Origin of the sequence: Plantibacter sp. ME-Dv--P-122b, from assembly GCF_030209375.1 — a bacterium.
Lineage (GTDB): Bacteria > Actinomycetota > Actinomycetes > Actinomycetales > Microbacteriaceae > Plantibacter.
In genome coordinates this window covers 1-56,230 of the sequence record NZ_JARVSC010000012.1, presented here as the reverse complement: position 1 = coordinate 56,230, position 56,230 = coordinate 1, and the positions used below count along the sequence as shown (strand labels likewise).

At 69.5% G+C, this 56,230-nt stretch carries 55 protein-coding genes, 3 tRNA genes and 1 pseudogene (1 of these 59 cut by a window edge); 21 read left to right on the top strand and 38 right to left on the bottom strand.

Annotated features, from left to right (window positions below; genetic code table 11):
* From QRN19_RS18430 to galU, 9 genes are all read right to left on the bottom strand, one after another.
* Positions 1-210 carry the beginning of a mechanosensitive ion channel family protein gene (locus QRN19_RS18430; RefSeq protein ID WP_137242055.1) on the bottom strand. The gene continues 966 nt to the left of window position 1, outside the view, so only the first 210 of its 1,176 coding nucleotides appear in the window; its start codon is at positions 208-210; its stop codon lies beyond the left edge, outside the window.
* A gap of 324 nt (positions 211-534) precedes the next feature.
* The gene (locus QRN19_RS18425; RefSeq protein ID WP_285028681.1) at positions 535-1,113 is read right to left on the bottom strand and encodes an HNH endonuclease signature motif containing protein; all 579 of its coding nucleotides are present in this window, start codon (positions 1,111-1,113) and stop codon (positions 535-537) included.
* Between the two features lie 19 nt (positions 1,114-1,132).
* Entirely contained in the window at positions 1,133-1,807 is a 675-nt protein-coding gene (locus tag QRN19_RS18420; RefSeq protein WP_285028671.1) for a DUF222 domain-containing protein, read from the bottom strand.
* Positions 1,808-2,143: 336 nt separating this feature from the next.
* On the bottom strand, positions 2,144-3,319 hold the full coding sequence (locus QRN19_RS18415; protein ID WP_285028670.1) for a N(5)-(carboxyethyl)ornithine synthase: 1,176 nt from the start codon (positions 3,317-3,319) through the stop codon (positions 2,144-2,146).
* Positions 3,320-3,466: 147 nt separating this feature from the next.
* A tRNA-Ala gene (locus QRN19_RS18410) sits at positions 3,467-3,543 on the bottom strand.
* Positions 3,544-3,594: 51 nt separating this feature from the next.
* On the bottom strand, positions 3,595-4,242 hold the full coding sequence (locus QRN19_RS18405; RefSeq protein ID WP_079705398.1) for a hypothetical protein: 648 nt from the start codon (positions 4,240-4,242) through the stop codon (positions 3,595-3,597).
* Between the two features lie 113 nt (positions 4,243-4,355).
* Positions 4,356-5,381: a hypothetical protein gene (locus QRN19_RS18400; RefSeq protein ID WP_285028669.1), complete on the bottom strand. Its 1,026-nt coding sequence runs from the start codon at positions 5,379-5,381 to the stop codon at positions 4,356-4,358.
* Between the two features lie 84 nt (positions 5,382-5,465).
* Positions 5,466-6,119, bottom strand: a complete 654-nt coding sequence (locus tag QRN19_RS18395) for a GNAT family N-acetyltransferase (protein WP_086474356.1) — start codon at positions 6,117-6,119, stop codon at positions 5,466-5,468.
* Between the two features lie 135 nt (positions 6,120-6,254).
* The gene (gene galU / locus QRN19_RS18390; protein WP_137242063.1) at positions 6,255-7,148 is read right to left on the bottom strand and encodes a UTP--glucose-1-phosphate uridylyltransferase GalU; all 894 of its coding nucleotides are present in this window, start codon (positions 7,146-7,148) and stop codon (positions 6,255-6,257) included.
* A 153-nt stretch (positions 7,149-7,301) separates the two neighbouring features.
* Between galU and QRN19_RS18385 the strand changes: the two genes are divergently transcribed.
* From QRN19_RS18385 to mscL, 3 genes are read left to right on the top strand one after another with little or no spacing between them, the layout of a single operon-like run.
* A complete protein-coding gene (locus QRN19_RS18385; protein WP_285028668.1) occupies positions 7,302-7,901 on the top strand; it encodes a 5-formyltetrahydrofolate cyclo-ligase in 600 nt (199 codons plus the stop codon).
* A 32-nt stretch (positions 7,902-7,933) separates the two neighbouring features.
* Entirely contained in the window at positions 7,934-8,272 is a 339-nt protein-coding gene (locus QRN19_RS18380; protein ID WP_285028667.1) for an FmdB family zinc ribbon protein, read from the top strand.
* Between the two features lie 51 nt (positions 8,273-8,323).
* Positions 8,324-8,770 (top strand): large conductance mechanosensitive channel protein MscL, encoded by a 447-nt coding sequence (gene mscL / locus QRN19_RS18375; protein WP_285028666.1) that lies wholly within the window; start codon positions 8,324-8,326, stop codon positions 8,768-8,770.
* A 36-nt stretch (positions 8,771-8,806) separates the two neighbouring features.
* On the opposite strand, the gene QRN19_RS18370 is transcribed toward mscL, so the two are convergent.
* The 3 genes from QRN19_RS18370 to QRN19_RS18360 all read right to left on the bottom strand — a co-directional run bounded on the left by QRN19_RS18370 (position 8,807) and on the right by QRN19_RS18360 (position 14,090).
* On the bottom strand, positions 8,807-9,022 hold the full coding sequence (locus tag QRN19_RS18370; RefSeq protein WP_285028665.1) for a hypothetical protein: 216 nt from the start codon (positions 9,020-9,022) through the stop codon (positions 8,807-8,809).
* A 16-nt stretch (positions 9,023-9,038) separates the two neighbouring features.
* Positions 9,039-12,740: an AAA family ATPase gene (locus tag QRN19_RS18365; RefSeq protein WP_285028664.1), complete on the bottom strand. Its 3,702-nt coding sequence runs from the start codon at positions 12,738-12,740 to the stop codon at positions 9,039-9,041.
* Positions 12,741-12,875: 135 nt separating this feature from the next.
* Complete coding sequence (locus QRN19_RS18360; protein WP_285028663.1) at positions 12,876-14,090, bottom strand: ROK family transcriptional regulator; 1,215 nt, start codon at positions 14,088-14,090, stop codon at positions 12,876-12,878.
* A 116-nt stretch (positions 14,091-14,206) separates the two neighbouring features.
* Here QRN19_RS18360 and QRN19_RS18355 point away from each other — a divergent pair, with 116 nt between their 5' ends.
* Positions 14,207-15,409, top strand: a complete 1,203-nt coding sequence (locus QRN19_RS18355; protein WP_285028662.1) for a glycosyltransferase family 4 protein — start codon at positions 14,207-14,209, stop codon at positions 15,407-15,409.
* Here the strand turns inward: QRN19_RS18355 and QRN19_RS18350 are convergent.
* Entirely contained in the window at positions 15,372-16,406 is a 1,035-nt protein-coding gene (locus QRN19_RS18350; RefSeq protein WP_285028661.1) for a Gfo/Idh/MocA family protein, read from the bottom strand. The two genes, QRN19_RS18355 and QRN19_RS18350, sit on opposite strands and share 38 nt — an antisense overlap.
* 164 nt (positions 16,407-16,570) lie before the next feature.
* Here QRN19_RS18350 and QRN19_RS18345 point away from each other — a divergent pair, with 164 nt between their 5' ends.
* Positions 16,571-17,068, top strand: a complete 498-nt coding sequence (locus tag QRN19_RS18345) for a LysM peptidoglycan-binding domain-containing protein (protein WP_285028660.1) — start codon at positions 16,571-16,573, stop codon at positions 17,066-17,068.
* A 19-nt stretch (positions 17,069-17,087) separates the two neighbouring features.
* Here the strand turns inward: QRN19_RS18345 and QRN19_RS18340 are convergent, their stop codons facing one another.
* Entirely contained in the window at positions 17,088-18,512 is a 1,425-nt protein-coding gene (locus QRN19_RS18340) for a CitMHS family transporter (protein ID WP_285028659.1), read from the bottom strand.
* Positions 18,513-18,740: 228 nt separating this feature from the next.
* Between QRN19_RS18340 and QRN19_RS18335 the strand changes: the two genes are divergently transcribed.
* Positions 18,741-20,480 carry a sensor histidine kinase gene (locus tag QRN19_RS18335; RefSeq protein WP_285028658.1) on the top strand — a complete coding sequence of 580 codons (1,740 nt, stop codon included), beginning with the start codon at positions 18,741-18,743 and terminating at the stop codon, positions 20,478-20,480.
* A complete protein-coding gene (locus tag QRN19_RS18330; protein ID WP_285028657.1) occupies positions 20,480-21,151 on the top strand; it encodes a response regulator in 672 nt (223 codons plus the stop codon). The genes QRN19_RS18335 and QRN19_RS18330 overlap by 1 nt, the downstream gene beginning before the upstream one ends.
* A gap of 216 nt (positions 21,152-21,367) precedes the next feature.
* On the opposite strand, the gene QRN19_RS18325 is transcribed toward QRN19_RS18330, so the two are convergent.
* The 6 genes from QRN19_RS18325 to QRN19_RS18300 form a co-directional block, all read right to left on the bottom strand.
* On the bottom strand, positions 21,368-22,021 hold the full coding sequence (locus tag QRN19_RS18325) for a ScbR family autoregulator-binding transcription factor (protein WP_079705384.1): 654 nt from the start codon (positions 22,019-22,021) through the stop codon (positions 21,368-21,370).
* 182 nt (positions 22,022-22,203) lie between these two features.
* Positions 22,204-23,046 carry a LysR family transcriptional regulator gene (locus QRN19_RS18320; protein WP_285028656.1) on the bottom strand — a complete coding sequence of 281 codons (843 nt, stop codon included), beginning with the start codon at positions 23,044-23,046 and terminating at the stop codon, positions 22,204-22,206.
* Positions 23,047-23,124: 78 nt separating this feature from the next.
* Positions 23,125-23,196: transfer RNA gene (locus QRN19_RS18315), tRNA-Arg, on the bottom strand.
* Between the two features lie 25 nt (positions 23,197-23,221).
* Positions 23,222-23,719 carry an HNH endonuclease gene (locus tag QRN19_RS18310; RefSeq protein ID WP_079001921.1) on the bottom strand — a complete coding sequence of 166 codons (498 nt, stop codon included), beginning with the start codon at positions 23,717-23,719 and terminating at the stop codon, positions 23,222-23,224.
* Between the two features lie 428 nt (positions 23,720-24,147).
* Positions 24,148-25,317 (bottom strand): CHAP domain-containing protein, encoded by a 1,170-nt coding sequence (locus QRN19_RS18305; protein WP_285028655.1) that lies wholly within the window; start codon positions 25,315-25,317, stop codon positions 24,148-24,150.
* Positions 25,318-25,566: 249 nt separating this feature from the next.
* Positions 25,567-26,268 (bottom strand): iron-dependent transcriptional repressor DtxR, encoded by a 702-nt coding sequence (locus QRN19_RS18300; RefSeq protein WP_064296556.1) that lies wholly within the window; start codon positions 26,266-26,268, stop codon positions 25,567-25,569.
* A 143-nt stretch (positions 26,269-26,411) separates the two neighbouring features.
* Between QRN19_RS18300 and serC the strand changes: the two genes are divergently transcribed.
* Positions 26,412-27,524, top strand: coding sequence for a phosphoserine transaminase (gene serC / locus QRN19_RS18295; RefSeq protein WP_285028654.1), 1,113 nt, complete (start codon positions 26,412-26,414; stop codon positions 27,522-27,524).
* An 86-nt stretch (positions 27,525-27,610) separates the two neighbouring features.
* On the opposite strand, the gene QRN19_RS18290 is transcribed toward serC, so the two are convergent.
* Positions 27,611-28,348: a DUF3027 domain-containing protein gene (locus QRN19_RS18290; RefSeq protein ID WP_285028653.1), complete on the bottom strand. Its 738-nt coding sequence runs from the start codon at positions 28,346-28,348 to the stop codon at positions 27,611-27,613.
* Positions 28,341-28,724: a cold-shock protein gene (locus tag QRN19_RS18285; protein ID WP_064296559.1), complete on the bottom strand. Its 384-nt coding sequence runs from the start codon at positions 28,722-28,724 to the stop codon at positions 28,341-28,343. The genes QRN19_RS18290 and QRN19_RS18285 overlap by 8 nt, the downstream gene beginning before the upstream one ends.
* A gap of 135 nt (positions 28,725-28,859) precedes the next feature.
* Here QRN19_RS18285 and QRN19_RS18280 point away from each other — a divergent pair, with 135 nt between their 5' ends.
* The 6 genes from QRN19_RS18280 (at position 28,860) to QRN19_RS18255 (ending at position 35,525) form a co-directional block, all read left to right on the top strand.
* The gene (locus QRN19_RS18280; protein WP_124768896.1) at positions 28,860-29,135 is read left to right on the top strand and encodes a multidrug ABC transporter ATPase; all 276 of its coding nucleotides are present in this window, start codon (positions 28,860-28,862) and stop codon (positions 29,133-29,135) included.
* A 5-nt stretch (positions 29,136-29,140) separates the two neighbouring features.
* Positions 29,141-30,976 carry a helicase-associated domain-containing protein gene (locus QRN19_RS18275; RefSeq protein WP_285028652.1) on the top strand — a complete coding sequence of 612 codons (1,836 nt, stop codon included), beginning with the start codon at positions 29,141-29,143 and terminating at the stop codon, positions 30,974-30,976.
* Positions 30,977-31,027: 51 nt separating this feature from the next.
* Positions 31,028-32,671: a DNA repair helicase XPB gene (locus QRN19_RS18270; protein WP_285028651.1), complete on the top strand. Its 1,644-nt coding sequence runs from the start codon at positions 31,028-31,030 to the stop codon at positions 32,669-32,671.
* Positions 32,672-32,717: 46 nt separating this feature from the next.
* Entirely contained in the window at positions 32,718-33,407 is a 690-nt protein-coding gene (locus tag QRN19_RS18265) for a response regulator transcription factor (protein WP_056007716.1), read from the top strand.
* A gap of 10 nt (positions 33,408-33,417) precedes the next feature.
* The gene (locus QRN19_RS18260) at positions 33,418-35,082 is read left to right on the top strand and encodes a sensor histidine kinase (protein WP_285028650.1); all 1,665 of its coding nucleotides are present in this window, start codon (positions 33,418-33,420) and stop codon (positions 35,080-35,082) included.
* A gap of 152 nt (positions 35,083-35,234) precedes the next feature.
* Complete coding sequence (locus QRN19_RS18255) at positions 35,235-35,525, top strand: WXG100 family type VII secretion target (RefSeq protein WP_064296564.1); 291 nt, start codon at positions 35,235-35,237, stop codon at positions 35,523-35,525.
* Between the two features lie 67 nt (positions 35,526-35,592).
* Here the strand turns inward: QRN19_RS18255 and QRN19_RS18250 are convergent, their stop codons facing one another.
* The 6 genes from QRN19_RS18250 to QRN19_RS18225 form a co-directional block, all read right to left on the bottom strand.
* A complete protein-coding gene (locus QRN19_RS18250) occupies positions 35,593-35,838 on the bottom strand; it encodes a hypothetical protein (protein ID WP_285028649.1) in 246 nt (81 codons plus the stop codon).
* 104 nt (positions 35,839-35,942) lie between these two features.
* Positions 35,943-36,623, bottom strand: a complete 681-nt coding sequence (locus QRN19_RS18245; RefSeq protein ID WP_285028647.1) for a hypothetical protein — start codon at positions 36,621-36,623, stop codon at positions 35,943-35,945.
* Positions 36,624-36,946: 323 nt separating this feature from the next.
* Positions 36,947-38,566 (bottom strand): chaperonin GroEL, encoded by a 1,620-nt coding sequence (gene groL / locus QRN19_RS18240; RefSeq protein WP_064296567.1) that lies wholly within the window; start codon positions 38,564-38,566, stop codon positions 36,947-36,949.
* 203 nt (positions 38,567-38,769) lie between these two features.
* Positions 38,770-38,973 (bottom strand): cold-shock protein, encoded by a 204-nt coding sequence (locus QRN19_RS18235; protein ID WP_079705369.1) that lies wholly within the window; start codon positions 38,971-38,973, stop codon positions 38,770-38,772.
* Positions 38,974-39,258: 285 nt separating this feature from the next.
* Positions 39,259-39,831 carry a LytR C-terminal domain-containing protein gene (locus QRN19_RS18230; protein WP_285028646.1) on the bottom strand — a complete coding sequence of 191 codons (573 nt, stop codon included), beginning with the start codon at positions 39,829-39,831 and terminating at the stop codon, positions 39,259-39,261.
* A 21-nt stretch (positions 39,832-39,852) separates the two neighbouring features.
* Positions 39,853-40,155 (bottom strand): DUF3263 domain-containing protein, encoded by a 303-nt coding sequence (locus tag QRN19_RS18225; RefSeq protein WP_086474690.1) that lies wholly within the window; start codon positions 40,153-40,155, stop codon positions 39,853-39,855.
* 223 nt (positions 40,156-40,378) lie between these two features.
* Between QRN19_RS18225 and msrB the strand changes: the two genes are divergently transcribed.
* Positions 40,379-40,798, top strand: coding sequence for a peptide-methionine (R)-S-oxide reductase MsrB (msrB, locus tag QRN19_RS18220; protein ID WP_085510334.1), 420 nt, complete (start codon positions 40,379-40,381; stop codon positions 40,796-40,798).
* Entirely contained in the window at positions 40,795-41,343 is a 549-nt protein-coding gene (locus QRN19_RS18215; protein WP_285028645.1) for a nitroreductase family protein, read from the top strand. Before msrB ends, QRN19_RS18215 begins: the two co-directional genes overlap by 4 nt.
* Before the next feature lie 41 nt (positions 41,344-41,384).
* Here the strand turns inward: QRN19_RS18215 and QRN19_RS18210 are convergent, their stop codons facing one another.
* From QRN19_RS18210 to QRN19_RS18200, 3 genes are all read right to left on the bottom strand, one after another.
* Complete coding sequence (locus tag QRN19_RS18210; RefSeq protein WP_285028643.1) at positions 41,385-42,341, bottom strand: DMT family transporter; 957 nt, start codon at positions 42,339-42,341, stop codon at positions 41,385-41,387.
* A gap of 61 nt (positions 42,342-42,402) precedes the next feature.
* A tRNA-Thr gene (locus QRN19_RS18205) sits at positions 42,403-42,478 on the bottom strand.
* Positions 42,479-42,524: 46 nt separating this feature from the next.
* Complete coding sequence (locus QRN19_RS18200; protein WP_285028642.1) at positions 42,525-43,490, bottom strand: DsbA family protein; 966 nt, start codon at positions 43,488-43,490, stop codon at positions 42,525-42,527.
* A 256-nt stretch (positions 43,491-43,746) separates the two neighbouring features.
* Here QRN19_RS18200 and QRN19_RS18195 point away from each other — a divergent pair, with 256 nt between their 5' ends.
* Both QRN19_RS18195 and QRN19_RS18190 read left to right on the top strand, forming a co-directional pair.
* Positions 43,747-44,856 (top strand): ABC transporter ATP-binding protein, encoded by a 1,110-nt coding sequence (locus QRN19_RS18195; protein WP_079705359.1) that lies wholly within the window; start codon positions 43,747-43,749, stop codon positions 44,854-44,856.
* Positions 44,857-44,960: 104 nt separating this feature from the next.
* Positions 44,961-46,241, top strand: coding sequence for a DUF4032 domain-containing protein (locus QRN19_RS18190; protein ID WP_064296363.1), 1,281 nt, complete (start codon positions 44,961-44,963; stop codon positions 46,239-46,241).
* Positions 46,242-46,337: 96 nt separating this feature from the next.
* On the opposite strand, the gene rlmB is transcribed toward QRN19_RS18190, so the two are convergent.
* The gene (rlmB, locus tag QRN19_RS18185; RefSeq protein WP_085510329.1) at positions 46,338-47,348 is read right to left on the bottom strand and encodes a 23S rRNA (guanosine(2251)-2'-O)-methyltransferase RlmB; all 1,011 of its coding nucleotides are present in this window, start codon (positions 47,346-47,348) and stop codon (positions 46,338-46,340) included.
* Entirely contained in the window at positions 47,338-48,792 is a 1,455-nt protein-coding gene (gene cysS, locus QRN19_RS18180) for a cysteine--tRNA ligase (protein WP_285028641.1), read from the bottom strand. The genes rlmB and cysS overlap by 11 nt, the downstream gene beginning before the upstream one ends.
* A gap of 40 nt (positions 48,793-48,832) precedes the next feature.
* Here cysS and QRN19_RS18175 point away from each other — a divergent pair, with 40 nt between their 5' ends.
* On the top strand, positions 48,833-49,945 hold the full coding sequence (locus QRN19_RS18175; protein WP_285028640.1) for a winged helix DNA-binding domain-containing protein: 1,113 nt from the start codon (positions 48,833-48,835) through the stop codon (positions 49,943-49,945).
* 11 nt (positions 49,946-49,956) lie between these two features.
* Here the strand turns inward: QRN19_RS18175 and ispD are convergent, their stop codons facing one another.
* Positions 49,957-51,213 (bottom strand): 2-C-methyl-D-erythritol 4-phosphate cytidylyltransferase, encoded by a 1,257-nt coding sequence (gene ispD, locus QRN19_RS18170; RefSeq protein ID WP_285028639.1) that lies wholly within the window; start codon positions 51,211-51,213, stop codon positions 49,957-49,959.
* A 46-nt stretch (positions 51,214-51,259) separates the two neighbouring features.
* Positions 51,260-51,742, bottom strand: a complete 483-nt coding sequence (locus QRN19_RS18165; RefSeq protein WP_285028638.1) for a CarD family transcriptional regulator — start codon at positions 51,740-51,742, stop codon at positions 51,260-51,262.
* A 211-nt stretch (positions 51,743-51,953) separates the two neighbouring features.
* Between QRN19_RS18165 and QRN19_RS18160 the strand changes: the two genes are divergently transcribed.
* Complete coding sequence (locus QRN19_RS18160; protein ID WP_194602081.1) at positions 51,954-52,487, top strand: hypothetical protein; 534 nt, start codon at positions 51,954-51,956, stop codon at positions 52,485-52,487.
* 76 nt (positions 52,488-52,563) lie between these two features.
* Here the strand turns inward: QRN19_RS18160 and QRN19_RS18155 are convergent, their stop codons facing one another.
* Complete coding sequence (locus QRN19_RS18155) at positions 52,564-53,247, bottom strand: response regulator (RefSeq protein WP_064296370.1); 684 nt, start codon at positions 53,245-53,247, stop codon at positions 52,564-52,566.
* Positions 53,244-54,410 carry a sensor histidine kinase gene (locus tag QRN19_RS18150; protein WP_285028637.1) on the bottom strand — a complete coding sequence of 389 codons (1,167 nt, stop codon included), beginning with the start codon at positions 54,408-54,410 and terminating at the stop codon, positions 53,244-53,246. Before QRN19_RS18150 ends, QRN19_RS18155 begins: the two co-directional genes overlap by 4 nt.
* Positions 54,411-54,576: 166 nt before the next feature.
* Between QRN19_RS18150 and phoU the strand changes: the two genes are divergently transcribed.
* Positions 54,577-55,245 carry a phosphate signaling complex protein PhoU gene (gene phoU / locus QRN19_RS18145; RefSeq protein WP_064296372.1) on the top strand — a complete coding sequence of 223 codons (669 nt, stop codon included), beginning with the start codon at positions 54,577-54,579 and terminating at the stop codon, positions 55,243-55,245.
* Between the two features lie 76 nt (positions 55,246-55,321).
* Here the strand turns inward: phoU and QRN19_RS18140 are convergent.
* Positions 55,322-56,230, bottom strand: a pseudogene (locus QRN19_RS18140) (hypothetical protein); the annotation flags it as partial.

The window sequence follows — 56,230 nt, the reverse complement described above, 5'->3', positions numbered from 1 at the left end:
GAGCGTCGCCGCCACCGCCAGCCACACCGCCACCAGGATCACGAGCGCCCGGAACGGGTGACGCGCACTCCCGGCGAGCGCTCCCGGCCACTCGCTCCGCCGCGCCGCCATCCGGAAGGAGACCGACACGATCACGATGACGACGAGCGCCGCGATCAGTGCGATCCCGGCTGCTGCTGCGACACCCCACCAGCTCTGCCAAACGAACATCCATGCCTCCTCGAGCCGGTCGTGCATTTCAGGTTCCTGCGCCGACTGATGCCGCACGCGCAAGCGTCCAGCGTAGGGGCGGGTGCATCCCGCGCTCGACCGCTTGCGCGGCCTGCCACGAACCTCTCAGGCCGGGTCCGCGCGTCCGCCGCGTCCCACGTGGACCGAGCGAACTTCCCCGTGCGCCGAGGAGACACGGCCCAGACTGCCCTTCGAAAGGCTCAGGGACCGGAACCTGCCGAGCAAACCTCTTCCGGTCACTGAGAACCTCCCCCGGTCACTGAGCTTGTCGAAGTGCCCACGAACAGGCATCATCATTCCGATTCAGAACGGCGCCGGATCCGGTTCTGTCCGGTGGTGCTTCCCGTCAGGTGTCGTCCAGTTGAGGACCCCGCCGGGTCCGTGGTCGAGGTTCCACCCGGGGAGATGTTTCATCCGGTGGTGATGTCGGCAGAGGCAGGCGAGGTTCCCGACGTCCGTCGTGCCGCCGTCCTCCCATGCGACGGAATGGTCGAGGTCGCAGGCCCGAGCGCGTCTGCCGCAGCCCGGTGCCCGACAGGTGCCGTCCCGCAGCCGGACTGCGCGCTGCAGATCAGCCGGGACCCGGTACTGATTCCGGCCGACGGAGAGCACCGCACCCGTTTCCGGCTGAACCAGAATCCGAGTGAAGCTGGGCGCGTTCACCGCAATACGTGCGGCGGTCTCCGGGTCGATCGGGCCGTACCCGTCGAGGGTGGCCGGGGCGTCGCTCACGCCGGCCATGCTGAGCGCCGGGACCGTGATCTGCACGGTCGGCTTGATGTGCTCCTGGACCTCGATCGGGTGCGGAAGCACGGGGCTCGACGCCACGTCTTCCGGGGTCACGCCAGTGAGCGCGAGCGCCGCGAGGGCGTCCGCCTGCAGCTGGGCGCACGTCCGGGTGTCACCGGCATTGCGCGATTCCGCGGGCCGCTGTTTCGACCCGCTCGATGATGCCCTGCGCGATGGGTGCGGTCGTGAAGAGGTGCACCCACGCCATGCCGTCGGCTGCGGGCTCGAACTCGACCCGGCGGTCCGATTCGGAACGCTTCGAGCGGGATGTGATCGACTCCGGGTGCAGACGCTCGCGAAGGACCCGAGCTCGCCTGCGGAGCTCTGCATCGGTGGTCTGCTCCGCGACCGGGAGCACCGTGGCGAGGAACACGGCCCGCCCGTCGGCGGGCACGTCGCAGAGCTGGTCGGTGATCGTCTTGGCGTGCCGAGCCGAGATACTGCCCGCCTCGAGCGACGCGAGCACGGCCGGTGCGCCGTTGACGAGTACTTCTGCGTCGTTCGTCGCCCGCTGCACCGTCTGCTCCGGCGTGCGGGCAGCCATCGCGAGCGCCGCACACGTGGAGCGACGGGACAGCGCACGGCGCTCGGCGGGCGGGAACGCGGCCGGTACGACCGTGTCGGCGAAGACGTCGGCGTAGGCCGCAGACCGGGCCAGGAGCCGAGCCGTTCGGGCAGCCAGCACAGCCTGCTGCCGGCAGATCTCCGCGTACTCGTCCGAGAACTCCGCGAGCTGCGCGGCGTACTCGTCGTTCGCGCGGATCGCGGCGGCGGTGGTCTCGGTCATGGAACCAGTCCACCATGGACCACTGACATTCCAGATGCCGAGTCGAGCCGATTGAAGAAGTCGCTCGTGCACCCTTCGACAAGCTCAGGGACCGGAAGGAGTTACTCAGGGACCGGAGGGAGTCACTCACGGACCGGAGGACGTTCATCGGTTTCGTCCGGTCACCGGGCTGCCCTCCGACGAGCCCGGAGACCGGAGGGTTCCGGGTAGACCATCCCCGGTCACTGAGCCTGTCGAAGTGCCCACGAGAGGCCTCCTGAGCGAGGGTGCCTCCGTCGGAGGTTCGCCGAGAGACCCGCCGCGGCCCCACCGCTTGGGCGGTCGGCCACGTACCGATCAGCCCGGCAGGACCTCGTGCGGATACTCGGCCGACCGGTGCTGGAACTCGGTGATCGCGGGGTTGCGGATGACGCCGTCCTGGATCTCGACAGCCCGTTGGACGGTCAGGCTGTCGACCCAGGCGTCCGGTCCGGCTAGAACGGTGGGCAGGAACGGCAACAGCGCCTCGCTGTTCTCCCAGCTGGACGAGTTCCACAGGAGTGACGGACTGTGGTCGACCGCGTAGTAGTTGATCTCCCCACGCCCGACGGTGAACATCGGGTCGTCGAACCCGGTCGTGCGCGCCCACTCGAAGGCCATCCCCTCGTCGCAGGAGACGTCCACGATGAGGCTCCCGGGCCGGAACGCGCCGAGGTCGTCCTCGCGGAGGTAGAGCAGCGGTGCGTTGGGGTCCTGCAGCGTGCAGTTGACGACGATGTCGCTCTCCGCCAGGAAGGGCGCGAGCGGCACGCGACCCTCGTCGGTGATGACCTCGCTGAGATACGGGCCGTCGTCGTGGTCGAACTGGATCATGCGGGCGGAGTGGATGGGTGCCGCGACCGCCGCGACCCGACGGTTGGTGAGCACGCGCACGTCGTGGATGCCGTGAGCGTTGAGTGCGGTCACGGCACCTCGGGCGGTCGCGCCGAAGCCGATGACCACGGCGGTGAGACGACGGCCGTAGCTGCCGGTGGACCCGCAGAGCTCGAGTGCGTGGATCACCGAGCTGTAGCCGGCGAGCTCGTTGTTCTTGTGGAAGACGTGCAACCCGAAACTGCCGTCGGCAGCCCAGTGGTTCATCGCCTCGAAGGCGATCAGGGTGAGCCGTTTGTCGATCGCGAGCTGGGTGAGTGCGGTGTCCTGGACGCAGTGCGGCCAGCCCCAGAGCGTCTGTCCGTCGCGGAGCTCCTGGACGTCCTCGAGCTGCGGTTTCGGCAGGAGGACGACGTCGGCCTGCGCGATGACCTCGGCGCGCGTCGCGAACGAGCCGACGTAGGGCGCGATCTCCTCGTCGGAGACGCCGAACCGGGCACCGTAGCCGTGCTCCACGACGATCCGGGACCGGAACTCCTCCGGGATGCGCTCGAAGTGCGCCGGGTGGATCGGTACGCGTCGTTCGTCGGGCTTCAGCGAGGTGCCGATCACCCCGAGGACGGCGTCGTGCTGCACGGTCGGTTCGGATGCTGCTGGCATGACTGCTCGTCCCGTTCACGGGAACCGAAGCGGCGCCGTGCTCCCGACCGTACAGGACGCCGGGCGCCGCCGACACGGGACCGGACGTTGCCGACACCCGGAAACACGACAACCCCGCACCGTGAGGTGCGGGGTTGTCGTTGCAGCTGGTGGACCCAAGGGGATTCGAACCCCTGACCCCCTCGATGCGAACGAGGTGCGCTACCGGACTGCGCCATGGGCCCAACTACTCGTCCAGGCTAGCAGAACCGGCGAGCCGTTTCGAACCGGCCGCGCTAGTCCTCGTACGGGTTCGGGCCGTCGTCGACCGGCATGCTGCCGTCCTTCGGATTGGCGGCGATGAGGGCAGCGAGGTCGAGATCGCGGAACCAGCGGAGCCGCTGGCTCCGGGCACGCCGATAGTGCTCGTCGACGACCGGCTCGTCGAGGACCCGGTCGAGCTTCGCCTGGATGGCGCGCTCCAAGTCGCCCCACGCACGCTCACGAGCGGACTCCGCGATCGCCGCGACGAACTCCTCGTCCTTGCTCACCCGACGGAGTTCGGCGGCGAGCCCCGAGTACACCTCACGGCGACGGGACAGGGCACTCAGGTCGCCCGCGCGGTAGTCGTGCTGGTGACGAGCACTCCCCCGCCGCTGGAACGCCGTCTGGCGCGCCTCCCGTGCGAGGTCGGCGTACTCCTCCTGCTCGTCAGCCATGCGTCCCAGCTCGCGCCGGACAGCCGCCTGCGTCGCCTCGGCGTCGTAGGACGCGCCATCGCGGAGTGCACGCTCGATGATCCAGTTCGTGACCTCGACCACGGTCCAGGACCGCGCGATGAGGAGGCCTTCCTCGACCGCGTGCTCGACCGGCGGCGGAGCCACCTCAGGGGGCGCGACGTAGGGCTTCATCGGCTTCCGCCGGCTCTTCCGCCACACGCCCATGGTCACCTTTCGCGTTCCAGGGCGTCGACGAGAACCGAGCGACGAACCCCCTCGACGAGTCTATCCGTCGCCGGTGGCCGGTTCATGAACGACCGGACGGGCGCGATCGAGGCTCAGCCCGCAGCGCGGCGACGCTGCAGCAGGGTGGAGCCGCCGGCGGCGATCTCGCCCTCGTCGATGACGCCCATCGAGGCGAAACGACTCGGAGCCGGCTGCGGTTCGACGCGCTCGGGCTGCGGGGCGGCGACGGGCTCCGGACGACGGACGATCGTCGGCACGACCGGCGCGAGACGCTCGGCGCGGGAGGCGATGGCCTCCTGCATGGCCGCCTGGCGCAGGCGATCGTAGGCGTCGGCCTTCGCCAGTTCAGCGGCAGCCGACGAGCCCTCGGAGAGGTGGAGCGGCTTCGGGATGGACGTCGGGGTCCAGGTCTGCGCCTGCGATGCCGCCTTGACGGGCTCGTTGTACTCGAAGAGCGCCGACTCGACACGCCTGGTGGTGACCGCGACCGCCGGTACCGGCGCGACGGCGCGGTGGGCGATACGCGACATCCGGGAGAGGGCCGACAGGGCGAGCAGCCCGACGACCGTGGACGAGAGACCGAGGACGAGGCCGCCACCGGCGAGGAACGCGGTCACGCCGGAGCAGAAGCCGATGATCGAGGCGACCAACACGGTGGTCGCGAGCAGCCTGGAGCGACGACGGCTCCGCGCGAGCTTCGCCGCTCGGGCGTTGCGCTGCACGGCACGGGCTGCGGCAGCGGCTGCGCGACGTGCGTCCTCGGCGGCACGAGCAGCGGCTTCGGCCTGAACGGCCCTGGCCTCCTCCTCGCGACGGATACGGTCGGCTTCGGCGAGTTCGACACGTGCCGCGGCCTCCGCGGTCGCCTTCGTCCTGGCCTCGAGCTGCTTGAGCAACTTGCGCTGCGCGGCCACCTCACGCGATGTCGCCTCGAGCCGGACGGCCTCCGGGACCTCAGCCGTCTCGGCGAGCACACGGAGCGTCTGCTGCAGCCGGATCGCGTTGCGCTCGCTGGCGGAGAACTGACTGTCACGCACCCACGACGGCACCAGGTACACCAGCCACAGCATCGCTGCGACCAGAATGATCACCCCACCGCTCAGGAATCCGCCGTCCATGTCCCTGACCGTAGCGGGTGCAACGTCCGGAGACGGGCAGTCGTCGGGTGTGTCCCCGGATAGAGGGGGAAAACGGCTACCGGGTCAGCGGGTGGGGAACGGCGACGCGGCCGCGAGACGGTCCGCCTCGGGGATCACGCACGCGTCCTTCGGCACCTGGCCGTCCAACCACCGGTTCAGGACGCCGCCCGGGACCTCCTCGCGGACGAGGCCGAAACAGAAGTGGTCGCGCCAGTCGCCGTCGATGTGGATGAAGCGGCGCCGCAGTCCCTCGTACCGGAACCCGAGCTTCTCGACGACCCGCAGGCTCGGAGCGTTCTCGGGCCGGATGCAGATCTCCAGACGATGGAGCTGCAGGGCGGTGAAGCAGTGGTCGGTGGCCAGGGCGGTCGCGATCGGCGTGGCGCCGAGCCCCGCGAACCGCTGGGAGACCCAGTAGCCGATCGACGCCGAGGCCAGGGAACCGTAGGTGATGCCGGAGACGTTGAGCTGGCCGGCGAACTCCCCGTCGACCTCGATGACGAACGGGAGGCCGGCGCCCGAGCGCGCGTGGTTCTGCAACGACCGGATCGCCGCACGGCTGTCGGCCGGGACCGGGCCGTAGGGGCTCGTCGCCTCCCAGCGGCGCAACCAGGCTCGGTTCTCCGCCAGCTCGCGCTCGAGCGGCCTCGCGTCACGGACCTTGATGGGCCGGATGCTCACTCGCCCACTGCTCAGAACGGGTACGACCTGCGCCACCGTGCCACCCCTCTCGCGTTCTGTGGTGAGCCTAGTGGAGCGCTCACCGATGCACCGACACCACGTCGCCGACAGCATCGCGCCCCGAGATCCGCTGCTGCGGACCCGGGGCGCGTCGTGTGTCGTCGGGTGGACTCAGTCGAGGTCCCCGGCGAAGTCCTTGAGCCACGGACGCAGCTCGGGACCGAGATCCTCGCGGTCGACCGCGAGCTGCACGATCGCCTTGATGTAGTCCAGACGGTCGCCCGTGTCGTAGCGACGGCCGCGGAAGATGACGCCGTAGACGCCGCCCGTGCCCTCGACGTCGGCTGCCATCTCCTGGAGCGCGTCGGTCAGTTGGATCTCGCCGCCCTTGCCCGGTTCGGTGCGCTCGAGGATCTCGAACACCTCGGGCTTCAGCACGTAGCGGCCGATGATGGCGAGGTTGGACGGGGCGTCCTCCTTCGCGGGCTTCTCGACGAGGCCGGTCACCCGCACGACGTCGGCGTCGTCGGTCGCTTCCACGGCTGCTGCACCGTACATGTGGATCGAATCGGGGTCGACCTCCATGAGGGCGATGATCGTCGCGTTCCGCTTGTCCTGCTCGTCGAGCATGCGCTCGAGGAGGACGTCGCGGGCGTCGATCAGGTCGTCGCCGAGGAGCACGGCGAAGGGCTCGTGGCCGACGTGGCGCTTGGCCCGCAGGACGGCATGGCCGAGGCCCTTCGGGTCACCCTGGCGCAGGAAGTGGATGTCGGCGAGCTCACTCGACTCGTTGACCTTCTCGAGGCGCTGGGTGTCGCCCTTCTTCGCGAGGTTGAGCTCGAGCTCGGTCACGCGGTCGAAGTGGTTCGCGAGGGCGTTCTTGTTGCGGCCGATGATCATGAGCACATCGGCGAGCCCGGCGCTGACGGCCTCCTCGACGACGTACTGGATGGCCGGCTTGTCGACGACGGGGAGCATCTCCTTCGGCAGGGCCTTCGTTGCCGGAAGGAACCGGGTACCGAGACCCGCTGCGGGGATGACTGCTTTGGTAACACGAGTGGTCATGAGGGAAAACCTATCGTGTGGAGCCGGGGAAGTCGTCGAATACCCCCTCGATCGAGGGTGAAATCCCCTGAACCCCTGGACGAGGCGGCGGATGTCGGGTATGACGGCGGGCAACGAGCCGAGCGCGACGACGAGCCGTTTAGAATGGGTCGCATGACGAGCCCCGCCGAACACGAGAAACGAGCGCTGCGCGCCGAGCTCCGTGAGCGGCGGGAGCTGCTCACGTCCCTGGAGAAGGAGCGCTCGACCAGCGGCCTGACGGACAACCTCCGAGCCCTCGTCTCCCGCTCCGGCGCGACCTCCATCGCCTGCTACCTCTCCTCCCCGAGCGAGCCCGACACCCGTCCCTTCCTCCAGTGGGCGCAGGAGGCGGGCATCCGCATCCTGTTCCCCATCACCCGCACCGACGGGCTCCTCGACTGGACGATCGGCGAGGAGGGTATCGAGACGGTGGGCTTCGCCGGCACGCCCGAGGTCGTGGGCACCACGCTCGGTCCCATCGCGATCAACGACGTCGACCTCATCCTCGTCCCCGCGGCCGCCGTCGACGCACACGGTATGCGCATGGGCTGGGGTCGCGGGTACTTCGACAAGACGCTCGGCTCGATGGAGCGCTGCCCTCCCGTCTACGCCGTGCTGTACGACACCGAGATCCTCGACGAGGTCCCGAGCGAGATCCACGACGAACCCGTCGGCGGTGCCGTCACCCCGAGCCGCATCCTCGACTTCGACCAGGTCAGACCGCGCCGCTGAGCGCGCCGACCCACCACATCCCAGGAGACCCCGTGCCCACCTACGCCTACCGTTGCACCGAGTGCGGCAACGCCTTCGACGTCCAGCAGTCCTTCACCGACGACTCCCTCACCGAGTGCCCGGCGTGCTCCGGCAAGCTGCGCAAGCTGTTCAGCGCGGTCGGTGTCACGTTCAACGGCTCCGGCTTCTACCGCACGGACTCCCGCGCCGGTGCCGGCAAGGGCTCGAGCTCGATCCCGGCCTCCTCGAAGTCCTCGGAGGGGTCGTCGAGCTCGTCTTCCTCGGACACCAAGGGCGGATCCTCCTCGGGCGGCTCCTCCAGCTCCGGCTCCAGCGCCACACCGGCCTCCGCTGGGAGCGCCGCGTCGTAACCCGGTAGCGTAGCCAGGGTCCTGCCCATCCCCGATCCTCAGGGAGACCCCATGCTCAAAGGCTTCAAGGAGTTCATCCTCCGCGGCAACGTGATCGACCTGGCCGTGGCCGTCGTGATCGGGGCCGCATTCACCGCCATCGTCAACTCGCTCGTCGAGAACATCTTCAACCCGCTGCTCGGGGCGCTCTTCCGCGCGGAGAGCCTGAACGACGCGTTCAACGTCTCCATCCCGACGGTCGACGGCGACCCTGCCGTCATCCACTTCGGCGCGTTCATCGGCGCGACCATCCAGTTCCTGTTGGTAGCCGCCGTGGTCTACTTCGTCATCGTGCTGCCGATGAACCACTTCAAGCGCGTCACCACGAAGCCGACGATCGCCGACGAGGCCGCAGCACCGAGCGAGCTGTCGCTCCTCACCGAGATCCGCGACGTCCTGAAGACGGGCACGAGCTCACCGCTGCCGCCCGCACGCGACGACACGACCGACGGCCGCTAGTCCGGCTCGTTCAGCACCATCGACGTCCCGTCCCACTCACCAGTGGGGCGGGACGTTGCGTTGCAGCTCGTCGTCGTTGCCGCCGCCGCCCGCGGGCTTGGTGGCGCCTCCCCAGGCCGCGTCGGTGTCCTCCGCGGCCTTGACCGGATCGGCCGGCAGCTGCGGCGCGGGATCCGTCCCGGGAGCACCGGGGCGGATCGCCCGCCTCGATCCTCGCGGACGGACGATCCGTGGCTCCTGATCGTCCTGCATGATCAGTGTCCGACCATCAGTGGCGTGGGACCTGCACGGCGATCGGCGCGGTGTCGAGGTGTTCGGTCGTGTTGAGCCCGAGCACACCGGCCACGCGCTGCGCGACCGCCTCGGCGTCGGCGAAGAGGTCGAAACTGTGCACGCGGACGTAGTGCCAGCCGAGACGGCGCAGGACGTCGGGACGGAGCCGCAGCGACTCCCGGAGGCTCGCGTCACCCAGCTCCTCGTCGCACTCGACGACCACGGCTCGGCCACCCCACGAGGCGACCAGGGCGAGCTTGCCCCGGTACCCCATGTCGACCCGCATCCCGAGCGTTTCCAGGCGCGTCGCGAGGTCGACGAGCATCGGCTCGGCCTCGTGCGTCGCCTGATCCTCGGAGGCGCGACGCGACGTGTCCGTGAGGATGCGTGCGAGCGCCAGGATGCCGTGCTGGATCCGGTTCTGGTCGAGGTCTTCGGGGCGGACACACGAGACGATCACCATGGACCGCCGTGCGCGCGTCATGCCGACCGCGAGCAGTCGGTCGCCGCCGGGCTGGCCCAATGCTCCGAAGTCGGACAGGACACGTCCGTGCGGCGTCAGGCCGTATCCGATCGAGAAGATGACGCGGTCGCGGCTCTCGGCCACGGACTGCTCGAGCGTCAGGACGGTGAACGGTTCCGCCCGCTCGCGGAGGAGGAAGTCGGAGAGGTCGGCACGGCGGGAGAACGCTGCGAGGACGGCCTGCTGGACCCGGACCGCGTGCTTGTCGCTCGCCGTCACGACCATCAAGGATTCCTTCGGGCGGTTCGAGGCGTGCTCGAGGACGAGTTCGACGACCCGCTCGACCTCGACGTCGACACTCTCCACCGCTCCGGTGACCGGGTCGGGCATGCCGAGTCCCCCGGGCACGTAGTCGAGGCTCAGGCTGCCGTGGCCGAGGAACGAACCCGCCCACGGGAGGGAGTCGATCTGGCCGCCGTAGAACCGCTCGTTGACGAGTTCCGCGAGGTCCTCGCCTCCGGCACGGTAGGAGCGCGTCAGCATGAGGGTCGGCAGGACCGAACTCAGCTGTTCGAGCGCGGACTCACGGTGCAGCTCGGCGATGTCGGCGTGCTGCTCAGGGGTCGCCTCCTGATCCGTCAGACGGATCTCGAAGGGCGACGGACTCTGCGTGACGGGGTCACCGAAGGCGACGACCTGACGCGCACGACGGATGGCGTCCACGTTCTCGGCGAGGAGCGTCGCCCCAGCGTCGACGAGGAAGACGGCGTCGAAGGAGGCGCTCTCGGGGATGCGCGGCACCTCGTACGGTGAGACGAGCCAGACCGGCGCGAGGACGCGGGACAGCGTGGGCGCCGCCTGCTCGAGCTCAGCGGCTCGGAGCGGTCGATCGCGCTTGAGGAGCGAGCGGAGCGCCATGCCTTCGGTGGCGTGGTCGACGAGGCCGATCTTCCAGGTGTCGGCCAGCAAGGAGGCGAGGAGCTGCCCGGAGGCGGAGGCGTGCGCCTCGTCCACCAGCCGGAAGTCGGACTCGAGACGCTCGACGACGCTCGTGTTCGCGCCGAGCAGACCGCGGTCCTCGGTGAGCACGAGTTCGAGCATCGACTGCCACCAGGCGAGCTCGAGCTCGTCGGCGAGGCGTGTCCGCGGCACGTGCCGCTGGGACAGGTCGACGATGAGCTCGCCGAGACCCTGCTCGCGCAGGCCGGCGAGGATCGCGGTGCGCTCCTGGAGGTTGTGGAGGACCTCGGATTCGGCGGCGAGCTCGGAGATCGTGCGGACGAGACTCGGGATCGCGAGGCGCCCGAGGCGGTCCGGCGTGTCGGCGATGCCGAGCGGCTGGTCGACCAGCTCGAGCTTCGCGGCGACCGTCTGGTACGCCTGCTCGACGTCTGCGATGCCGAGCGGCACCTCGGGCGGCGCGCCGGTCGTCACGTAGCGCTGCCACAGGGTGCGCTGCTGCTGGATGCGGCGGAGGGCGGCGTTCATGTCGGGCACGTGTGCGCCGGGCCGCAGGTACTCCTTGGCCAGGGCCTTGAGTCGCCGACGGCTCGCCGACGACATCGCGGCGGAATCCTTCCGCGGGCTCGTGGCGACGATGAGGTCGGCGAGTGACCGGTCGAAGACGTCCGGCTGGAAGCGGTCGAGCGTCTCCCGGATGTCCGCGAGGAGTCGCAGGTAGATGCCCAGCTCGTCGATGGATTCGAACGGCCGCATCTGCGTCTGCCCGATGAGGCCGTACGCGCGCTCCAGCAGCTGCGGCAGGTCCTTGCGGTGCAGGCGCTTGGCGAGGTCGTGGGTCTCCTGGGCTTCCGCGGTCGTGTCGAACGACGCGCCGTACCAAGGCGAGTCGCCCGGACCGTAGCGGAACTCGCCGAGGGCGGCCGCGCCTCCGAGCGCCTCCGCCGCGCGGGAGCGGCCCGCGGCGAGCCCGACGAGCGTCTGGCGGTCGAGCCGGACGAGGGTTCCCGGAGGGTGCGGCAGCTTAGAGAGCTTCGACAGCGCCTCGAGCGCATCGATGACCGAGACCCGCAGGTCGGGGTCCTTCGCCTGGAGCGAGGTGCGGTAGTCGATGAGGACCCGACGCAGCCGGACGAGTGCGTCGTCGACCTCACCGACCTGCGGCGGGATCGCCCGCTCGTTGCGTGTGATCGCCTGGATGAGGTCGCGGCGGAGGGTCGACGGCGAGGCGCACAGCCCCGGCAGACCGACCTTGGTCAACCGGTGGCGGATGCCCTCGAGCGTGGAGCGGCGGGGGCTGACGACGAGGACGCGCTTGTGCTGCGACGCGAGGACGCCGATGGCGTTCACGATGGTCTGCGTGCCGCCCGTGCCCGGAAGCGTCGTGACGACGAGCGAGTTGCCGGCGCCGATCTGCGCGATGACGTTCTCCTGCTCGACGTCCGCGTCGAGCAGCAGGGTGTCGGTCGACGGCGGGCGGTCGTCCTGGCCCGGCGCGTCGACGGGCGTGAAGCTGCTGCGCACGAGGCCGACGGCTCCCTCGTCGCCGGCGACGGCATCGAGGATCGGGTGGTCCAGCTTGGCGGCGTCGTCGAGCAGGGAGTGACCGACGGCGGCGAACGAGGAGACGAGCAGACGTGGCTGGACGGTGAACCACTCGAGCCCGGCGGCGAGCGAGCGGAGGCGGTCGATGACGGGCTGCGGCTTGAAGACCCCACCCGACTCGCTCAGCGCGACGAACTCGTCGGGATCGAGGACGATGCCGAACTGCTCGCGGAGGGCGCGGACGAGCTCCGGGTTCGCGGTCGTCGCGCCGCGCAGCTTGACCTCGTAGTCGCGACCGTACCGGCGGATGGCCAGCGGCCGGAGCAGGACCGGCGCGCTGAAGTCCTCACCCTGATGCGTCCACTGGGCGAGGCCGACGGCGAGGTGGACGGCGTCGATGCCGCGGACGGTGGAGAGCTCGATGCCCTTCGTCGTGATGCGGTCGGCGGCGCGCTTCGCACCGCGGAGCGCGATCTCGTCGCGGATGAGGTTCGACAGCAGCGTCGACTTGCCCGAGATGAACTGCGGCAGACCACCAGGATGCGTCGAGCTGAGCTCCACCCGGGTCGTCGGGGCGTCCACGAAATGGAGCAGCGGCGAGGGGCCACCGACCGTGCTGAGCTGCTGGCGCCAAGCATGCAGCGCCGTGTCGACCACGCCTGCCGATGCCGCCACGGGACCCTCGCGGAGTTGCGCCTCCGCTGCTTCCCGTTCGACTCCGGACGTCACGTCGCCGTCATCCCGTCTCTTCTCTAGCCGCCACACACTTGCACCATACGTGCCCGGTAGCGGAAACACCGGGAAGCGGTGCGGTTTTTCGCCGAGTCCGCCGAGGAAATGTGCGACGCGCGCGTCGTCCGAGGGTCAGGAGACACCGAGGAGGCCGGAGAGCACCATCACCGCGGTGCCCCGCAGGACGATGTCGGCGCCCTGCTCGCTCATCCGGATCTGCACGCCGCCGTGGAACTCGGTCATCGTGCGCGCCCGCACGGTCTCGATCGCCGCGTCGAGGAGCACGCCGGCGAGCAGTTCCTCCGGGCCGCTCACGACGATCTCCGACAGGTTCAGCGCACCGACGATCGCGGCGAGCGAGACACCGAGGCGCTCCCCCGCGGCGCGGAGGATCTCCTCGCGACGCTGCTCGACCTCCGTGGAGGGAAGATCGCTCGCCTCGGCCGCCGCGAGGAGCTCACGGAGGTGCGGCACGGCGAGCCAGGCCTCGAGGCACCCGTGCTTCCCGCAGGCACACAGCGGCCCGCCGTCGGTGCCGACGACCACGTGGCCGATCTCACCGGCTGCGAACCGGCTCCCGAAGAGCGGATGGCCGCCCACGAGCAGCCCCGCCCCGACGCCGTTCCCCACGCTCACGAGCATGAGGTCGCCGTCGGCCCCGCCGAAGCTGTATTCCGCGAGCACCGCGGCATTGGCGTCGTTCGCGACGAGGACCGGCACCTGGGCGACCTGCTCGATCGCACCCTGGAGGTCGACGTCGGTCCAGCCGAGGTTGGGCGCGCTGCGGACCGTGCCGGTCATGTCGACGACGCCGGGCGAACCGACCCCGATGCCCAGCACCTCGACCGTCGCCTCCTCGACGAGGTCTGCGGCGAGCGCGACGGCCTTCGCGATCGCGTCCGCCCCCGTCGCGCCGTCGAGCGGCACCTCGAGCATCGTCACGACCTCGCCGTCGAGGGTCAGCACCGCGCCTCGGAACACCTCGGTGTCGGAGAGGTCGAGGCCGACGATCTGGAACTCGTCGCGGTTGATGTCGATGAGCGTGGCGGGCTTGCCGGGGCGAGAGGTCTCGCGGAGACCGACCTCGACGATGAGGTTGTCCGCGATGAGCGAGGCGACGAGGTCGGAGATGCTCACCCGGGTCAGGCCGGTGGCGCGGGCGATGTCGGCACGACTCATGGCCCCGCTGGCGAAGAGGGTCTGGAGGACGAGGGCCCGGTTGTGACCACGGGCGTGCTCCGGCAGGACCTTCGCGTTCGGCCGCAGCCGCCGCGCCGGGGTGTACGAGAAGGATTCGATCCGCTCCGACGCGATCCCGCCGCCGCTTCCGAATCCACCAGCACTCATGCGATAAGTAAAGCAGGCTGCGCCTCATCGTGCGGCACCGCGATGTCACCCGATAGTCACCGACACGTCGCCCGCCGGGCACCGCTGCGACCCGTACGACGCGGAGCATCGTGGGTGTGAGGATCGCAATCGTGACCGAGTCGTTCCTGCCGCAGATGAACGGCGTCACCCACTCCCTGCTCCGCATCATGGAGCACTTCGCGGACCGAGGGGACGAGGTGCTCGTCATCGCCCCCGGCGCCGGAACCTCGACGCCGCGGCTCCACGAGGGCTTCCGGGTGGACGGCGTCCCGTCGATCCCGCTCCCCCGCTACCGGAACGTGCGGGTCGCCGCCGGCGGGGTCGGCCGGATCACGGAGCTCCTCCGCGGCTTCCGCCCCGACGTGGTGCACCTGGCCTCGCCGTTCGTCCTCGGCTGGCGCGGTGTCCAGGCCGCCGAGCGTCTCGGCGTCCCGACCGTCGCCGTGTACCAGACCGACATCCCGGCCTACGCCGGACGGTACGGGTTCCCGGTCGCCGAAGCGCTGCTGTGGCAGCACGTCGAGCGCCTCCACGGCCGGTCGACGCTCACGCTCGCGCCGTCACGGCAGTCGATCGCTCAGCTGGAGGCGCACGCCATCCCGCGGGTCCGCCTGTGGGTGCGCGGCGTCGACGCCGTGCGGTTCTCCCCGGAGCGGCGCAGCGAGGCCTGGCGTCGTTCCGTCGCTCCCGGCGGCGAACGGATCGTGGGCTATGTCGGTCGGCTCGCGGCCGAGAAGCAGGTCGAGGACCTCGCAGTGCTCGGTGGGCTCCCGGGCGTCAAGCTCGTCATCGTCGGCGAGGGGCCGCTGCGTGCCTCGCTCGAACAGCGACTCCCGAACGCGGTCTTCACCGGGTTCCTGGGCGGTGAGGAGCTGGCGGTCGCGATGGCGGGACTGGACGTGTTCGTCCACCCCGGCGAGTCGGAGACCTTCTGCCAGACCATCCAGGAGGCGATGGCGTCTGGCGTACCCGTCGTCGCGACCGGTCGAGGTGGGCCGGTCGACCTCGTCGACTCCAGCCGCACCGGGTGGCTCTACGAACCCGGCAGGCTCGAACAGCTGCGCGGGTTCGTCCAGGACCTCGTGGGCGACGAGGTGAAGCGGGCGGCGTTCGGTGCCGCAGCTCGGGCAGGCGTCCTGCCGCGCAGTTGGAAGAGCGTCAGCAGCGCCCTGATCGGGCACTACAGCGACGCCATCGAGTTGCACGAGGGCGCTCGGGCACGACGGAGCGGTCTCGACCCGCGTGTTCAGGTGCCTCGGGTCACTCGCCCGGGTACCGGACGCCGATCTGGCGCCTGACCTCGTCGAGGGTCTCCATGATCGCCACCGTCTCGGCGAGCGGCATGATGTCACCGGAGAGGCGGCCCTCAGAGGCGAGCCGTTCGAGTTCCCACGCCTGGAAGTGCATCCCACGGCCGTCCACTTCGGAGCGGTAGGTCTCCACGACCTCGCCGTCAGTGCCGAACACCTGGAAGGTCGTCGCCGTGTACCAGACGCGGTCGAACTCGATCCAGCCGTCGGTCCCGACGATGGCCGCGCGGTTCGGGCCGACGGTGTTGCTCGCCGACAGGGTGTTCGCCACCTGGCCGTCCGCGTAGCCGAAGAGGGTCGCGACCTGCATGTCCGCCCCCGTGTCGTGGAGCGCGGCCGTGGCCTGGATCGTCGTCGGGGTCCCGAAGACCGACGATGCGAAGGAGACCGGGTACACGCCGAGGTCGAGCAGCGCGCCGCCGCCCAGCTCGAGGTTGTTCATGCGGTGCTCCGGGTCGTCCGAGAGCAGCTGGGTGTGATCGGCGACGAGGCTGCGCGGCTGTCCGATGACACCGTCGGCGAGCAACTCGCGGAGCCGGACCATGTGCGGAAGGAACCGGGTCCACATCGCCTCGAGGACGACCAAGCCGCGTTCCGCGGCGAGCGCCACGACCGCCTGCGCCTCGGCGGCGTTCAGGGTGAAGGGCTTCTCGATGAGGACGTGCTTCCCGGCGTCGAGCGCCAGCACCGCCTGCTCGGCGTGGAACGGGTGCGGGGTCGCGATGTAGATCACGTCGACCTCGGGGTCGGCGGCGAGCGCCTCGTACCCCACGTGGACGTTCGGGATGTCGAACTCGGCGGCGAACGCGGCGGCGGTCTCGGCGGAGCGCGAGGCGACGGCCCGGACGTCGAAGCCGTGCCGTCGGAGGTCGGCGGTGAAGCTCTTCGCGACGCCGGCGGGGCCGAGGATGCCCCATCGCAAGCCGGTGGACGGTCCTGCCGAGGGGGCTCCCGTTCCGGTCCGGTCGATGTCCTGCTCCGTCATGGCTCTCCTTCGATGCGCGTTCCAGCAGCCTACTGGAGGGCCTCTGGCGCTCGGGATTTCGGGGCTAGCCCTGCTCGGGCTCGAGGCGCCTCGCCGTAGGCTGAGGGTTCGACCGAGCCCCGCCGACCGCGCTGAGGGCCCGGTCCATCCTGGGGGGATGCGCTGTGGGGCCGAAGGAATCGACCGGACGTCGACGTGCGCTGTCGCACGCCCGGAATCTCGCGATCGGCGTCGTCGGTCTCCTCGCCCTCAGCGGCTGCGTCTCGGAGCCGGCCCCGCCGCCGGTGACGGTCGTCGTCACCCAGCAGCCGGACCCGTCGCCCTCGGTCGCCCCGGTCCCCACCTCGACCGCGCGCGACGCCCTGCCTCCTGAACCGGCGCCGATCGTGCCGAACGCGCCGGCGGAACCGGCGGAACCCCTTCCGGAGGGCCCCGCGTTCGACCTCGGGCCGCGGGACGGTGCGCTCGGCCCGGTCGTCTCGGACGCCGATGGCAATCCGATCAGTTACACCGTGGTCGCCGGCGACGTGTTCTTCGACATCGCGCAGCGCTTCGACCTGCCGCAGCAGCAGTTGCTCCGCATGAACCCGTCGATCCCGGGCCTCGGACTCGACATCTACATCGGCGACATCGTCAACCTCGACTGGACGACCACGCGTTGAGCCTCGGTGCCCGCCGGTGTCAGCCGAACGGGATGGTGCCGACGAGCACGCCGACGACGAGCATCACGAGCGAGACGATCGCGGCGCGCCACAGGACCTTCTTGTGGTGGTCGCCGAGGTTCACGCTGGCGAGCGAGACGAGCAGGAGGATGGCCGGCACGAGCGGGCTCTGCAGGTGGACCGGCTGACCCGTGATCGACGCGCGCGCCATCTCGACCGGTTCGATGCCGAAGGTCGAGGCGCTCTCGGCGAGCACCGGCAGGATGCCGAAGTAGAACGCGTCGTTGCTCATGAAGAACGTCATCGGGATGCTGAGCACCCCGGTGATGACCGCGAGGAAGGGTCCGAGCTCCGTCGGGATGATGTCGACGATCCAGTCGGCCATCGCGGTGACCATGCCGGTCCCGTTGAGGACGCCGATCAGCACACCGGCCGCGAGCACCATCGAGACGACGCCGACGATGCTCGGGGCATGGGCGACGATCTCCTTGGACTGCTGCGCGAGCCTCGGGAAGTTCACCAGGAGGGCGATGGCGGTGCCGACCATGAACACGTAGGGCAACGGCACGAGGTCGAGCACGAGCAGCGTCATGACCGCGACCGTGAGCACGAGGTTGACCCAGATGAGTCGCGGGCGCAGGGTGTCGCGCTCGGGGTCGAGCATCGTGTCGGCCATGGCCGTGTCTTCGGGGCGGACGAGGGTCGCGAGACGCCCACGGGCACTGGTCGAGAAGGTCGTCGACATACCGCCGGTGAGCGGGTGGTCGGCGGGACCGGAACCCGAACCCGGCGCGGCGACGCCCGAGGCACCGTCGCCGAGGAGGTCGACGCCCGCGAGGCGCTTGCGCTCCCCGAGCCCCAGGAACCAGGCGAAGGCGAACACGAGGACGAGGCCCGCGGCGAGCGACGGCAGCATCGGGACGAAGATCTCGGTCGGCGAGACACCCAGGGCTGAAGCGGCTCGGACGGTGGGCCCACCCCAGGGGACGATGTTGAGCGTGCCGTTCGCGAGCCCGGCGACGCAGGTGAGGACGACCGGGTTCATGCCGAGCCGCAGGTAGATCGGCAGCATCGCGGCGGTCGTCACGATGAAGGTCGTCGACCCGTCGCCGTCGAGTGACACCGCGCCCGCCAAGAGCGCCGTGCCGACGACGATCTTCGCCGGGTCGTTGCCGAGCGCACGGACGATGAACCGGACGAGCGGGTCGAAGAGCCCGACGTCGATCATGATCCCGAAGTACATGATCGCGAACATCAACAGGGCGGCGGTCGGAGCGAGGCTGCCGATCGCCTCGATGACCATGTCGCCGAGCCCGAGTCCGGCGCCGGCGAACAGCCCGAAGACGGTGGGGACGATGATGAGCGCCACCATCGGGGTGAGGCGCTTCGTCATGATCAGCACCATGAAGGTGAGGATCATCGCGAATCCGAGAATGACCAGCATGTCGACTCCTTCGTCTGCGTGCACCGCGGTGTGCACGACGGGGCGCGGCGCGGCGACACGGGCGATGGACCGAGCGCGGCGGGCGTTCCCGGAACCGTACGGGAGTGGCGCGGAGCTGTCTCGCTTGTGGGCGTTCGGCTCGGATCTGCGGGTTACACCGCCTTCTGCGCATTCTGCTCATCACGCGGTCGACGCCGCCCATCGCCCCGGCGACGTACGATCGGAGCCATGAGCGGCGAGGAGGCGGAGCTGCCAGGTCGGCGACGGGGCGGGCGCTCCAGCTTCGCGGCGCAGGTACTCGTGCTGCAGCTGGTCGTCGTCATCGCGGTCGTCGCCGTGTGCACGGGCGTGTTCGCCTGGATGAGCAGCGAGCGCCTCGTGCACGAGGCCCAGTCCACCGCCCTCGCGATCGCCCAGAGCGTCGCGAGCGATCCCGACGTCCGCACCGCCGTGACGCTCGAGGCACGTACCCCGGGGACGCCGACGGCGGCCGACCTCCGGACCGGCCCCCTGCAGGAGCTCGGCCGTGAGGTCGGCGCACGGACCGGGGCGCTCTTCGTGGTCATCACCGACGAGCGCGGGATCCGTCTGGCGCACCCCGACCCCGACCAGCTCGGGCTCCGGGTGAGCACCAGTGCGGAAGCGGCCCTGGCCGGGACGGAGTCGGTCTCGTGGGAGACCGGCACCCTCGGGCCGTCCGCTCGCGCCAAGGTGCCCGTCTTCGCGGCCGAATCGTCCGACACCGGTGGAGCTGCGATGTCGTCCGGCGCCGGCGAGGTCGTCGGCGAGATCAGCGTCGGGTTCGCGCCACAGCGCGTGTTCGCCGACGTCGTGGGCGAGACCATGCTGGTCGCGGGCGCTGCGCTGCTCGCGCTGACGATCGGCCTGTTCGCTTCGATGCTCATCCGGCGTCGGCTGCGGCGGCTGACCCTCGGCCTCGGACCGGAGGAACTCGCCGCGCTCGTGCAGAACCAGGCTGCGGTCCTCGGCGGTGTCGGCGAAGGGGTCCTCGGCGTCTCGCCGGACGGTGTCGTGACGGTGTGCACCGATCAGGCGGCCAGGCTACTCGACACCGGGTCGGTCGTCGGGCGCCGGTTCGACGACCTCGATCTGCCCGAGCGTCTGGTGCACCTCGTCGCGGACGACGCCCCGTCGCCGACCTCAGCCCAGCTCGTCGTCGGGTCCCGCGTCCTGTTCGTCGACGTCCGGCCCGTGTCCCGGGACGGCGTCGACCTCGGCCGGGTGGTCGTCGTCCGCGACCGCACCGACGTCGAGGCGCTCACCCGGCGGCTCGACGCGGTCGCGACGATGACGACCGCACTCCGCGCGCAGCGGCACGAGTTCGCGAACCGGTTGCACGCGATCTCCGGCCTCCTCGAGACCGGGCAGGACGCCGAGGCCCGCGAGTATCTCGCCAACGTGCTCGATCACGGACCACTCAAGTACCCCGTCCAACACGCGGACCGCCTCACCGAGCCCTACCTCCAGGCCTTCCTCGGCGCGAAGGGCGTCGAAGCCGCGGAACGCGGGGTGCTCGTCACCATCGGCTCCGAGACCCTCGTCACCGGCTCCCTGTGCGATCCTGAGGACGTGACCACCGTCCTCGGCAACCTGCTCGACAATGCGGTGAACGCGGCCGTCGCGGGCCGGGTCCGACCGGCCTGGGTGGAGGTCGAGGTCCTCGACCACGGCACCGAGCTGCACTGCTCGGTGATGGACTCAGGTGACGGCGTCGCGGCGACCGGCCAGGACGACGCTCCACCCGCTGCCCCGACCATCGACCACGGCGACCTGGACGACGTCCACGGCCACGGGTTCGGTCTGCCCCTCTCACGCGACATCGCCCGTCGTCGAGGAGGGGACGTCTGGTTGGCCTCCCCCGGCGTCCGTGGCGAACACGGTGCGGTCTTCTGTGCGCGGCTCCCCGGGACGGTCGAGCCGGCGCCGTCCATGGCGGGAGACGGATGATGGCGGCCGATCTCACCGTGCTGGTCGTCGACGACGACTTCCACGTCGCCCGCCTGCACTGCCGGATCGTCGACGAGGTCGACGGGTTCCGTGCGCTCAGTCCTGCCGGGTCGGCAGCCGAGGCCGCACGGAGCATCGCCGCCGAGCCACCCGACCTCGTGCTCCTCGACGGTTACCTTCCCGATCGGAACGGGCTCGAGCTCCTCGTGGACCTCCCGATCGACACCATCGTCGTCTCCGCAGCGTCGGACGGTGCGTCCGTGCGCAGAGCGCTTCGTGCGGGAGCCCTCGGGTACCTGGTGAAGCCGTTCGCGCCGCAGGTGCTCCAGGACCGGCTCGCCGCCTACGCCCGCTTCCGCAACGTCCTCGACGAGGCGGTGAACGCCGACCAGGAGAGGATCGAGCGCGCCCTGCGCATCCTGCATTCCGGCGACGCCGGGGCGACGACCCGGTCGAGGTCCGCCACGGAGACGGCTGTCCTCGAGGCGGTGTCGGAGGCGGACGGCGAGCGCTCGGCCGCCGAGGTGGCCGAGCTGGTCGGCGTCTCACGCGCGACGGCGCAACGGTATCTCTCCGCGCTGGCCGCTCGAGGTCTCTTGACGACGCAGCTGCGGTACGGGACCACCGGGCGTCCAGAGCACCGATACGCGCCGCCAGGCGCCAGCCGCTGAGGCGTCCACACGCCGTCGGCTGGGCGATCCCCCCACGACATCGCCCAGCCCGGCACGTGAACCAACTCTTCGCCGATGGAACGCGGAATGCCCCCGCACACCGTGATCCATCCGTCGTCGGACGACGATCAGCAAAGTGAGTTAATCACCCGATTCAGTTTAGGGTGACCTCACGGCGCATGCGTCAGGGCTACCCCCTAACGTGCACCCGACCGCTCAGGCGTCCTGCGCGTCGAAGGCGGCGTCGAGGACGGCGAGCACCTCGGCCTGGCGGTCCGCGACGATGACCGCAGCGATGAGGATCCGCCACATCGTGTCGACCGCGTTGAGGAGGTCGGTCCGGCCGGCCAGCAGGTTCGAGATGAGCTGCGTCCCGGTGAAGAACGCGACGAAGGACCTCGCCAGTTCCGCCGGCTCGAGCGGAGACTGCAACTCACCGAGCTCGATCGAGGCCTGCACCCGCTCCTCGACGCTCGCGATCCACTGCTCGTGGAACGCGGTCGTCGGAGCCTGGATGACGCCCTGCTCGAGGGACAGCCGCAGGCCGGCGCGCGTGATGGGGTCGGTGAGCAGCTGCTCGGTGATGAGGCGGGAGGCCTGGACCAACCCACCGAACGGCGAGGGCGCGGTGGTCGGCGCGGTCAGCGCAGCGATCGAGCGCGTGCTCTGCTCGTTGATGACGGCGATCGCCAGTTCCTCTTTCGAGGGGAAGTAGAAGTAGAGCGAGCCCTGCGTCGTCCCCGCCTCGCGGGCGATGTCCGACAGGCTCGCCTGTCCGTAGCCGACCCGGTCGAACATGCGGGCGGCACCTTCGACGACGGTCTGGCGTCGTTCATGACCTCGTTGCTGCTGTGGTCGTCGTTCGGGCATGTGCGTTTCCTGCTTCTGTCATCCCCCGATTCAGGGATAAGCGTACCCACTCCGAGCTGAGAAGACGGTGTCGAACGCGGCAGAAATCCGGAACAAGTCGACCGACTTGATCGCGAGAAGATCCCGGTCGGGTCGCAAAAGGGCGCATCGGGAGTGTCATCACCGACCGAGACCGAGCGGACTCACTCGCGTCGGGTAACCAGGGCGAACCGCTCGCGGAGCTCAGGTGCGTCGGCGAACGGCCGCCAGCACAGGCCGTCGCCCTCCCGCATCGCGGCCACGGGACGGAGGGCGACGAGTCGCTCACCGAAGCGCAGGGCGTCGAGGAACAGCGTGTCGTTCCCCGCGTCGATCGTCAGTGAGCGCGGGTACCAGCCGCGCGCCGCGAGCGCGCCGGCCAGCCAGGCCGAGTACGCCGGATCCTTGCCGGGCTCGGGTCGGAGCAGCTCCTGATCGGCGAGATCGGACCACTCGATGACGTCCTTCGCCGACAGCGGGTGCGCCGCGCGCATGACCACGCCGAGCGGCAGCGTAGCGATCTCCTCGGCGGCGAGCTCGTCCGGCAGCTCGATCGGCAGACGGACGATGGTGGCGTCGAGACGACCGGTGGTGACGAGATGCAGTTGCTCGACCGGTTCGATCGCGACGGCGACCGCCGGGACGTCGATGCGGCGGCCGGCCTCGGAGACGACCGCGTCCCACGTCGTCGGCGGACGGCCGACCCGGATGTGCCGAGCCGGTGACGCGGGATCCATGTCGGCGACGACGTCGATGAAGGTGCGGACCTTCAACAGGAAGCGCTGCCCCTCGCGCGTCGGGCGATACTCCTCCCCCAGGACGCTGAACAGCTCGACCCCGAGCGCGGCCTCGAGCCGCCGCAGCTGCTGCGCAAGACTCGGCTGTGCGACCCCGAGCAGGTTCGCCGCGGCACCGAGCGTCCGAGCATCCGCGACGACCACGGCCGACCGCAGCTGACGAAGGGTGATGGCGTCGCGTTCGAGTTGGCGGTGGAGGTCGTGCGTCATGCTTCGAGCCTACGGCGTGCTCGCAGCCCTACCCGACATGCGAAGCCGTGCTCGCTTGGACGGCCGCACCTCCGACAGTGCCCCTGGAGGGACTCGAACCCCCAACCCTTTCCTTAGGACGGAACTGCTCTTCCATTGAGCTACAGAGGCTGACCCGTCGAGTTTAGCCGGTCGCTCAGGCGGCGGGCGCCAGGTACTGCTCCCAGTCGGGCTCCGAGCGCTCGACGCCCCGCACCATCCACTGCGAGCCGTGCGGCGTCCCCGGCGAGACGCGGAGGCTCCAGTTCATCTCCATCGGCGTGCGGTCACCCTTCACGTTGTTGCAGCGCAGGCAGCAGGCCACGAGGTTCTCCCAGCTGTCCACACCCCCGCGTGAGCGCGGTTGCACGTGGTCGATCGTCGTCGCCGCCTTTCCGCAGTAGGCGCAGCGGTGGCCGTCGCGGCGCAGCACCCCGCGGCGGGTCACGGGCACCCGCCGGGCGTTCGGGATCCGCACGTATCTGGTGAGCAGGATGACCGACGGCCGATCGAACGATCCACTCGTCGCCACCACGGGATGCGACGAGTCGATCTCCACCACGGTCGCCTTGTGATGCATCACGAGCACGAGGGCCCGCTTGAACGAGACGATCGCGAGCGGCTCGTAACCCGCGTTCAACACCAGTGTGCGCATGCACGTTCCCTTCCGAAAGGCCACGACGGCTGCCGCGACCGGTCGACGATCACCACCTGCAGCGTCGTTGACGCGCCGGATCGAGTCGTTTCCGGGGAACAAAAAAGGGCACTGTCATGACGACAGCACCCTCTTCACCCACGGCGGAGCCGCGGCACGCTTGGCTGGAATGCCGCAGCACGTAGAGGCCGCGACCATTCGCGACCACGTGGCGACGTATAGCGTGCATCAGCTCCTGAACCTCTCCGAGTTGCAGAGCACCAGATTAACCCACACCGACCGGATTTCCGCACGTTGCGGGAGAATTCCCCTCCGCGCCACCTCGGCTTCGGACGACGGACACCACCTGGTCGCGAACGGTCACCACCCCTCGACGACGAATCGCGTCCCTCCGATGGAGGGACGCGATCCAGGTCGAGCAGGTCGGATCAGCCGACGCCCGGAGGGTAGAGGTAGAGCGCCACGGCACTGGCGGCGATGGTGCGCGTGTTGTAGCTGTGTCGCGCGGAGCCCCAGTTGTACTCCTCCAGGGTGACCGTCCCGTCGGCGTTGACCGACTGCACATAGGCGACGTGGTTGTAGTTGAACCAGGCGACGGAGCCGGCGATGGCGTTCGTCCCCTTGTTGTACTGCCACGAGTCGGCCCAGCCGTAGGCACTGCTCGGCGGCAGGCCGTTGCCCCAGGTGAAGGCCCAGTTCCCGTTCGGCGTGCCCGCGTCGCGGTTGAGTCGCCAGGCGACGAAGTCCACACACTCGCGGTAGTAGTAGCGCAGCGGCGAGAGCCCGCCGCCCTCGTCGTCGGAAGCCTGATCGAACCAGGGGTAGTCGTCGCCGGCCTGGCGTGCGCCGACGGTGATCGAATAGGTGGCGTTGCTGGCCGCTGCAGCGGCGTCGAGCTGACGCTGACGCTCAGCGAGTTCGTCCGGCGTCGTCGCGGAGTAGAGGTCGCGAGCGATCGGCGCGTCGGCGACCTTGTCGGAAGCCACGACGCTCTGGGCACCGGAGGTCTTCAGCTGCTCCGAGGCGGACGTCCCGTACGCGGTCTGCGCGCTGCTGCTCGCCGCGTACGCCGGGAGGGCGACGGTGGCGACCAGAGCCGGCACGAGGAAGGCCATGGTGGCGACGCCGCGGACCGAGCCGGGTCGGGCTCCGGACGGCTTCGGCTTGCGCACGGCGACCGTCGACGCGGTCGGCTTGACCGGGGGCTTGCTCCGGGCGACGCGGTCCGCACCGGTGCGGAGCGGAGCGACGGTCGCGAACGAGGCGTCGGTGGCGGACGTCACGGTGAAGGACTGCGGGGCCGTCGGCTCCGGCGCGGCGGGCTTCGTCAGCGGTCGCTGGTCGAGGCGGACCTCGCCGGTCGTGACGGCAGTTTCTGCCTCCTCGACCACGGCATCGTCGAGGACGATCTCGGGGTGCTCGACAGGTGCGTCCGGTGCGACGTCGGCGACGAGCGCGTCGTCGGTTGCCGACTGGGACGGGGTGGTCGCCTCCCCCTGCTTCGCTGCCTGCTCCTGGAGCCGGAGCTGCTTCCGGGTGAGGGGGACGTTCGGGGTCGTCTCGGCCTGGTCGGGGCCGCTCTCGCCAGCTGCAGTCAAGTGGATTCCTCCGGCACCCCGCATGAGCGACGACGATCGCGGTATCGCGATCGGCATGGCGCAGCCCCATCCGACGATTGATGTCGGTTCGTGTGGCCGAGGGACGGGCTAGGGGGTGCCTCGGTCGTCTTCCTGGGGCCAGATCATGGCCTTCAGGACGAGTGACAGCCTACGGGTTACCCCTCAGAAAGTCACGTTTCGATCACGGGAAACCGGGCATATGAGGGAATCCTCATACGCGTCTCATGCTCACGCGGCAGGGGTCTCCACGAAGATGTGCGTCGCGAGCTCGTTCGGCAGCTCGAGGCCGCCCTCGACACCGTCGATGGTGACGAGCACGTAGCCGCCCGCGGCCGCGAAGGTTCCGGCGCGACCCGGCATGACACCGGCCTGCTTCAGCTGCAGGAGCAGCTCGGGGTCGACCTGCGCCGGTTCGCCGAGACGTCGAACCGTCGCCGTGACCGGCTCGGAGCGTCCTTCGACGAGGCCGACGATGTTGATGACGCCCTGCGAGAAGGCGACGGCGGGGCTGTCACCGAACTCGTCGAGTCCGGGGATCGGGGTGCCGTAGGGCGACTCGGTGGGGTGGTTGAGCATGTCGAGCAGCTTGCGCTCCACCTGCTCGCTCATGACGTGCTCCCAGCGACAGGCCTCCTCGTGGACGAACTCCCATTCGAGCCCGATGACGTCGCTCAGGAGCCGCTCCGCCAGGCGGTGCTTCCGCATGACGTGGACCGCCTTGCGTCGGCCCGGTTCGGTGAGCTCGAGGTGACGGTCGCCCGACACGACGACGAGTCCGTCGCGCTCCATCCGGCCGACCGTCTGCGAGACCGTCGGTCCGGAGTGCCCGAGGCGCTCGGAGATCCGCGCCCGAAGCGGGATGATGTTCTCCTCCTCGAGCTCCAGAATGGTGCGGAGATACATCTCTGTGGTGTCAATCAAATCGGTCATCGACGCCCTCCCTGCCCGATTGCACGTTCCCGGTAAGCCTAGTGCGCGGCGACGATGTTCCCGCGCCAAGCCACTCCGCCCCGCGTGGACGCATCGGGCGCCCTGGCACGACGCCATGAGGCCCCCGCCTCTAGAATCGCCGTATGCCGGAGATCACGATTCCCACGTCCCTTCTGCCCGCCGATGGTCGATTCGGCTGCGGCCCATCCAAGATCCGACCTGAGCAGATCGCAGCGCTCTCCGAGGCAGGCCTGTCCCTCCTCGGCACCTCCCACCGTCAGGCTCCCGTCAAGCAGCTCGTCGGCCGCGTGCGCGCCGGCCTGGCCGAGTTGTTCCGTGCCCCCGAGGGCTACGAGATCATCGTCGGCAACGGCGGCTCGACCGCGTTCTGGGACGCGGCCGCCTTCGGCCTCATCGAGCAGCGCAGCCAGAACCTCGTCTTCGGCGAGTTCGGCGGCAAGTTCGCCAAGGCGGCGGGTGCCCCGTGGCTCACCGCCCCGGACGTCCGTGAGGTGCCGGGTGGATCCCGCGTCGATCCCGAGGTGGTCGAGGGCGTCGACGTGTACGCCTGGCCGCACAACGAGACCTCGACCGGCGTCATGGCCCCGGTGCGACGTGTCTCCGGCGACACCGGCGCCCTCACGGTGATCGACGCGACGAGCGCCGCCGGTGGTGTCGACTTCGACGCGAGCCAGGCGGACGTCTACTACTTCGCACCGCAGAAGAACTTCGCATCCGATGGCGGCCTGTGGTTCGCGCTCTGCTCCCCAGCGGCGATCGAGCGCATCGAACGGATCGCGGCGAGCGGCCGTTACATCCCGGAGTTCCTGAGCCTGAAGAACGCGGTCGACAACTCACGACTCGAGCAGACGCTCAACACGCCCGCGTTGTCGACGCTCGTGCTCCTCGAGGAGCAGATCTCGTGGATCAACGGCAACGGCGGCCTCGCGTGGGCGTCGGCACGGACGGCCGAGTCCTCCGGCGCCCTGTACGAGTGGGCCGAGCGCACCTCCTACACGACGCCGTTCGTGACGAACCCCGACCACCGCTCGCAGGTCGTCGTCACGATCGACTTCGACGACGCGATCGACGCCGCGCTCGTCGCGAAGACCCTGCGGTCGAACGGCATCGTCGACACCGAGCCCTACCGCAAGCTCGGCCGCAACCAGCTGCGCGTCGCGACCTTCACGGCGATCGACCCCGCGGACGTCCGTCAGCTCATCGCGAGCATCGAACACGTCGTCGGGGCGCTCTGATCCGACTCCCCCGCTGAACGCCGAACGGGCGGTCGAACCCTCTCGAGGTTCGGCCGCCCGTTCGTCTGTCTCGTGTTGCGCGAGTGCTACTCGTCCTCGAACCGGTCGTCGTCCTCGTCGGAGTCGTCCTCATCGGAGTCCTCCTCGTCCGAGTGGTCGTCATCGTCATCCGAGTCGTCGTCCTCGTCGTCCTCGTCGGAATCGTCGGAATCGTCGTCCTCGTCGGTATCGTCGGACGCTGCATCGACATCGTCCTCGTCGTACTCGAGTTCGATGCCGTCGCGGTCGCGGTCGCGGGGATCCCCGGACAGCGCGACATCGTCGTCGTCGAACTCGTCGGTGTCATCCGCGTCGTCGAGGGCGTCGTCAGCCGCAGCCGCAGCCGCTGCCTCCTGCGCGGCGCGGTAGTCCGCGAGGCGTTCCGACCACGGCACCCACTGGGGAGCCAGCAACGCGCCGTCGCCGGGCATCAGCTCGGTCTCGAGCACGTTGGGCGCGGCGTCGTCGGCGGTCCGCGAGAGCGTCACCGTCCAGAACCATCCCGGGTAGCCGGGCATCGTGTTCGCGAACAGCAGCGAGACGACATGATCGTCGACCACGACGTGCCCGGCCGGCTCACCGACCGTGCTCGCAGGCGTGATCTCCTGCAACGCCTCGCGCGCGAGCTCCACGGCCGCGATCAGGGTCTCGTCCGGCACGGGTGCCGGTGTCGACTCGCCGTCGGTGCCGCCGCCAGAGCGCTGCTCGTCCGGCTCGGGTCGGGCATCCACGTTTGCCGTGACGTCGTGCTCCTCGGCCGGTGTCTCCTGGCCCGCGTCAGGCATCCAGCTCGTCCGCGACCTTGCGCAGCACGGCAGCGATCTTCTTGCTGTGGCTGCTGTTCGGGTACTTGCCGCGGCGCAGGTCGCCACCGATGCCGTCGAGGAGCTTCACGAGGTCCTCGACGATGATCGCCATGTCGTCGGCCGGCTTGCGCTTCAGCTTGACGAGGCTGGGCGGAGCCTCGAGGACGCGCACGGACAGCGCCTGGGCGCCGCGCTTGCCGTCGGCGATGCCGAACTCGAGCCGCGTCCCCGGCTTCACGCCGGCGGTGCCCGCAGGCAGTGCGGAAGCGTGCAGGAAGACCTCCTGGCCGTCATCAGAGCTGATGAAGCCGAAGCCCTTCTCCTCGTCGTAGAACTTGACCTTGCCGGTGGGCATGGGAACCTCGCTGTGTGTCGTGCGCAGAAATGCAGCGCCGTGCGGTGATCGCGCAGGAAGCGCGATCGAGAGGACCATCGGTCCTCGGCCCCCAGCCTATTCGGTGCAGCAGCCGCGTGCCTCTATCCTGGGAGCGTGACTGATGAGCAGACGCCGAGCATCTCGCGGCCCGAACGGATCCTGGCCTACATGGTCGTGACGATCGTCGCCGTGTCGATCGCCGCGTTCGTCGCGGTGATGGTCGGCACCGCCACCGGCCTCGAGCAGGGCGACTTCGCCGTCGGCGTCTGGCCGGTCGTGACGATCCTGCCGCTCGTCGGGCTCCCGATCGCCTTCCTGATGCTGATCACGCTCATCATCGTGGGTGCCGTCCGACGGTCCCGCGAATCCCGCGGTCAGTCGCCGCGCTGACGACCATGGGCGAGGCCTTCGCGATCGCGCGCCGCCTCCGGGACCTCCCGGACGACGTGCTCCGCAGGCTGGCGCCCGACCGCAGGGCCTCCTCAGCCCGGATCGCGGACTTCTTCGACTTCGCCGAGGCACTGTTGGACGATGCGAGCGTCGCCCGCCGGATGGCACTGCTCGACCGGCACACCCTCGCCGTGCTCGCCGCCGCGCTGGACGGGACGGAGCGCCAGTCGCTCGCGTCCACGCTCGGACGCGACGAGTCGGAGGTGGATGCCGCCCTGGAGCGGCTGGAGCGCGACATCCTCGTGCTGGACGACGGAGCCGGTCCGATCAGGCCGGTGAGCGCGGTGGCCGCGGTGTTCGAGGAGTGGGCGGCGAGCGGCAAGCCCGGCCGTGCCGAACTCCAGCTTCCGGCCGAGTCCCCGACGTCCCGCGCTCCACGCTCGGCCCCCGACACGGACGCCCTCGCGAGCGAGCGAGCGGCCGGCGCTGTCGGCATCGTCGGCGAGAGCCTCCACGAACTCGACCGCGAGCCCGCGCGCCTGCTCGGCCGGGGAGCACCGTCCATGCCGGACCTCAAACGGCTCGCAGCCGCGGCGGCGAGCACGCCCGACCAGATCGAGCTCGCCCTGTCCGTGGCATCGGCCGCCGGGCTCACGGACGCGATCGGCTCCGCCATCCGCCTGAGCGAGGTCGGCGAGACCTGGCTGGCATCGGCCACCGCGGAACGCTGGCTCCAGCTCGCGGCAGCCTGGCGCGACGCGATCCCGGCCACGATCCGCGATCACATCCTGGCGGCGTACCGGCGCGGTTCCGTCGACCTGGTCGAGGAGCTCAGCTGGTGGTATCCGCTGGCCGGTGATGCCGTCGTGGTGCCGACGCGCGCGGTCGACGCGGGTGCAGAGCTGCTCGGGATCACCGTGGACGGGGCGACCAGCGGGTTCGGACGACTCCTCATCGATGGCAACGCAGGCGACGCGGCCTCGACGCTCGCGTCCATGCTCCCCGCCGAGGTGTCGCAGGTCGTCCTCCAGGACGACCTCACCGTCATCGCACTCGGTCCCCCGACGGCGGAACTCGACGTCCGGCTCCGAGCCCTCGCGGAGCCGGAGGGGCGCGCCCAGGCGTCGCGGTACCGCATCACGACCGCGAGCATCACCCGCGCCCTTGCCGACGGAGACACGGCCGAGGACCTGCTCGCCTATCTCGAGTCGATCTCGCTGACCGGCGTCCCCCAGCCCCTGCGATACCTGGTGTCCGAGGCCGCATCCCGCTTCGGCCTCGTCCGCGTCGGGACGATCCGCGCGTCGGCCGACGCCTCGGCCGACCCTGGACGCAGCAGCTACATCCGCTCCGACGACGTGGGCCTGATCGCGGCGATCTCGGTCGACCAGAGCCTCGTGGCGCTGAGTCTCCGTCCGAGCGACGAGCACCGGCTCACCAGCCGGATCGAGGCGGCGACGGTCTACTGGGCCCTCCACGATGCGCGCTACCCGGTGGTCGCGGAGGACGAGGACGGCGCCCCACTCCGAATCCGCCGACAGCCGGTCATGCGCACCGGCCTCTCCGCACCGGCCGCTTCGACGGAACCGGATCTGGTGTCGCGGCTCCGCGCCGACGATCGCGGGGACACCAGCTCCGCGTGGTTGGCCAAGCAGCTGGAGATCGCCGTCCGCGACCACACGCCGGTCACCGTGCAGCTGCAGCACGGCGAGCGCCGATCCACGTTCACGATCGAACCGGTGAGTCTCGCAGGTGGTCGTCTGCGTGGTCTGGACCGGTCGGCCGACGTCGAACGCACCCTGCCACTCGCGATGATCACCGAGGTCCGGATCGCCGGCTGAGCGCCCACTCAAGGGGGTTGCGCACCGGATCCGCCGGTAGACTCGACCGTTATGTCTGATGGACCACTGATCGTCCAAAGCGACCGCACCGTGCTGCTCGAGGTCGCCCACCCGCTCGCCGAGGACGCCCGCCACGATCTCTCGGTGTTTGCCGAGCTCGAGCGCGCGCCGGAGCACATCCACACCTACCGGATCACCCGTCTCGGACTCTGGAACGCGCGGGCCGCCGGGCACGATGCCGACCAGATGATCGAGACGCTGGAGCGGTACTCGAAGTTCTCCATCCCCGCGTCCGTGACGATCGACATGCGCGAGACCGTCAACCGCTACGGCCGGCTCGTGATCGAACGCTCCGACGAGGGCGAGCTCGTCCTCCGCTCCACGGACCTGCCGATCCTGACCGAGGTCGCCGGCGCCAAGCGGATCGCGCCCCTCCTCATCGGACATCCGACGCCGGACACGTTCCTCGTCGAGCCGTGGGCACGCGGTGCGCTCAAGCAGGAACTCGTGAAGCTGGGCTGGCCCGCCGAGGACCTCGCCGGGTACACCGCCGGCACACCGCACCAGATCGACCTGGTCGAGGACGGCTGGCACCTCCGCGACTATCAGCAGCAGGCGGTCGACAACTTCTTCTCCGGCGGTTCCGGTGTCGTGGTGCTGCCCTGTGGTGCGGGCAAGACCCTGGTCGGCGCCGGCGCGATGGCGACGGCGTCCACCAACACCCTCATCCTCGTCACGAACACGGTGTCGGCGCGGCAGTGGCGCGACGAGCTGTTGAAGCGCACCTCCCTCACCGCCGAGGAGATCGGCGAGTACTCGGGGCAGGTCAAGGAGGTCAAGCCGGTCACGATCGCGACCTATCAGATCCTCACGGCCAAGCGGAAGGGCGAGTACGCCCACCTCGCGCTCCTCGACGCCATGGACTGGGGCCTCGTGGTCTACGACGAGGTGCACCTGCTCCCGGCCCCCGTCTTCAAGCTCACCGCCGAGCTGCAGGCGCGGCGGCGTCTCGGCCTGACGGCGACGCTCATCCGGGAGGACGGCCGTGAGGGCGACGTCTTCTCGCTCATCGGGCCGAAGCGGTTCGACGCCCCGTGGAAGGAGATCGAGGCGCAGGGCTTCATCTCCCCCGCCGCGTGCTTCGAGGTGCGCGTCGACCTGCCTCAGGCCGACCGACTCACCTACGCCGCCTCCGCCGACGACGAACGGTACCGCCTCGCGGCGACCGCTCCGGCCAAGCTCGACGTCGTCCGGCAGCTCGTCGAACGGCACCGGGGCGAGCAGATCCTCGTCATCGGGCAGTACCTCGATCAGATCCAGGAGCTGGCCGATACGCTCGGAGCCCCGCAGTTGACGGGCTCCACCCCGGTCGACGAGCGCGAGCGGCTCTATCAGGCGTTCCGCGACGGCACCGAACAGGTGCTCGTCGTCTCGAAGGTCGCGAACTTCTCGGTCGACCTGCCCGAAGCGACCGTCGCCATCCAGGTGTCGGGGTCGTTCGGTTCACGACAGGAGGAGGCGCAGCGTCTCGGCCGCCTGTTGCGCCCGAAGTCCACGGGACTCACCGCGAGCTTCTACACCCTGGTGTCACGCGACACGGTCGATCAGGAGTTCGCGCAGAACCGCCAGCGCTTCCTCGCGGAACAGGGCTACAGCTACACGATCCTCGACGCCCACGCCCTGCAGACCGCGTGAACCACGCTCTCAGAAAAGTCTCAAGAAACGTGCAGATAATGGTGTCATGACCGGACCCCGCATCCTCATCGTCGACGACGAACCGAACATCCGCGACCTCCTCACCACCAGCCTGCGATTCGCCGGCTTCGCCGTCCGTGCCGTGGGCAACGGCGCTGCCGCCATCTCGGCGGTCCTCGAGGAGGAGCCCGACCTCATCATCCTCGACGTGATGCTGCCGGACATGAACGGCTTCGGCGTCACCAAGCGTCTGCGCAGCGCCGGCTACACGGCGCCCATCCTCTTCCTCACCGCGAAGGACGACACGGAGGACAAGATCACCGGCCTCACGGTCGGCGGCGACGACTACGTCACCAAGCCGTTCAGCCTCGACGAGATCGTGGCACGTATCAAGGCCATCCTCCGCCGGACGATGCAGGCCGACGAGGATGCGGTGATCCGCACCGGCGAGCTGACGATGGACCAGGACACCCACGAGGTCCTCGTCGGCGACACCCCGATCGACCTCAGCCCGACCGAGTTCAAGCTCCTCCGCTACCTCATGCTCAACCCGAACCGCGTCCTGTCGAAGGCCCAGATCCTCGACCACGTCTGGGAGTACGACTTCAACGGCGACGCCGGCATCGTCGAGAGCTACATCTCCTACCTGCGCCGGAAGCTCGACCAGTTCTCCAGCGAGCCGCTCATCCAGACCAAGCGCGGATTCGGCTACATGCTCAAGGCCGGGAAGGCGTAGCCCCCACCCGATGGCCGATTCCCTGTCCACCTGGTGGAGCAGCGTCTCACTCCGGACGAAGATCACCGGGGTGACGGTGCTCGTCCTCGCCTTCGGCCTGCTCGTCGCGGGCATGGGGACGACCCCGCTCCTCAAAGAGGTCCTCACCCAGCAGGCGAACGACAGTCTGATCACTGCAGCCAAGGGCAAGATCGTCGGAGAGATCTCCGAGGACGGTCAGCTCCAGCTCGACGCCCCTTCGACGCTGTTCGTCGCCGTGTACGACACGAACGGCGAACTCCGGGCTTCGTCCGGATGGGACGACAGCATCGCTCCCGAGCACCCGGCGCACCTCAGTGCGAACGACGTCGCCGCGAGCGGGACCCAGATCTACACCACCACCAACGCGAGTGGCACGATCGTCTACCACGCGGTCTCGGTGCCGGTCACCCTCGACGGGTTCCGCACGGGAGCGGCATGGGTCGCCATCTCGATGCAGGGCACCGACAACACCATCGCGACCTACCTCACGATCTTCTTCGTCCTCGGCGTGCTCATCATCGTGGTCGGAGCGCTCCTCACCCGGTGGCTGGTGACGGGCACCTTCGAACCGCTCCGCCAGGTGGAACGGACGGCCGCCGCGTTCGCCGACGGCGACTTCAGCCAGCGACTCGCCGGCTCGACGCCGAACACCGAGGTGGGGCGGCTCAGCCGGTCGCTCAACACGATGCTGGCCCGCATCGACCGCGCGTACTCGGATCGCGGGAAGACCATCGAACAGATGCGGAACTTCGTCGGCGATGCGAGCCACGAGCTGCGGACCCCGCTCGTCTCCGTCCGCGGCTACGCCGAGCTCTACCGGATGGGCGCACTCCAGACGCCACAGGACGTGGCGCAGGCCATGGAGCGCATCGAGAAGGAGGCCATCCGCATGGGTGCGCTCGTCGAGGACCTCCTTCAGCTCGCCCGCCTCGATGAGACGCGACCGCTGAACGTCGCCCCCGTCGACCTGCTCCCGATCGCGCGCGACGCCGCTCTCGACACCACGGCCCAGGCGCCCGGGCGCACGGTCCAGGTGGTCCGCGACGAACGCACGGCGCGAGCCGCCGACGACGATACCTCCGAGACGACCGGCGAGTCCTCGGCCGCCGGCGAAGCACCCGCCCAGACGGGCTCGACCGGGCCGATCTTCGGCGCGACGTTCAACCGCTTCCGGCGTCGGCCGAAGCCGTCCGGTGACGCCACCACGACCGACACGAAGCCGATCGCCGAACCGCTCACGCTGGCCGTGCCGCCGATCGTCCTCGGCGAGGAGAACAAGATCCGGCAGGTCGTCACCAACCTCATCGGAAACGCCTTGCGCTTCACGCCCGCCGACAGCCCGATCGAGCTCGCGGTCGGCACGGACTCCCGCGCCGGGACCGCCAGCATCGCCATCGTCGACCACGGCGAAGGCATCCCCCCGCAGATCCGCGAGAAGATCTTCCAGCGCTTCTGGCGTGCCGACAGTTCGCGGACCCGCGAGACCGGCGGCAGCGGTCTCGGACTGGCGATCGTCGCGTCCATCGTCGCGGCGCACGGCGGAACCGTCGACGTGACCGAGACCCCCGGCGGCGGCGCGACGTTCCGCGTCATCCTGCCGCTCGCCCCGTCGGCCGCCACGAGCCCCATCGTCATCGCGGGCCCTCCGGCCTGACCCGGCAGCGGACTGCTCGACCCTCCTCCACAGGCTCCGGCCTGCCCCGGAGTGCGCGCCCGAGTCCGTCCCGGCCGGTTCCGGCCGGCGGCGAGCACCTACCGTCTCGGTAGCGGCGATGACAGGCATCGCCCGGACGAACGGAGTTCCCGATGGCCACTTTCCAGGTCGACAGCGACGCGGTCGAGCGCGCCTCCACGGCGGCGCGCGTCACGATCGAGCAGATCCAGAACGAGGTCGCCCGTCTGCACACGCAGCTGGCGGCACTCGACGGCCAGTGGACCGGCGCGGCGGCGGCCGCGTTCCACGGTGTCGTCGAGCGCTGGAGGGGCACCCAGCGTCAGGTCGAGGAGAACCTCGGCGAGATCAGCCGAGCGCTCGCCGTCGCGGGCACGCAGTACGCCGAGATCGAGCGCGCGAACGCGAGCATGTTCAGCGGGTGACGTACCCGTCGCAGCAGCCGGAGCCGGATGGTTCCGGCCTCGGCTGCTCCGACGTTGGCAGCGGTGATCAGGGACGCGCGGCGATACCGGCGGCGGCGAGTGCTGCGTAGGCGAGAGCCTGCTGACGCAGCTCGTCGACGTCGTAGGTGTCGTCGAGGGAACTCTCGTTGTTCGCCTCGACCTCCAACCAGTGCCCGGCGACCGCCATCTGCACGCTGCACGTGGACCACGGACTCGTCTTGCACTCAATGAAGGCGTCCCGGGCTCCGAGCCCGTCGATCGTCAAGAACTCGATGTCCGCTCCCGCGCTCATGCGGGTCTCGACCAGCTGCTCGTACGCCCAGCGTCCGCCCGGGAGCGCTCGCAGGATGCCTCGCGACGAGTCACTGTCGGGGAGGGAGAAGATGCAGTCCGGCGCTAGTCATCGGCGGCGACGCCTCGGTCCCACAATCGCTTCTTCGGTGCCGAGTTGTAGGTGAGCTCCTGGCCGAAGGCCTCACTCATCGCCGCCACAGGCACGAACGCCTCGCACTCCGTCGGCAGCGCGTTCGCCCCCGGCGTCGTCCCGCCCCAGGCGTACCGTGGCGCCGTGCCGACCGGTTCGAGCGCCGAACGGATCGCCTCGATGAAGGGCGATACCGCCGCGACGGCTTCCTCGTCCGATGCCGCAGCGTTGTCGGCCGGACCGTTGATGATCAAGTCGACCCAGCTGTCGCCGACCAGGAAGTTGATGCTGCAGACGCCGAGCACGCTGCCGTTCTGGGTGAAGCAGGACAGCTTCGTGGAGTCCGGCCACGGCCCTGATTCGCCGTTCGCCCAGCGTTCGTAGTAGAAGTCCCAGTCGGCGTGCGATCCGGGCAGGATGGTCAACTCGGCCCACCGTTCCGTTCCGACCGGCGTCCCACCCTCCGCCAGGTCTCTCGGCTCACCATTGCTCCACGTGCAGTGCATGCCCCCGAGCGAGGTCGCCGCCCACAGCAGCGGGTTCGCGCTGGACGGGTCAGCGAAAGCGGGCTCCAGGATCGCCGTGGGGGCGAGCGCGGTCGCCACCACGTCCTGGGGGACGAGATTCTCGCACCCGAAGCCGTATGAGCTCACCGGCGCAGTCGGCTTAGCCGTCGCCGAGGGCACCGGCGACGATGACGCCGTCGGTGATGCGGTCGGAGCCGCCTCACTCGGCGTGCACGCGGCCAGCGCCAGAACCAATACAGCGGCGATCGCCGCTCCCCCGATACGTCTCATAGCTCGATCGTAGGAACTGGCGCGCGGGCCGATATGCCGTTCCGGTCACGTCTCTACAACAACTGTCGACCCCATGCGGAAACGGGCATACGGGCCGAGGGTTCTCTCTGATGTGTCGTGTGGAAACGACGCAGGGCGCCTCCCGAAGGAGACGCCCTGCGCAGGTGTTGCTGTCGGACTTAGAAGTCCATGCCACCGGTCGGGTCGCCGGCCGGAGCCGGGTTCTTCTCCGGCTTGTCGGCGACGACGGCCTCGGTGGTGAGGAACAGGCCGGCGATCGACGCTGCGTTGAGCAACGCAGAGCGCGTGACCTTCACCGGGTCGTTGATGCCTGCAGCGAGCATGTCGACGTACTCGCCGGTCGCGGCGTTGAGGCCGTGTCCGACGGGCAGGTTGCGCACCTTGTCGGCGACGACGCCAGGCTCGAGGCCCGCGTTGAGCGCGATCTGCTTGAGCGGAGCGTCGATGGCGACCTTGACGATGTTCGCACCGGTCGCCTCGTCACCGACGAGCTCGAGCTTCTCGAACGCGGTCTTACCGGCCTGGATCAGGGCGACGCCACCACCGGCGACGATGCCCTCTTCGACGGCGGCCTTCGCGTTGCGAACGGCGTCCTCGATGCGGTGCTTGCGCTCCTTGAGCTCGACCTCGGTCGCTGCGCCGGCCTTGATGACCGCCACACCGCCCGCGAGCTTGGCGAGACGCTCCTGGAGCTTCTCGCGGTCGTAGTCGCTGTCGGTGTTGTCGATCTCCTTGCGGATCTGCGAGACACGACCGGCGATGGCGTCGGCGTCGCCGGCACCCTCGACGATGGTGGTCTCATCCTTGGTGATGACGACCTTGCGAGCACGGCCGAGCAGGTCGAGGGTGACGGTCTCGAGCTTGAGGCCGACCTCCTCGGAGATGACCTGGCCACCGGTGAGGATGGCGATGTCCTGCAGCTGAGCCTTGCGGCGGTCGCCGAAGCCCGGAGCCTTGACGGCGACGGACTTGAAGATGCCACGGATCTTGTTGACGACGAGCGTCGCGAGAGCTTCGCCGTCGACGTCCTCAGCGATGATGAGGAGCTGCTTGCCCGACTGGATGACCTGGTCGACGATCGGCAGGAGGTCCTTGATCGCGGAGATCTTCTGGTTGGCGATGAGGATGTAGGGGTCCTCGAACACCGCTTCCTGGCGGTCGGGGTCGGTCACGAAGTACTGCGACAGGTAGCCCTTGTCGAAGCGCATGCCCTCGGTGAGCTCGAGCTCGGTGCCGAAGGTGTTCGACTCCTCGACGGTGACGACGCCCTCCTTGCCGACCTTGTCGATCGCCTCGGCGATGATCTCGCCGATGGTGGTGTCGCCGGCGGAGATGGAAGCGGTCGCAGCGATCTCCTCCTTGGTCTCCACCTCCTTGGCGTTGGCGATGAGCTCGACCGTGACGGCCTCGACGGCCTTCTCGATGCCGCGCTTGAGGCTGATGGGGTCGGCGCCTGCGGCGACGTTGCGGAGGCCCTCGCGGACGAGCGCCTGTGCCAGCACGGTCGCCGTGGTGGTGCCGTCGCCGGCGACGTCGTCGGTCTTCTTGGCGACCTCCTTGACGAGCTCCGCGCCGATCTTCTCGTACGGGTCGTCGAGTTCGATCTCCTTGGCGATGGACACGCCGTCGTTGGTGATCGTGGGGGCGCCCCACTTCTTCTCGAGGACAACGTTGCGACCGCGCGGCCCAAGGGTGACCTTGACCGTGTCAGCAAGAATGTTCAGTCCACGCTCGAGGCCGCGACGGGCCTCCTCGTCGAAAGCAATGATCTTAGCCATGTGTGTTTTTCGTCCCTCCCGGACGTCATGAACGTTGTTAGCACTCAATGAGTACGAGTGCTAAGTCGATTCTGGCACTCAGGGGGTGGGAGTGCAAGTGAGCACCGGCGCCCTGAGCGAACTCCCGGGAACCGCCCGGAACGACGAACGACGCCGCCCACCGAAGTGGACGGCGTCGCAGGAATCGCGTACCTGATCAGCGGCTACGCCAGGCGCACACCCTCGGCCTGAGGCCCCTTTGCTCCAGTGCCGACCTCGAAGACGACCGCCTGGCCCTCTTCCAAGGACTTGTAGCCACTCATGTCGATCGCCGAGTAGTGGACGAAGACATCCTGTCCGCCGTCGTCTACCGTGATGAAGCCGAAGCCCTTCTCAGCGTTGAACCACTTGACGGTTCCGTTCGCCATTTCATACTCCCATTGCTGCGTGCTCGCAGGCATCGACTGTTGCCGAACCCGGACCTGCCATCCGGGATCGGGATCCCGGTGACCACCCTGCGCCGAAGCGGACCCGGGGGCGAGTCGAGACGGGACGGGATGAGCGGCCAATTCCAGATACTAATCCGGAGCACCGCGCGGATTCACCCCGAAATCGACAAACAGGGCGGAGTGATACGACAACTCAACATGGAGGAAACACTCCGGAAACACGGCCGGCCGGCGACCTGACCGGTCGGCCCGCCACAGCCGCGCTCAGGCGGCCGGTTGGTAGTCCGCGCCGACCACGACGACGATGCGGAGGACCGGTGCCTCGCCCTCCTCGACGGGGATCGCGTACGTGTCCGTGATCTGGATCGGGATGCCACCGAGCGCGTTCGCGATGGCGCGTGCGACGCCCTCCTGCGACGGATCCTGGTAGTAGACCCCACTCGCCGTGACGTCCTCCGTGCTGGCGTCGCTCGTCGAGATCTGCTGCGTGAAGCCGGCGGCCGCGATCGCGGCCGCGGCGGACCCGGCGAGGCCGGTGGTGGGGGTGCCGTTCAGGACGAGGATGTTGGCCGTGGTGTCGACGACGGGGGCAGCCTCGGTCGGGGTCGGGGTCGGCGTGGGCGTGGCGCTCGGGCTCTGCGAGCCGCCGAAGAAGTCGATCCGGTCGTTCAATCCGAACAGGGCGAAGGTGCCGACCCCCACGAGCACGAGCGTGGCGACCACGGCGACGAGGAAGGCGATCCAGCCGCGTCCCTTGGGAGCAGGGGCACGGTGCGCGCCGACGCGTTTGAGGTCGGGCACCTCGTCGAAGCGATCGGGCGGGAAGGATTCAGCCATGGTGTGGTCTCCGGGAGCTGCTCAGCCGTCGGTACGGGGAGCCGAGGCTCCTCGCGCCGAGAGTCGGGCGTCGCGGGTGCGCTGCAGCCGCTTGATCAGCATGGGGTCGTGGGCGAGGGCGGACGGCGAGTCGATGAGCGCGCCGAGCAGTTGATAGTACCGGGCCGGGGACAGGGCGAAGCGGTCGCGGATGGCGGCCTCCTTGGCCCCGACGTGCTGCATCCAGTGGGACTCGAACTCGAGGATCTCGAGTTCGCGCTGATCGAGGCCTCCCGTCGGCGTCGACGCGTCGTCATCGGCAGGCGTGCGCGACGCTGGCTGCATGCTCATCTCCTGCCGTTCGGTGCCGATGCGGCGGCCGTCGAGTCATACTCCGGTCCACCGTCGTCCAAGTCTATTCAGCCGATGGCCGCCGGGCCGCATCCACCCCGGCGATGGCCGGCGTTCACCGGGAAGGATCAGGCTCGGTGCAGTGTTATGGAATACGTCGGGAGCCGCATGCACGAGGCAGCCCCGCACGTAGGATGACCGAGACGAATGGAGCAGCATGACGTACGACGTGTCGAAGACCGATGAGCAGTGGCGCGAGGAACTCACGCCCGAGCAGTATCAGGTCCTCCGCGGGGCGGCCACCGAACGGGCCTGGACGGGTGAGCTCCTCGACGAGTCGCGCGCGGGCCTCTACACCTGTGCCGCCTGCAACGCCGAACTCTTCAAGAGCGGCACCAAGTTCGATTCCGGCTGTGGATGGCCGAGCTTCTACGAGTCCGTGAACCCCGAGGCGGTGCAGCTCATCGAGGACCGCACCCTCGGCATGGTGCGCACCGAGGTCCGGTGCGCCAACTGCGGCTCGCACCTCGGCCACGTGTTCGACGACGGCTTCGGGACGCCCACCGGCGACCGCTACTGCATGAACTCGATCGCGCTCAACTTCGCCGCGGCCGACACCGCCGAGCCGACGGAGTGACCGAACCGGTCGAGCGTCCGGTCCTCGCTGCCGTCGCCGGGCGCCGTTCGTGGTCCAAGGTCACCGACGTCGCTCCGAGTGACGCGGAACTCCTCGAGGTCCTCGGGGCGGCCGGTCGAGTGGCCGACCACAGCGCCCTGCGTCCGTGGCGGGTCATCACCCTCCGCGGCGACGACCGGGTGAAGCTCGGCCGGGCGCTCGCGAAGGCGGAGGGCGACTCGAAGCCCTCGACGAAGCCGCTCCGCGCGCCCCTGTTGCTCGCGGTCGTCGTGAGCGTGAAGAAGTCGAAGGTGCCCGCCTGGGAGCAGGAGGCGGTCGCGGCCGGAGTGGCCCACATGGTCAGCCTCCTGCTCGACGACGCCGGCTGGGGCGTGTTCTGGCGCACCGGCGGCGCGACTCGCGCCAAGCCGGTCCGCAAGGCACACGGCCTGAAGAAGGGTGAGGAGCTCCTCGGCTGGCTGTACGTCGGGGGAAAGCCCAGCACTGCTCGCACGGGGCGCCACAAGACGATCAACGCGAAGGCGCACCTCAGCTCCATGCCGTGAGCACGGATCTGCTCACGGCATCGACGGCCCGACGGCTCGACTCAGTCGGTTGACGACGATGCCGTGGGACGACGCCTGAACCGCGCCGATGCGATCGCCACGGCGGCGAACGCGAGGAGCGTCCCGATGACGGTCGCGACATGCACGCCGCTGTCGTCGGTGGGCAGCAGCACGTCCAGGGCGAGCGCGCTCAGGGTCTGACCGGCCACCGTGCCGAGCCCGAGGATGAGCACGCCCGTGTGCTGCACGAGGAACGCCGCCACGGCGATGAACACGCATCCGATCGGGCCGCCGAGGTAGAGCCACCACTCCCCCGGGAGCGGACCGGGCGGCGCGACGATGAACGCGTGCAGCACGGCGGCGATGACCAGCACGACCGTCCCGACGATGAAGTTGATGAACGTGGCGGCGAGCGTGCTCTGCGCCCGGATCTTGACCCGCCCGTTGACCGCCTGCTGCCAGCCGATGCCGATGCCGGCGAGGAGCGGGAGCACGAGCAGACCGAGTGGGATGCTCCCGCCCAGCTCGCCCGAGACCGCGACGCCGACTGCGATGAGGGCGACGACCGCCCCGAGGACGCGCTGGACACTCAACCCGACGACGCCTCCCGGGCCGAAGCCGATCCGGTCGAGCACGAGTCCGCTCGCGGTCTGGCCGGCGACGACCGCGACCGTGAAGAGGGCGACGCCGAGCGTGGCGGCCGTGAGCCCCTGCGAGAGCACGAGGAACGCGCCGGCACACCCACCGAGCACCGTCCACCAGGGCATCTCCCGGCGTCGGACGGCACCGGCCACCGTGGAGAGACCGCGACGACCGGTACGGGACAGCGCCAGTCCGACGGTGAGGATGATCAAGCCGCCGCCGAACGAGATCGCAGCTGCGGTGAATCCATCGCCGAGTCGCGCGCCGAGCTCGCCGTTCAACCGGGCCTGCACCGCGATGAAGGCACCGCTGACGACGGCGATGAGGAGCGCGAGCGGCGCTGGGACACGGGTCACGGGAGGGTTCCTTCCAATGAGGAACCGCCCACTCAGCGCGGCTGAGCAGGCGGTTCTCGGCTGGAGCCGACGACGGGACTTGAACCCGTAACCTACGCTTTACAAGAGCGTTGCGCTACCAATTGCGCCACGTCGGCCGACAGGGGCTCGCCCCGGTCCCATCCATCCTACGATGACGGCGGATCAGCCGTTGGTCACGGGCGACTCGCTGGCACCCGGCGTCGGCGTCCCGGTCGAGTAGCTCTCGCTCGAGACGGCGAGCACGAATGCCGCGAACTGCTCGGCGTCGGTGAGCGAACCCGTGTACTGCTTGCCGTTCACCAGGATGGTCGGCGTCCCCTCGACCTTGGCGACGTCGGTGCCGGGCAGCGGGCCGCTGCGCGCACGGTCGGTCGAGTCCTTCACCCACGACTTGTACGTGCCGTCGTCGATGCAGGCGTTGATCTTCTTCTCGCCGCCGGAGATGACGCCCTTGGCGATCGACTTCAGCTCGGCGTCGGTCAGGCCCTCGGTGTTCTCCTTGGGCTGGTTCTCGAACAGTGCGGTGTTGAAGGAGAAGAAGTCGTTCGGCGAGTACTCCGCGACGCAGGCGGCCGCGTTCGAAGCGCGCAGCGAGTACTGCGTCCCGAGCGACAGGTTGCTCAGCGTCGCGAGGGGGTGCACCGTGTAGGTCGCGGCACCGGCCTCGAGCCAACCCTTGACCTGCTCGGCGTTCGTGGTCTCGAACTGACCGCAGTAGGGGCAGAGGAAGTCCTGGTACACGGAGATCTCGACGCCGTCGGCGGGGGTCTCGGTGGCTGCCGGCGTCTCGGCCGGGGCTGGCTCCGCGGGGGCGGCCGGATCGGTCGCGGTCGGCGTGGGCGTCGACGCACTGGCCGGGGCTCCGACCAGCTGCAAGCCGGCGGAGACGGTGAAGCCGTCGTTCTTGGCCGCGGTCGGGACCGGTCCGGCCGGCTTGATCGACGTCACGATGATGACCGCCACCACCGCCACGATCGCGAGCGCGCCGAGCACGATGCCGCCCTGGAGCAGCACCCGGTTGCGGCGGTCGCGGCGCTTCTGCTGCTCGCGCAGCACCCGCGCCTTCTCGCGTGCCGCGTCGCGTCGTTCGTTCTTGGTCGGTCGGTTCTGCGATCCAGCGCCAGACATTGATCCTCGTTTCGGGGGGCTCGCGCTGCGGAGACGAGGCAGCGCCAAACAGAGTAATCGTAGACCTGCCGCCTGGGAGAGGCCCAAACCAGGCCGGGAGCCGGCTGTGCGTCCACCGAGAGATCCGCTGGCCGCTGGACCTTCCATTCACCGGTGGTCGTGGCATACTGGAACGGCGAACCGGCCATCGATGACGGGTTCGCATCCATTCACAACGGATCGTCCGGCACGTACCTGCCGGTGAAGGAGAACAACCATGGCGTCTGTGACGTTCGACAACGCAACCCGTTTCTACCCGGGTGGCACCCGCCCCGCGGTCGACAAGCTGAACCTCGAGGTCGCCGATGGCGAATTCCTCGTCCTCGTCGGCCCGTCCGGCTGCGGCAAGTCCACCTCCCTCCGCATGCTCGCCGGCCTCGAAGAGGTCAACGACGGCCACATCTTCATCGGCGACCGCGACGTCACCGACGTGCCGCCGAAGGACCGCGACATCGCGATGGTGTTCCAGAACTACGCGCTCTACCCGCACATGACCGTCGCCGAGAACATGGGCTTCGCGCTCAAGATCGCCGGCGTCGGCAAGGAAGAGCGGGCCACCCGCGTCCTCGAGGCCGCCAAGCTCCTCGACCTCGAGGACTACCTGACCCGCAAGCCGAAGGCACTCTCCGGTGGTCAGCGTCAGCGCGTCGCGATGGGTCGAGCCATCGTCCGTCAGCCCCAGGTCTTCCTCATGGACGAGCCCCTGTCGAACCTCGACGCCAAGCTCCGCGTCCAGACCCGCACCCAGATCGCGTCGCTGCAGCGTCGTCTCGGCGTCACCACCGTCTACGTCACCCACGACCAGACCGAGGCGCTCACCATGGGCGACCGCATCGCGGTCCTCAAGGACGGCATCCTGCAGCAGGTCGGCACCCCGCGCGACCTCTACGAGAAGCCGAACAACGTCTTCGTCGCCGGCTTCATCGGCAGCCCGGCCATGAACCTGTTCGAGGGTGAGATCGCCGACGGCGGTATCAAGCTCGGCGGCTTCATCATCCCGGTCGAGCGCGAGATCACCGACGCCGCTCCGTCGAAGAACGTCACGGTCGGCGTGCGCCCCGAGGACATCACCGTGTCCAGCAACTCGGGCTCCGGCATCGAGGTGACCGTCGACCTCGTCGAGGAGCTCGGCGCCGACGGCTACCTCTACGGCCACACGGACGTCTCCGGCAAGCGCACCGACATCGTCGCCCGCGTCGACGGTCGCAACCACGCGCACATCGGCGACACCGTGTTCCTCGCGCCGACGCCGCACCACGTGCACGCGTTCGACTCGGCATCGGGTGAGCGTCTGGGCAACAAGCCGGTCGTGTCCTCCTCGATCTAGTTTCCCGCCGACGATGGTCGAGCGGTCGGTCTCCGATCGCTCGGCCATCGTCGTTTTCGCTTGTCCAGTCTCAGCACGACCATCCCCGAGGAGCGCTCCGCATCATGTCCGGCGCATTGAACATCACCGCTGCCACCGTCGACCCGGCGCTGCTCGACCTCCCCTGGGAGCTCCCCCTCGAGAACTGGCCGAATGAGGCCATCGCCTCGCTCCCGAAGGGCATCTCGCGCCACCTGGTCCGGTTCGCGAACCTGTCCGGCTACGTCATCGCCGTCAAGGAGACGACCGCGGAGATGGCGAAGGGTGAGTACGACATGCTGCGCACGCTGCAGCGCCTCGACATCCCCTGCGTCGACCCGCTCGCGGTCATCACGAACCGGAGCGACCGCAAGGGCCGTGAGCTGCCGAGCGTGCTCGTGACGCGGCACCTGAAGTTCTCGCTCCCCTACCGCGCGCTCTTCCAGGGGACGCTCCGGCCTGACACCGCGACCCGCCTCGTCGACGCGCTCGCCGTCCTCCTCGTCCGACTGCACATCGTCGGCTTCTTCTGGGGCGACGTGTCGCTGTCGAACACGCTCTTCCGGCGCGACGCAGGTGCGTTCGCCGCCTATCTCGTCGACGCCGAGACGGGCAAGCTCTACGAGGGCGGCCTGTCGAACGGCCAGCGTGAGAACGACCTCGAGATCGCCCGGGTGAACATAGCCGGCGAGCTCCTCGATCTCGAGGCCGGCGGACGCGCCGACGCCGAACTCGACCCCGTCACCGTGAGCAACGGCATCGTCGCCGCCTACCGATCCCTCTGGAAGGAGCTCACGGGCTCCGAGTCGTTCGACGCGTCCGAGCGCTGGCGCATCACCGAGCGCGTCCACCGCCTGAACGAACTCGGCTTCGACATCGAGGAACTCGCGATCAAGACGACCGACGAGGGCTCGACCGTGCGGATCCAACCGAAGGTCGTCGACGCCGGGCACCACCAGCGCCGACTCCTGCGACTCACCGGCCTCGACGCGGGCGAGAACCAGGCGAGGCGCCTGCTCAACGACCTCGACGCCTACTCGGCCTCGTTCGGGAAGGACGGGTTCGACGAGGAGATGGCGGCGCACGAGTGGCTCATCCGCGTGTTCGAACCGGTGGTGAAGGCGATCCCGCGCGAACTCCGCGGCAAGCTCGAACCCGCCGAGATCTTCCACCAGCTCCTGGAGCACCGCTGGTTCCTCGCGCAGAACGAGGGTCGCGACATCCCCCTGGCGGAAGCCGTCGGTTCCTACGTGAACACCGTCCTGCGGCACCGCCGCGACGAGGCGACCATGATCGTGCCACCGACCGAGGCGATCAGCATCCCCGCCGCCATGACCGGCCCGGTCGACTGGCGGGACCTCGTCTGATCGGGTCCGGCACCTCCGTCGACGACAGACAGGCCCTCGGAACGGATCTCCGTTCCGAGGGCCTGTCCTCGTTCGTGCGACGCGAGCGCCGGACGCCTACTCGGCGTTGCGGCGACGCGCGATCTCGTACAGCGTCACGCTGGCCGCGATCCCGGCGTTGAGCGATTCGGTCGAGGCTGAGATCGGGATCGACACGACCGCGTCGCAGGTCTCGGTGACGAGGCGGGACAGGCCCTTGCCCTCGCTGCCGACGACCACGAGGATCGGCTGGTCGGCGAGTTCGAGCCCCGGGAGGGAGACGTCGCCGTCGCCGTCGAGACCGATCACGAAGACGCCGCGCTCCTTGAACGCCTTGAGCGTCTGGGTGAGATTGGCGGCCATCGCGACCGGTGTCCGAGCAGCCGCTCCGGCCGAGGTCTTCCACGCGGAGGCGGTGAGGCCGACACTCCGGCGCTGTGGCAGGATCACACCGTGACCACCGAAGGCTGCAGTCGATCGGATGATCGCACCCAGGTTCCGGGGGTCGGTGATGCCGTCGAGGGCGATGAACAACGGGTTCTCGCCACGGGCGATGACCTGGTCGAGCAACTCCATGGGGTGCGCGTACTCGTAGGGCGGCACCTTGATGGCGAGGCCCTGGTGCACACCGTCGAAGCCGGCCATGCGGTCGAGTTCCGGACGCATGACCTCGAGCACCGGGATCCCGCGTCGGGTGGCGATGCTGAGCGCCTCCTTCACCCGGTCGTCCATCTCGATGCGGGTCGCGACGTACAGCGTGGTGGCGGGGATCTTCGCGCGGAGCGCTTCGAGGACGGAGTTGCGGCCGGTGACAACCTCGGACTCGTCGCTCGACTTCTGCTTGGTCCGGCCGTTCGTGGACGGGCGTCCGTTCTGGCCGGCCGCCTGCTTCGGCTTACCGGTGCCGCCGGAGGCCGCGTAGCGCTCCTGCGCGGCCTTCCGCTTGCCGGCGGGGTGCCAGGCTCGGTCCTCGGCCTTGGGGGTCGGTCCGCGACCCTCGAGCGCCTTGCGGCCGAGGCCGCCGGTGCCCTTGGTGGGACCCTTCTTCGCTTTCTTCGGCCCGGTCGGGCGGGAAGGCTTACTTGCCACTGATACTCCAATGTGCTCCGGACGGGGTGTCTTCGATGGTGATCCCGGCCGCTGTGAGTTCGTCGCGGATCCGGTCGGCCGCTGCGAAGTCCTTGGCGACCCTGGCGTCCGCGCGATCGACGAGCAGACGCTCGACGAGTGCGGACAGGGATCGGTGAGTGACGGGGTCGGTGCCCGACGACCACGAGGGGTCGGTCGGGTCGATGCCGAGCACCCGGGTCATGTCGAGGACGGCGACCGCACGCTCGCGGGCTGTCGCCAGGTCGTCGCCGCCATCGAGGGCGGCGTTGCCGACGCGCACGGCGTCATGCAACACGGCGAGCGCGCGGGGGATGTTCAGGTCGTCGTCCATCGCCTCGACGAAGGCGGCCGGAAGCGTCGCTCGACTGGCGGCCGTGCCCGTCTCGGTGAGCAGGTCGGCGCGGGCGGCGCGATCGAGGAAGCCCTCGATTCGACCGAGTGCGGCTTCGGCCTCGGCGAGTGCGCCCGGATGGAATTCAAGCGTCGATCGGTACTGCGCTGCACCGAGGTAGTACCGGACGACGAGCGGCCGGGCTGCTTGCAGGAGGTCGGCTGCGTAGACGGAGTTGCCGAGGGACTTCGACATCTTCTGCCCGCCCGTGACGGCGACCAGCCCGTTGTGCAACCAGTACCGGGCGAAGGGATCGCCGGCTGCGCTCGACTGGGCGAGCTCGTTCTCGTGGTGGGGGAACCGGAGGTCGAGTCCGCCGCCGTGGATGTCGAACTCCTCGCCGAGGTACTTGGTCGACATCGCCGAGCACTCGATGTGCCAGCCGGGCCGTCCCTCGCCCCACGGAGACATCCAACTCGCCGAGCGCGGCTCCCCAGGCTTGGTGCCCTTCCAGAGCGCGAAGTCGCGGGGATCGCGTTTGCCGCGCGGGTCGGCGTCGGTCGCGGCCTCCATGTGCTCGGCGCTCTGCCGGGTGAGTTCGCCGTAGCGGCTCCATGAGGCGGTGTCGAAGTAGACGTCGCCGGAGTCGTCGGGAGCCGGGTACGCGTGCCCGGCGTCGATGAGCCGCTCGATGAGCTCCTGCATCTCGGGGATGCTCGCCGTCGCACGGGGCTCGTAGCTCGGGGGCAGGATACCCAGGGCACCGTAGGCGGCGGTGAACTCGAGTTCGTACCGGTAGGCGAGCGCCCACCACTCCTCGCCGGGCTGGGCGAAGCCGCCCTCGACGCCGGCGGCGGCGTTCGCGAGGATCTTGTCGTCGATGTCGGTGACGTTGCGGACGAGCGTCACGCGGACCCCGGAGGCCGTCAGCCAGCGTCGCAACTGATCGTAGACGAGCGCGCTGCGCAGGTGTCCGATGTGCGGAGAGGACTGCACGGTCGGTCCGCAGACGTACAGCCCCGCCTCGGCTTCGCGGAGCGGCACGAAGTCCCGGAGGGACTGCGTTTTCGAATCGTAGAGTCGGAGGGCCACGAGACCAGACTAGCCGCCGTCGTCCGGGCATGATGGTCCCATGACCACGGGACGCGACGACCAGCAGGTTCTCCGCGCGCGACTCGCGGCCCAGCTCCTCGATGGAGCCGATCACCGCTCCCCCACGGGTGTCGTCTCGCGGCTGCTCGCGATCCAGGCCCAAGACCTCGCTTCGTCGCTGTGGGCGGTCGGCGTCAGGTCGACCGGCACCACGATGGACGAGGTGCTCGCGGCGCTCGAGGACGGCTCGATCGTCCGGTCCTGGCCCATGCGCGGCACCCTGCATCTCGTCGCCGCAGAGGACCTCGGGTGGCTGCTCGGACTCGGTGTCCCGCGGGTCCGCTCGACGATCGCGGCCAGACACCGTCAACTCGAGCTCGACGCTGAGACCTTCTCGCGCTCCCGCGCGCTCACCGAGGGACTGCTCAGCGGGCATCGGCGCGTGGCGAGGGATGAGCTGTTGACGGCCCACACCGACGCCGGGATCCCGATCGACGGTCAACGAGGCTCACACCTCATCATGGAACTCGCGATGTCGGGTGTGGTCTGCTGGGGACCTCCCGCTGGGAGACAGCAGGCACTCGTCCTGACTGAGGAGTGGATCCGTGCACCGCGGGTGCTCGAGGCGGACGAGGCGCTCGGCGAGTTCGTCGTCCGGTATCTCACCGGCCACGGCCCGTCGACGATCGCCGACCTCACCTGCTGGTCGAAGCTCACCGTCGCCCAGGCGAAACGCGGCGTCGACGTGGCCGCCGGACGGCTGTTCTCCGAATTGCGCGACGGGGTCACCCGCTGGTCGACCGCCGAGGGCATCGAACCGCCATCTGCTCCACGACCACCGCGGGTACTCGCGCTTCCCGGATTCGACGAACTACTCCTCGGCTACCGCGACCGTGAGCTGACGCTCCCGGCGGCGTTCGCGGACCGCATCGTGCCCGGCGCGAACGGCATCTTCCTCCCGATGATCGCCGTCGACGGGCGCGTCGTCGGCACCTGGCGCCGACGGACGAGAGCGACCGGCGTCGTCGTCACCCCGACGCCGTTCCAACCGCTGTCGCAGCGGGTGCAGGCGGGGTTCCGACGAGCCGCTGGCGAATACGGCCGGTTCCTCGGGCTCAGTGCGTCGGTCGACGCGGGCACGTCCGCCGACTGAGGGGCGAGCCGTCAGCGGCGCTCGACGAGGGCGGTGGCGATGGCCGTGACACCCTCACCACGACCGGTGAACCCGAGCGAGTCCGTTGTCGTCGCCGCGATGCTGACCGGCCCGTGCACGAGCGCGCTCAGCACGCCCTCCGCCTCAGTCCGACGCGGCGCGAACCGCGGGCGGTTCCCGACGAGCTGCACCGCGACGTTGACGACGACGAATCCCGCAGCGTGCAGCCGTTCGACGACCGCCCGCAGGAAGACCTCACCACTCGCCCCGGCGAAGCGTGGATCGTCCGTGCCGAACATGGAGCCGATGTCGCCGAGACCGGCGGCGGACAGCAGGGCGTCGACGATCGCATGGGCGACCGCGTCCCCGTCGCTGTGTCCGGCCAGCGGCCGCTCGCCCGGCCAGCTGAGGCCGGCGAGGCTCAGCTCGCCGTCATCGGCGAACGCGTGGACGTCGATGCCGATGCCGGTTCTGATCGAGGAGGTCGACCGTTCGCCTGCCTCGTGCTCCTGGCCCCGCTCCCGGTTCCGGTCCGCAAGGAGCCGCTCTGCCCGCTGGGCGTCCCACGGGGTCGTGATCTTGAACGCCGCCTCCGATCCGTCGACGGTGAGCACGGGGTGCCCGGCCTCCGCGTAGAGCGCCGCGTCGTCGGTCGCCGCCGCCAGACGGTCCCCGGCGACGCGGAAGGCCGCGACGAGGGCGTCTCGCGGGAACGCCTGGGGGGTCTGGACGGCTCTCAGGGCGGCCCGATCCACGGTCTGCTCGACGAGCGCGCTCGCGTCGACCCGCTTGATCGTGTCGGTCACCGGGAGCCCCGGCACGACCCCCCAACCGGTCCGCGCGGCGGCGTCGATCACCCGTTCGAACTGCTCGGTCGGGGTGAGTGCCCGTGCAGCGTCGTGGACGAGCACCGTGCGGACTCCCGGCCACAGGGCGGCGAGCCCGGCGAGGACGGAGGACTGTCTCGAGTCGCCTCCGACGACGACGCGGAGGTGCTCGGCCGCCTTCCCCGCCGCCCGACGACCGATCGTCTCCGCCTCACCGACGCGATCCGCGGGGACCACGATGACGACCTGGACCGCCTTGCGCAGGCGGAAGATCGGAGCGAGCGCGTGCTCGAGCACGGTGCTGCCGGCGAGAGACACGAACGCCTTCGGGATCCCCGCACCGAGGCGCGTCCCACTACCCGCCGCCACGACGATCACGCCGACAGTCGGGCCGTCCAGGGACGGGTCGACAACGGCACCCGGTTCGTCGATCACAGTCATGCCACGAGCTTACTTCTCAGGCGCCGCGCCCGAACGGACGGTCGGCTCAGGACGCGAGGACGTCGTCGAGGACCGACGACGCCTGCTCCTCGTCGGTCTGCTCCGCCAACGCCAGTTCGGAGACCAGGATCTGGCGGGCCTTCGCGAGCATCCGCTTCTCGCCGGCGGAGAGACCTCGGTCCTGGTCGCGACGCCACAGGTCGCGGACCACCTCCGAGACCTTGATGACGTCGCCCGAGGCGAGCTTCTCGAGGTTCGCCTTGTAGCGGCGGGACCAGTTCGTCGGCTCCTCGGTGAACGGCGCTCGGAGCACGTCGAACACGCGGTCGACGCCCTCGCGTCCGATGACGTCGCGCACCCCGACCAGGTCGACGTTCTCGGCCGGGACCTCGATCATGAGGTCGCCCTGGGTGACGCGGAGCTTCAGGTAGAGCTTCTCCTCGCCCTTGATGATCCGGGTCTTCACCTCGGTGATGGTCGCAGCTCCATGGTGCGGGTAGACGACGGTCTCGCCAACTTCGAAGATCATGGGTCTCGGTCCCTTCAGCGTCTCCCAGAATACCATGGGACCCCTGATCAGAGCCGGGTACCGGGCGTCCCGCGGACCGGGTGGCGCACCGGCCGATCGCGGGTCGACGACCCGGCCACACCCCTTCGCAGCCGTGGGCTAGACTCGAATCCGGATCCCGGGACACCTGTCACTCGTCTGCGCCCGGGGCCACCACATCTTGGAGGGTTCTGTGAAGGCGCGTCTCATCGCTTCCATCGTCGTCGCGGGTGCTGTCGCACTCGGCATGAGCGGTTGCAACCTCATCGCGCCGCAGGCGACCCTGAAGCAGTACGACGCCTCGGACGGCGTCGGTGTCACCGTCGGCTCGGTGGCCGTCCGCAACGCCATCGTCGTGTCCGACGACGGCGAGACCGGCAACCTCGTCTTCAGCGTCGCGAACCGCGACGACCGCGCCCACACGGTGCTGATCGAGATCGAGGGCAAGGACGAGCAGTTCCAGGTCCTCGCCGAGCCTGGCCTGACGACGTTCGACGGCTCGGGAGCCAACGACCCACTGCGTATCGAGTCCCTCGGCACCCAGCCCGGAGCCGTCCTGGACGTCTTCTTCCAGTACGGCGACGAGACGGGCGCCACGGCGAGCGTCCCGGTCCTCACCGGCCAGCTGCTCGAGTACTCCACGCTCGTCCCGACGCCGCTGCCGACGGATGAGCCCACCGAGACGCCGACGCCGCTCGCGACGCCCACTACGGAGCCGACCGAATAACGCTCCGTCGCCCCACACGACCGAACGCCCCGCACCTCTTCGGAGCTGCGGGGCGTTCGTCCATCCTGGACCGGTGTCAGGCCTCGAAGCGGTAGCCGAGCCCACGCACGGTGACGAGCATGACCGGTTCGGAGGGGTTCGCCTCGATCCGGGAACGGATGCGCTTGATGTGGACGTCGAGCGTCTTGGTGTCGCCGTAGTAGTCGCTCCCCCACACCCGGTCGATCAGCTGACCACGGGTGAGGACGCGTCCGGCGTTCCGTAGGAGCAGCTCGAGCAGCTCGTACTCCTTGAGCGGCATCGGGATCGGCGCCCCGTTGACCTCGACGACATGGCGCTCGGTGTCCATCCGGACCGTGCCGGCCTCGAGCAGCACCTCCTCCTGCGCCTGATCCGCCTCGACACGGCGTCGCAGCACCGCTCTGATCCGCGCGAGCAGCTCGCGGGTCGAGTAGGGCTTCGTGACGTAGTCGTCAGCGCCCAGCTCGAGCCCGACGACGATGTCGACCTCGGAGTCCTTCGCGGTCAGCATGATGATCGGCGTGCTCGAGACCGCGCGGATCTGACGGCAGACCTCCGTCCCGGGGATGCCGGGGAGCATGAGGTCGAGCAGCACGAGGTCCGCACCGCGAGCCGTGAAGGCCTGGACCGCCGAAGGGCCGTCCTCCGCCACCTCGACCTCGTACCCCTCCCGTTCGAGCAGGTAGCTCAGTGGTTCGCTCAGGGACGCTTCGTCTTCGACGAGCAGGATGCGGGTCACGGGGTACTCCTTGCCGTGCCGGTGGAGAGATCCTCCGGCGGGGTCGTTGCTCTGGGAAGGCGGATGGTGAACGTCGAGCCCCGGCCCAGCTGCGACCAGACCTTCACTTCGCCGCCGTGGTTCTGGACGGTGTGCTTGACGATGCTGAGACCGAGGCCGGTGCCGCCCGTGTGGCGGGACCGCGCCTGGTCGACGCGGTAGAACCGTTCGAAGACCCGGTCGCGGTCCTCCTCGGCGATCCCGACGCCCTGATCGGTGACGGCGATCTCGACGACGTCGTCGACCGCCCGGACACCGACACCCACGTGCGCGCCGGTGGGCGAGTAGTGGATGGCGTTCGAGATGAGGTTGTGCACGGCGACGACGAGCATGGCCTCGTCACCGTACACCTCGAGGTTCTTGCCGCCCTTGAGGGAGAGCCCCACCCCGGTCGCCTCGGCCGGCACGCGGTTCTGGTCCACCGCCGCAGCGATGACCCGATCGAGGCGGACGAGTTCGGGCTGATGGAGGGCGTCGGCCGCCTGCAGTCGCGAGAGGTCGATGATCTCGGCAGTCATCCGGGTGAGTCGCTGTGACTCGGTCGCGAGCCGGCTGGCGAACCGCTTCACCCGTTCCGGGTCGTCGGCCGCCGTGTCGAGCGCCTCCGAGAGGAGTCCGATGGCGCCGATCGGCGTCTTCAACTCGTGGCTGATGTTCGCGATGAAGTCCCGACGGACCTCGTCGAGTCGACGGGCCTCCGTGTGGTCCTCGGCCAGGAGCAGGATGAAGCGCGACCCGAGCGGCGCCGCCCGCACGCGCAGGTGCCGGGTGGCCTCACCGAAGCGCCCGAGCGCGAGTTCCAGGTCGCTCGTGACGGCCTCGCCGGTGCGTCGGACCTCGAGCGCGAGGTCGATGAACTCCTGGTTGTCGAGCACCCGGTCGCGCACCAGCCCGAGCGCGAACGCCCCAGGCGAGGCCTTCAGGACGTTGTTCGACGGATCGACGACGATGCCCGCGCTGTCGAGGGCCTCGAGCACCTGGTCGACCCCGTCGGGCACGACCGGGTTGACGACCGTCGCGGCGCGCTCGCCCCGTCGGAGGGCGAGGGTGATGAGGGCGACGAAACCGCCCCCGACGATGAGGCCGAGTGCCAGGGCGATCAGCACCAACCACATGGTGTCCATGGGTACTACGTTACTCAGTCCGCCGAACGCCGAACTCGCGAATACCCCGCCACTTCGACGACTGTTCACGCGTGGGGCCCCAACTGTTAACCTTGGTTCGGCATCATCGGCGGAGCGGGCATCTGCCTGCCCACCGCCAGGTCACGGAAGGACGGCACCCAGAGCCATGCGCGAGGTATTCCAGCAGTCACTGCGAGAGGTCCAGGATCGCCTGGTCGAGATCGCCGAACTCGTCACGATCTCCATCGAGAAGGCGACGCAGTCCTTCGGCAACTCGGACGTCGCGGTCGCTGAAGAGGTCATCGCCAACGACAACCGCATCGACCAGCTCGCGATCGAACTCGACGAGCTCGCCATCGACATCCTCGCCCGCCAGCAGCCGGTCGCGCGCGACCTGCGCATCGTCGTGAGCGCGTTGCGGATCAGCGCCTCGCTCGAGCGGATGGGCGACATGGCCGAGCACATCGCCCAGCTGTCGCGGTACCGCTTCCCCGACAAGGCCGTTCCCAAGGGCCTGCGGACCACCTTCGCCGAGATGGGTCGACTCGACGTCTCGATCGCCCGCAAGCTGACGGAGTTGCTGCGCACCCAGGACCCGCGTATCGCCGACGAGATCCGCAACGACGACGACGACGTCGACGAGCTGCACGCCAGCGTCTTCGAGAAGGTCCTCGGCGACACCTGGAAGGGCGAGCCCGTCGCGACCGTCGACGCCACCCTGGCCTCGCGGTACCACGAGCGCTTCGCCGACCACGCCGTCTCCATCGCCAAGAAGGTCCAGTACCTCGCAACGGGCGACTGGATCCCCGAGGCGACCACGCCGGTGCACCACTGACCAGCTGACGCCGGACACCCCGACGAGCGGTGTCGACCCGAGACCGGGTCGGCACCGCTCGTCCGTTCGTGCGGGACTAGCTCATTCGGCGACGGGCGATCGCGCCGCCTGCCAGGAGCAGGAGGCCGAGGACCGTGGCGAGGCCGGCGAGCGGCAGGAGCTGACCTGCGGCGCTGCCGGTGTCGGCGAGCGTCGGCTCAGCTGCCCGCGCGGCCGAGGCCGTCGTGTTCGAGCCGGTCGAGGACGCCACCGTCGCGGAGGTGATCACCGTGGCGGGGACCGTCGGCACGACGGGGGTCACCGGGGTGGTGGGGTCCGTCGGGTCGGTCGGGTCCGTGGGGTCGGTCGGGTCGGTCGGGTCCACCGGAGTGGTGGGGTCCGTCGTCCCGGGGCCACCAGTCTCGCTGTCTCCGATCACGGAGATCGCGTTGCCGCCGATCGTGATCGGCAGCTCCAGTCCGAGGTCGATCTGGTTCCCACCGCCGAGGCTGTCGTCACCACCGGTGGTCGACGTACCGCCACCGGACGATGCCGGAGCGGAGGCCGAGGTGCCCGTCGACTCGGAGTCGCCGATCACGCTGACGGCGTTGCCGACCACGGAGATCGGCAGCTCGACGCCACCGAGGACCTGGTTGCCACCGGCGACACTGTCGTCACCGGTCGTCGTCGACGGCGCCGCCGGAACAGCCGCGCCACCCGACGTGGCAGGCGCACCCGCCTGCTCGCTACTCGAGTCACCGAACAGCGAGATGGCGTTCCCACCGACCGTGACCGGAACGGTCACCACCGGCGACACCTGGTTCCCACCGGCGACACTGTCGTCACCGGTCGTCGTCGACGGCGCCGCCGGAACAGCCGCACCACCCGACGTGGCAGGCGCACCCGCCTGCTCACTGCTCGAGTCACCGAACAGCGAGATGGCGTTCCCACCGACCGTGACCGGAACGGTCACCACCGGCGACACCTGGTTCCCACCGGCGACACT

Bases quoted from the DNA above. Each gene is read 5' to 3' on its own strand.
- QRN19_RS18420 (WP_285028671.1), bottom strand. From the start codon at position 1,807: ATGACCGAGACCACCGCCGCCGCGATCCGCGCGAACGACGAGTACGCC.
- QRN19_RS18415 (WP_285028670.1), bottom strand. From the start codon at position 3,319: ATGCCAGCAGCATCCGAACCGACCGTGCAGCACGACGCCGTCCTCGGG.
- QRN19_RS18405 (WP_079705398.1), bottom strand. From the start codon at position 4,242: ATGGGCGTGTGGCGGAAGAGCCGGCGGAAGCCGATGAAGCCCTACGTC.
- QRN19_RS18400 (WP_285028669.1), bottom strand. From the start codon at position 5,381: ATGGACGGCGGATTCCTGAGCGGTGGGGTGATCATTCTGGTCGCAGCG.
- galU (WP_137242063.1), bottom strand. From the start codon at position 7,148: ATGACCACTCGTGTTACCAAAGCAGTCATCCCCGCAGCGGGTCTCGGT.
- QRN19_RS18385 (WP_285028668.1), top strand. From the start codon at position 7,302: ATGACGAGCCCCGCCGAACACGAGAAACGAGCGCTGCGCGCCGAGCTC.
- mscL (WP_285028666.1), top strand. From the start codon at position 8,324: ATGCTCAAAGGCTTCAAGGAGTTCATCCTCCGCGGCAACGTGATCGAC.
- QRN19_RS18370 (WP_285028665.1), bottom strand. From the start codon at position 9,022: ATGCAGGACGATCAGGAGCCACGGATCGTCCGTCCGCGAGGATCGAGG.
- QRN19_RS18360 (WP_285028663.1), bottom strand. From the start codon at position 14,090: ATGAGTGCTGGTGGATTCGGAAGCGGCGGCGGGATCGCGTCGGAGCGG.
- QRN19_RS18350 (WP_285028661.1), bottom strand. From the start codon at position 16,406: ATGACGGAGCAGGACATCGACCGGACCGGAACGGGAGCCCCCTCGGCA.
- QRN19_RS18340 (WP_285028659.1), bottom strand. From the start codon at position 18,512: ATGCTGGTCATTCTCGGATTCGCGATGATCCTCACCTTCATGGTGCTG.
- QRN19_RS18335 (WP_285028658.1), top strand. From the start codon at position 18,741: ATGAGCGGCGAGGAGGCGGAGCTGCCAGGTCGGCGACGGGGCGGGCGC.
- QRN19_RS18330 (WP_285028657.1), top strand. From the start codon at position 20,480: ATGGCGGCCGATCTCACCGTGCTGGTCGTCGACGACGACTTCCACGTC.
- QRN19_RS18325 (WP_079705384.1), bottom strand. From the start codon at position 22,021: ATGCCCGAACGACGACCACAGCAGCAACGAGGTCATGAACGACGCCAG.
- QRN19_RS18320 (WP_285028656.1), bottom strand. From the start codon at position 23,046: ATGACGCACGACCTCCACCGCCAACTCGAACGCGACGCCATCACCCTT.
- QRN19_RS18310 (WP_079001921.1), bottom strand. From the start codon at position 23,719: ATGCGCACACTGGTGTTGAACGCGGGTTACGAGCCGCTCGCGATCGTC.
- QRN19_RS18300 (WP_064296556.1), bottom strand. From the start codon at position 26,268: ATGACCGATTTGATTGACACCACAGAGATGTATCTCCGCACCATTCTG.
- serC (WP_285028654.1), top strand. From the start codon at position 26,412: ATGCCGGAGATCACGATTCCCACGTCCCTTCTGCCCGCCGATGGTCGA.
- QRN19_RS18290 (WP_285028653.1), bottom strand. From the start codon at position 28,348: ATGCCTGACGCGGGCCAGGAGACACCGGCCGAGGAGCACGACGTCACG.
- QRN19_RS18285 (WP_064296559.1), bottom strand. From the start codon at position 28,724: ATGCCCACCGGCAAGGTCAAGTTCTACGACGAGGAGAAGGGCTTCGGC.
- QRN19_RS18275 (WP_285028652.1), top strand. From the start codon at position 29,141: ATGGGCGAGGCCTTCGCGATCGCGCGCCGCCTCCGGGACCTCCCGGAC.
- QRN19_RS18270 (WP_285028651.1), top strand. From the start codon at position 31,028: ATGTCTGATGGACCACTGATCGTCCAAAGCGACCGCACCGTGCTGCTC.
- QRN19_RS18265 (WP_056007716.1), top strand. From the start codon at position 32,718: ATGACCGGACCCCGCATCCTCATCGTCGACGACGAACCGAACATCCGC.
- QRN19_RS18260 (WP_285028650.1), top strand. From the start codon at position 33,418: ATGGCCGATTCCCTGTCCACCTGGTGGAGCAGCGTCTCACTCCGGACG.
- QRN19_RS18255 (WP_064296564.1), top strand. From the start codon at position 35,235: ATGGCCACTTTCCAGGTCGACAGCGACGCGGTCGAGCGCGCCTCCACG.
- QRN19_RS18250 (WP_285028649.1), bottom strand. From the start codon at position 35,838: ATGAGCGCGGGAGCGGACATCGAGTTCTTGACGATCGACGGGCTCGGA.
- groL (WP_064296567.1), bottom strand. From the start codon at position 38,566: ATGGCTAAGATCATTGCTTTCGACGAGGAGGCCCGTCGCGGCCTCGAG.
- QRN19_RS18235 (WP_079705369.1), bottom strand. From the start codon at position 38,973: ATGGCGAACGGAACCGTCAAGTGGTTCAACGCTGAGAAGGGCTTCGGC.
- QRN19_RS18230 (WP_285028646.1), bottom strand. From the start codon at position 39,831: ATGGCTGAATCCTTCCCGCCCGATCGCTTCGACGAGGTGCCCGACCTC.
- QRN19_RS18225 (WP_086474690.1), bottom strand. From the start codon at position 40,155: ATGCAGCCAGCGTCGCGCACGCCTGCCGATGACGACGCGTCGACGCCG.
- msrB (WP_085510334.1), top strand. From the start codon at position 40,379: ATGACGTACGACGTGTCGAAGACCGATGAGCAGTGGCGCGAGGAACTC.
- QRN19_RS18200 (WP_285028642.1), bottom strand. From the start codon at position 43,490: ATGTCTGGCGCTGGATCGCAGAACCGACCGACCAAGAACGAACGACGC.
- QRN19_RS18195 (WP_079705359.1), top strand. From the start codon at position 43,747: ATGGCGTCTGTGACGTTCGACAACGCAACCCGTTTCTACCCGGGTGGC.
- QRN19_RS18190 (WP_064296363.1), top strand. From the start codon at position 44,961: ATGTCCGGCGCATTGAACATCACCGCTGCCACCGTCGACCCGGCGCTG.
- QRN19_RS18175 (WP_285028640.1), top strand. From the start codon at position 48,833: ATGACCACGGGACGCGACGACCAGCAGGTTCTCCGCGCGCGACTCGCG.
- ispD (WP_285028639.1), bottom strand. From the start codon at position 51,213: ATGACTGTGATCGACGAACCGGGTGCCGTTGTCGACCCGTCCCTGGAC.
- QRN19_RS18165 (WP_285028638.1), bottom strand. From the start codon at position 51,742: ATGATCTTCGAAGTTGGCGAGACCGTCGTCTACCCGCACCATGGAGCT.
- QRN19_RS18150 (WP_285028637.1), bottom strand. From the start codon at position 54,410: ATGGACACCATGTGGTTGGTGCTGATCGCCCTGGCACTCGGCCTCATC.
- phoU (WP_064296372.1), top strand. From the start codon at position 54,577: ATGCGCGAGGTATTCCAGCAGTCACTGCGAGAGGTCCAGGATCGCCTG.